Origin of the sequence: Sinorhizobium sp. NFACC03 (assembly GCF_900103435.1) — a bacterium.
Classification (GTDB): Bacteria; Pseudomonadota; Alphaproteobacteria; order Rhizobiales; family Rhizobiaceae; genus Ensifer.
On sequence record NZ_FMXF01000028.1, the window covers coordinates 1 to 56280 of the forward strand.

Here is a 56280-nt window from a genome sequence, read left to right on the forward strand (position 1 = left end):
GGATGTTCTCTACCGAGCAAGCCCGCGTCAAACTCGCCAAAGCCTATCCAAACCCAACCGCCAAAGAGTCATAACCTCTGTGCAGTGGTACTAGTTGGTTGCATTCCTTCTCTGGTCCGCTGCACGTCAAAGTCGATTCTTCGCGCGGCCATACTTGCTATCAGGTCGAAACTGAACTAAGTTTACGAAACTAAGTTCGAGGTAGGGCCATGCACACTGTTAATATTCACGAGGCGAAAACTCATTTGTCCCGGCTCATTGAGAAAGCAGCGAAAGGCGAGTCCTTTATCATCGCCAAAGCGGGCAAGCCGATGGTGAAGGTCGTCGCGGTCGAGGCCCCTGCCGCCGACGAAACTCGTCGCGTCGGATTCATGGCGGGGCAGTTTTCTGTACCGGAAGACTTCGATCGCATGGGTGGCGAAGACATCGAGAAACTGTTTGGCGGCGAATGATGAAACTCCTGCTGGATACGCATCTTCTGCTTTGGGCAGCGGTAGAGCCTGGGAAGCTGCCGCCCGCCGCTCTGGCTGAAATCGAGAATACCGACAATGTTTTGCTGTTTAGCGCGGCGAGTCTTTGGGAGGTGGCCATCAAGCGTGGGCTTGGCCGCGCCGATTTTACCGTGGATCCTCGCCTACTTCGCCGCGGTCTCATTGATAACGGCTACCAAGAGCTCCCAATCACCAGCGAACACGCGGTAGCGGTGGATGGACTGCCAGCGATCCATAAGGACCCTTTTGATCGGATTTTAGTCGCTCAATCGATCGTGGAAGGTGTCACCCTGTTGACTGTCGATGAACTGGTCGGACAATATCCAGCCCCAATCCGCTGTATGCAAAAGTAGCTCGAAATCCCCTGCGAGAAATTGACGCTCGCGCCGGCGAGACCTGTTCGTGCCAACTTCCGCCAAATGTTGAGCTACACCAGCATCACTCTGCAGAGCGCTGACTACGGCTTCAATCTTTCGGAGGAGACAAGAAGCTGCTGCTCGAAGAAAAGCGGGAGGGCGCGTCGCGCCCCTCACGGCGCAGGACGCAGCGGCCTTCTCCGAGTTCAAGGCTTCCGCCTCGAAGAAGAGCGACTGATCTATGCTGCTGACGCGGCTCTTGCAGGGGTGGTGGAGCTGTTCGGCAAATGGGAAGTGATCTCTCCCGCTTCCGTCGCCTGACTCCGACCGGGCGCGCCTCGCTTTGTCCGCAGATTCGATGCTGCCAGAATCTGACAGTGCCCTTCTGTATAGTTTTTTCATTCACAGAACGGATCGAGGGATGATCGATGTTGGCGCAGGATTGGTTTGCAGTGGGCGGAGAACAGAAAACACGCGATCGCAGCTACTGGATCGGCGCGGTTTCCGGCGATGATGGAGAGCATGCTCTGGAAGGCGGCTTCTCGCAGTTTGGCCACGGCAAAGTGCAGCCGCTGACGCGGATGAAGGCGGGCGACGGTTTCGTCTGCTATTCACCGAACGCGGCCTACCGCGAGAAAGGGGGTCTCGCGTGCTTTGCCGCCATTGGTGTGGTCAAGAAGCGTCCGCCCCACTTCTTTGCAATGGGTGGAGCCGCGCCGCATCGCGGCGATATCGATTGGGCCGACAGTATGGAGGCTCCCGTCCGTCCGTGGCTCGACAGCCTAGAATTTGCCGAGGGCAATCGAAACTGGGATCAGAAACTTCGTTTCGGTCATCTCGCCATCAGCGAACATGATTTCCGCGTGATCGCGCGGGCGATGCGTGCCGACCTTGGTGGCGTTTTCCCAAGGGTGGCCGAATACCGCCGGCAAGCCTGGGCGTGATTGCAGCCCGCGGGTCGAAAACTTGACCCGCGGGCGATATTTTCGCGCGCGGCGAAGGATGTTAGTTCTCCGGGAGATAACGCGTTTCGGGCTATCCACGAGAGACAAGATCGAATGGGCGGAATGGGACTTGCGGATACGGAGGTTCATATCCGTCGCTTGCAGCGCGGGTTTTCCCCGCCGGTCATTCCGGAGGTGTTCTCCGGCGATACGCGCTTGGTCGGCCGTTGGCGCAACGAGCCCTTCGAGTACCACCTGCCACCACTGAAGGATCATATTCTCGCGGCGAAGCATGCAGGCGACGGGACTGCTTCGCTGAAGGTTGGTCGTCAGACGATCACCGCGCCGGCACTAGCCGGCACCATCACTTTTGCGCCCAGGGGTCACGAAGGACTTTGGCGCGCGGATGGTGCCGTCGAAGTGTCGAATATCTTTCTGGGGCACCAGCGCCTGCTTGCCTGCGCGGATCAGGTTGGGAATGGTCGTGAGCCCGAGCTTCTCGACCGCGTGAATTTCAGCGATCCCAAACTGTTTACGATCATGTCCTTGATTAACGACGAGATCAGTACCGGTGACGCGGTATCGCACCTGTTCATCGAGCAGCTTCTCGATCTTGTCTGTCTCCAGCTTCTGCGCGGGCACGCCGCAATGTCCGTGCCCCTCGCCCCCGGACCACGGCGTGGCCTTTCGGCCTGGCAGATCAAGCGTGTCACCACCTACATGCGTGACAATCTCACCAAGGATATTCGGCTTCAGGAGCTGGCGGATCTCGTGAATCTCAGCCGCTTTCATTTTTGTACCGCTTTTCGTATGGCGACCGGGCACACGCCCTATGTCTGGCTGACACGGCAGCGCATCGCCCACGCCAAGGCGCTGCTTGCGGACCGGACGCTGCGCATCACCGATATCGCTCTTGTCGTCGGCTATGAAACGCAATCGGCCTTCGCTTCGAGCTTTCGCAAAGTGACAGGCCTCACCCCGAGCGAGTTTCGCCGTCGGCTTTGACCTCGACTGCGACCGGGCCGGCGCTCCCGTGCGCCGGCGTCCTCGACCGCCGCAACTTTCAAGCAGGATCGAAAGATCGCAACAGTAACGCCGTCGTTCGACGCCTATCTTCTGTACGGTGAGGCAGGAGAGTGTTTCCGACATGGTCGAAAATAGATCAGAATCCTATGTGCAAGGTCCGGTGCTGTCGCGCCGGGAAGCGCTTCTGGCAGGTGCCGGAACCGTGGCGCTGGCAGCGCTGCCGTCTCAGTCGGCGGCAGCGACAGGTTCTCCGGCGAAGGAGGTAAGCCCCATGACCCTGACCATGACCGTGAACGGTGACGTCCACGTGATGAACGTCGATTCAAGACAATCCATACTCGATGTCTTGCGTGAGACGCTCGATCTGACCGGCACCAAGAAGGGGTGCAACCAGGGCGCCTGCGGCGCCTGCACGGTGCTTGTCGACGGCGAGCGCATCGTCTCCTGTCTCACACTGGCATGCATGCATGACGGCGCCCGGATCGAAACGATCGAAGGGCTTGAGAAAGATGGCGTGCTGCATCCGCTCCAGGAAGCCTTCGTGGCGCATGAGGGCTTGCAATGCGGCTTCTGCACGCCGGGGCAGATCATGTCGGGCCTCGGCTGCATCGCTGAAGGCCATGCAGGCTCAACGGACGAAATCCGTTTCTGGATGAGCGGCAATATCTGTCGTTGCGGCGCCTATCCCGGCATCGTCGCGGCCGTCGCCGACGCGGCAGGGAGGGGCTGAGCCATGTTGCCCTTCACGATGGAAAAAGCCCGAAGCGCCGAAGAGGCGATTGCCGCGGCCGCTGGCGGCGCGCGCTATATTGCCGGCGGCACCACGCTAATCGACCTGATGCGCGAAGAGGTCGAACGCCCGGAACGGCTCGTCGACATCAACGCGCTACCGCTTGGCGGCATCCGCGTCGAAGGCGACGACCTCGTCATCGGCGCGCTGGCTCGCATGTCCGAAGTCGCGGCCGACCGCAACGTCCAACGGCTGCAGCCATTGATCGCCGAAAGCTTGATTGAGGGCGCCTCGCCGCAACTGCGCAACATGGCGTCGATGGGCGGCAACATGCTGCAACGGGTGCGCTGTCCCTATTTCCGCATGCTGGACGCCGGCTGCAACAAGCGCACGCCCGGCTCCGGCTGCGCCGCCATCGACGGATTGAACGCCGGTCACGCGATCCTCGGCACCAGCGAGCACTGCGTTGCGACGCATCCCTCCGACGTCGCCGTTGCTCTGGTGGCGCTCGATGCGACGATGCGAGTGCGGGGACCTGAGGGCGAACGCAACTTTCCGATCGAAGAACTCTTCCGGCTACCCGGAGCTACGCCGCATCTCGAGCACACGCTGCTGCCCGGTGAGTTGATCGTCGAACTGCGTGTGCCCGGAGGGCCGTACAGTCGCGGTGCGCGCTATCTCAAGGTTCGTGACCGCGCCTCGTATGAATTTGCCCTCGTTTCGGCTGCCGCTGCACTTTCGGTCGAAGACGGGGTGATCCGCGAGGCTCGCCTTGCCGTCGGCGGCGTCGGGACGAGACCCTGGCGCCTGCGCGATTGCGAGGCCGCATTGATCGGCAAGCGGCCGGAACGGCAGGCATTCGAGGCTGCGGCACAGCTGGCAACACAGGGCGCGCGGCCGTTGCAGCACAATCACTTCAAGGTCGAACTCTTGCCGCGGACGATCGTCCGGGCACTCGAAATGGCAGGAGAAGTCGCATGAGCGTCAATACCATCGGAAAACCAATGACCCGTGTCGACGGCCGGGCCAAGGTTACGGGTCGGGCGCGCTATGCCGCCGATTTCAACCAGCCGGGTCAACTCTACGCGGTGATCGTCAGTTCAACTATCGGCCTTGGCCGCGTCACGCGATTTCAGACTGCCGAGGTCGAGCGCATGCCCGGCGTCGTCGCCGTCATCACGCACCGCAACGCCGAGAAGCTGCCTTATCTCCCGCACAAGGCCGGCATCGACCCCGCCACCGGCGAGCGGCTGCACGTCTTGCAGGACGATGCCGTGCGCTTCTACGGCCAGCCTGTCGCGCTCGTCGTTGCCGACACGCTCGATCACGCCGAGCGCGCCGCCGCAGCGCTCCGCGTGACCTATGAGGCGCGGCCGCCGATCGTCGACCCGATGGATCCGAAGGCGGAGAGCATTGTCCCCGATACACGCGGGCGCGTGTCTCCCGATCGGGCGCGCGGCGACGCCGACAAAGCGGTGGCAGGAGCGCCTGTCACCCTCGATGCCACCTATGAGATGGCGCGGGAAAACCACAATCCGATGGAGCCACACGCAACCATCGCCGCCTGGAGCGGCGACCGGCTGACGCTGTGGAGCAAGAGCCAGTATCTCGTCAACGAGCAGGCGGAGATCGCCGCAGTCTTCGGCATGCCGGTCGAAAACATCGAAGTGATCTGTCCCTTTATCGGCGGTGCCTTTGGAACGAGCCTCAGGACATGGCCGCATGTGACGCTGGCGGCGCTGGCCGCGCGCCATGTCGGCAGGCCGGTGAAGCTGGTGCTCACCCGCAAGCAGATGTTCTTCACCACCGGCCACCGGCCGCGCACGCTTCAGCGCGTGGCGCTCGGCGCCACCAACGACGGCAAGCTCACCGGCGTCGTTCACGAAGGCACGGGGGAAACGAGCCGTTATGAACAGTTCATGGAAGCGCTGACGGCGGTCACGGATTACCTCTATTCCTGCCCGAACGTGCGCACCCAGTACCGGCTGACCGAACTCGACACCGGCACACCCAATCACATGCGCGGGCCGGGAGAGGCGAGCGGCATCTTCGCGCTCGAAAGCGCGATGGACGAGCTGTCCTACAAGCTCGGCATCGACCCGATCGAGCTTCGGCGCCGCAACGAGCCCGAGAAGGACGAAGCGGAAAACAAACCGTTCTCGAGCCGCTCGCTGATGCAATGTTACGCGCTCGGTGCCGAGCGTTTCGGCTGGGCCCGGCGCACGCCCGAACCGTGCTCGATGCGTGACGGGCGGCTGCTGATCGGCATGGGCGCGGCTACCGCCACCTACCCGGCGTTCCACGCGGCGGCGAACGCCCGGGTGCGGCTGCTTGCCGACGGCACGGTCGAGGTCGAGGCGGCGGCCAGCGACATGGGGCCGGGGACCTATACGTCCATGACCCAGGTTGCCGCCGAGACGCTTGGGCTGCCACCGGAACGCATCCGCTTCCGGCTCGGCCGGTCAAGCTACCCCCAGACCCCATCGCATGGTGGTTCCTGGACCATGGCTTCGGTCGGGTCGGCCATCCAGGCGGCTTGCATCGAGGCGCAGGCGCAGGTCGCGCGTCTCGCCACGGCCGATTCTGCGTCGCCGCTCTACAATGTCGCGGCCGGGGAACTCGAGTGGAGCGACGGGCGGCTGCGGCGCCGCGGCGAAACGACGGGCATCAGCTATCGCGAGATCGTCGCCAAAGCCGGCGCGCCGATCGAGGCTGACGGTTCGGCCCAGCGCGATCCTGAGGTTGCCGAGCGCTATTCGATGCATTCCTTCGGTGCCGTCTTTGCCGAGGTCGCTGTCGATCCGGATGTCGGCACCATCCGGGTGCGCCGCATCGTCGGCGCCTATGGCATAGGTCGGGTCGTCAATCCGTTGCTCGCCCGTAGCCAGTGCACCGGCGGCATGATCGGCGGCATGGGCATGGCCCTGATGGAACGCACGGTTCTGGATAGCCGTGATGGCCGGCCGGTCAATGCCCATATGGCCGACTACCTCATGCCGGTGAACCTCGACATACCGCAGCTTGAAGCGCATTTCGTCGACGAGGTCGACCCGCATGTCAACGCCCTCGGCGTGAAAGGCCTCGGCGAGATCGCCCTGGTCGGAACGGCGCCAGCCATCGCCAATGCGGTGTTCCATGCGACGGGGACGCGCGTACGTTCGCTGCCGATCCACATCGAGGACGTGTTGACGGCGTAAGATTGCTTCTCTGCGCGGCGGTACCGGCACTGAAACCTGGTGCCGCCGCGTATGCAAGGAGGCGTCAGTTCGATGGCGCCCGATCGTAAATGCTCTCGGATGGCTCTTCGACGGAGCGGGCGGCGACGCTGGCATACATGCCCGTTGTGCGGAACTCGGTCGGGCTCAGCCCGAAGGATCGGCGGAACACTTTGGCGAAATAGTTGGGGTCTTCGAAGCCTGAGAGGATCGCCACCTCCTTGACTGGCAGGCTCGCCGTCTTCGTCAAAAGCTTCACGGCACGCTGCAATCGCTTCTGCAGCACGTATTCGGCCGGCGCCATGCCTTCGCTGGCGGCAAAGACGCGGGAGAAATGCGCCCGGCTCAAGCCCGAGACGCGCGCCAGTTCCTCAACCGGAAGCGGGCTCTGCAGATTGTTCATGATGTGGTCGACGACACGGTGCATCGTCCGGTGCTCGTGGCTGAACACCGGGTGCGAGCCGAAAACGTCGTCATAAAGCGCCATCGCCGCCTCGTAGGCGATCGCCGAAGCCCGCCCCGGCGTCTCGCCGCCGCGGATCAGCCGCAGGCTGCAATCGGCCAGATGCTCGATCGTTTCCGGCTGCAGCTTCAAAACAGGGCCGGTGACGGCGAGGATCGCGCGATGGACGCGCAAGGCTTCGTCGCCGTTCATCGAGATCCAGAAAAACTCCCAGCGCCCGCCGTCTTCCAGCCAGTAGCGATGATTGTGCGGCACGAGCAAGAGCAGCGTTTCGCCTTCGCGCACCCGATAGCTCCGGTTCTCGTAGCGCAGGTTTCCAGCACCCGCGATCGTGTGCTGCAGCACGGTGAACGGGGTGTTGCCGCGCTTCCTCCCGTCCCAGTCATAGGTGGCATTGGTGCGGATTTCATAGCCGGTGCTGGTCGGCATCGTGTGCAGGCTCTGACGTCCCCGCGGCAGCGAAACCGTTCGCATGATCGGGCCGTTATCGATCAAATCTTGCAGCATAAAATTACCCATGAAAGCACAATACCGCTCTGGCGGGGTCGGCGATTATACACATAATGACGGCCAATCGCGCAACAGTCGGCTCTTGTAATCGAATGGAAAGACGGATCCGCGGTCAGGTTGCACAGGCGGCGGGTCAGGAATTTTGAATTAATTTTACCCTTCGCTTGAGAGCACGCAGTCCAGGAGGAGTGAGAAGGGCATGGCAACATTCAAGATCGCCATCATCGGCGCCGGCAGCATCGGCTTCACCAAGAAGCTCTTTACCGACATTCTCGCCGTGCCGGAACTGCGTGATATCGAAGTGGCGCTGACCGACCTCAGTGCCCGCAATCTGGAGATGATCAAGGCGATCCTCGACCGGATCGTCGAGGTCAACCGCCTGCCGACGAAGGTGACGGCGACGACCGATCGGCTGAAGGCGCTGGAAGGTGCGCGCTACATCATCAGCTGCGTTCGCGTCGGCGGCCTCGAAGCCTATGCCGACGACATCCGCATTCCGCTGAAATACGGCGTCGACCAATGCGTCGGCGATACGATCTGCGCCGGCGGCATCCTCTACGGCCAGCGCAACATTCCGGTTATTCTCGATTTCTGCAAGGATATCCGCGCGGTCGCAGAACCGGGTGCGAAGTTCTTGAACTATGCCAACCCGATGGCGATGAACACCTGGGCGGCGATCGAATATGGCAAGGTCGACACGGTCGGTCTCTGCCACGGCGTCCAGCACGGCGGCGAGCAGATCGCCGAGATCCTCGGCGCCGGCGAGGGCGAACTCGATTACATCTGCTCCGGTATCAACCACCAGACCTGGTTCGTCGACGTCAGGCTCAAGGGCCGCAGAATAGGCAAGGACGAACTCATCGCCGCCTTCGAGGCGCACCCGGTGTTTTCGCAACAGGAGAAGCTCCGCATCGACGTGTTGAAGCGCTTCGGCGTCTACTCGACCGAGAGCAACGGCCATCTCTCCGAATATCTTCCCTGGTACCGCAAGCGCCCGGAAGAGATCAGCCGATGGATCGACATGTCGGACTGGATCCACGGCGAAACCGGCGGCTATCTCAGGTATTCGACGGAAACCCGTAACTGGTTCGAGACCGAGTTTCCGCAATTCCTGGAAGCCGCCGGAAAACCGCTCGATCACCAGAAGCGCTCGAACGAACATGCGAGCCACATTCTGGAAGCGCTTGAGACGGGGCGTGTCTATCGCGGCCACTTCAACGTCAAGAATTCAGGTGTCATTACCAACCTGCCGGCTGATGCGATCATCGAATCCCCCGGCTTCGTCGACCGCTTCGGCATCAACATGGTCTCCGGCATCACGCTTCCGGAAGCCTGCGCCGCCACCTGCCTCGCATCGATCAATGTCCAGCGGATGTCGGTGCATGCGGCCGTGACCGGCGATCTCGACCTTCTGAAGCTCGCAATGCTGCACGATCCGCTGGTCGGTGCGATCTGCACGCCTGAGGAAGTCTGGCAGATGGTCGACGAGATGGTGGTCGCTCAAGGTCAGTGGCTGCCGCAATACGCCCACGCCATCGACGGCGCGAACGAGCGCCTGAGCCGCGCCACCGTCAAAACGCGCGAGTGGAACGGCGCCGCCCGACGCCAGGTGCGCTCGCTCGACGAACTGCGTGCCGAGCGCCAGGCGGCCCGCGCCGCCGGCTGACCGATTGCAGCGCATGCCCGCGTGAGGAGACGCGGGCTGCGCTGCCACAACTGCATACTTTCAAGGAGGAGGCCACGCTTCGGCGCGGCGAAAAGAGGGAGAATCTGAGCCAATGACCAGCCACAGACTGACGAAAATGGCGAGCCTGCTGCTCGTCGGCATCTCGACCTTCGCCCTTCAGGCGGCGGCCTCCGATCCATCAGTCGTGCCCGAGCAGCCGCCATTCCCGGCCCAGGGCAAGATCACCTATGTGCCGCGCGACTCGATTGCCGAGTTCAAGGCGCTGCCGGAGTACAAGGAGCCGGCCTGGGTCACCGAAAAATACGTCAAGGCCGGCAAGCTGCCGCCGGTTGTCGAGCGCCTGCCGAAGGAGCCGATGGTCTTCAAGACCGGCAACATGCCCGATGGCGTCGGCGTCTATGGCGACACGCTGCGCCACGTCATCGGCGGCCGTCCGGAGGGCTGGAACTACTCGGCCGGCCAGAGCCAGGGCTGGGGCGGCATTGATATCGGCATGTCCGAATGCCTGACCCGCACCGCACCGCTCTTCCAGGTGGAAGCGAACGACGTCGAGCCGCTGCCGAACCTTGCCAGGAGCTGGGACTGGTCTGCCGACGGCCACAAGCTGACAATGCATCTCGTCGAGGGTGCGAAATGGTCGGACGGCGACCTCTTCGACGCCGATGACGTGATGTTCTACTGGGACGACAATATCCTCGACCCGAATGTATCTCCGCTGAACGGCGCGACGCCCGAGACCTTCGGCGTCGGAACGACGCTGAAAAAGATCGACCAGTACACGGTCGAATGGACCTTCAAGGAGGCCTTCCCGCGCCAGCACCTCTATGCCATGGCCTATGGCACCTTCTGCCCGGGCCCGTCGCATATCCTCAAAGCCAAGCATCCGAAGTATGCCGGCACGACCTACGACCAGTACAAGAACGCCTTCCCGCCGGAATACATGAACATCCCCGTCATGGGCGCCTGGGTGCCGGTCGCCTACCGTGCTGACGATATCATCGTGCTGCGCCGCAACCCCTACTACTGGAAGGTGGACGAGAACGGCAACCAGCTCCCTTACATCAACGAGCTGCACTACAAGCTCTCGACCTGGGCCGACCGCGACGTGCAGGCGATCGCCGGCTCCGCCGATCTCTCCAACCTCGAGCAGCCGGAAAACTTCGTCGAATCTCTGAAGCGCGCTGCCCAGGATACGGCACCCGCGCGCCTTGCCTTCGGCCCGCGCCTCATCGGCTACAATCTGCACATGAACTTCTCGGCCAATGGCTGGGGCGAACCGGACGAACGGGCCCAGGCCGTGCGCGAGCTCAACCGCAACGAGGATTTCCGCAAGGCGGTGACCATGGCGGTGGATCGCAAGAAGCTCGGCGAGGCGCTGGTGAAGGGTCCGTTCACGGCGATCTATCCGGGCGGACTTTCCTCCGGCACCAGCTTCTATGACCGGGAGTCGACCGTCTATTATCCCTTTGACCTCGATGGCGCGAAGGCTCTGCTCGAAAAAGCTGGCCTGAAAGACACCGACGGCAACGGCTTCGTCAACTTCCCGGCCGACAAGGCCGGTGGGCAAGACGTCGAGATCGTGCTTCTTATCGACAACAGCTATGCGACCGACCGCAACCTCGCCGAAGGCATCATCGGGCAGATGGAGAAGCTCGGTCTTCGGGTCGTGCTGAATTCCCTCGACGGCAAACAGCGCGATGCGACCAACTATGCCGGCCGCTTCGACTGGATGGTTCACCGAAACGGGCCGGAATATGCGTCTGTCGTGCAGAACACGCCGCAGCTTGGCGCAACGGGTCCACGCACCAGCTGGCACCACCGCGCACCTGAGGGCGGTGAGGTCGATCTGATGCCGTTCGAGAAGGAGCTTGTCGACACCATCAACAAGTTCATCGCCAGCAACGACAATGCCGAGCGCGTCGCACTGATGAAGCAATATCAGAAGATCGCGACGACGAACCTCGATACGATCGGGCTTACCGAATATCCGGGGGCGCTGATCATCAACAAGCGCTTCGCCAACGTTCCGACGGGGGCGCCGATCTTCATGTTCAACTGGGCGGAAGACACGATCATGCGCGAGCGCCTGTATGTGCCCGCTGACAAGCAAGGTGACTTCGAACTCTTTGCCGAGCAGCTCCCGGGCAAGCCCGGCGAGAAGGGTCTCAGCAACTGATGTAGGGCCGCTCCTCCGGCCCGTCGCCGGGGGAGCGCTCCGTCACCCCAACCGACAGAAGGAAACGGCATGTTCAGGTTTCTGCTTGTCCGCATCGCCTCTGCCATTCCGGTGCTGCTTGTCTTGAGCGTCGCGACGTTCGCCATCATCCAGGCTCCGCCCGGAGACTACAGCGATTACATCCGCTCGCAGCTGATCAACCAGGGCGGCGCATCCTATGAGGAGGCGGAAGCCCAGGCGCAGGCCTATCGCAAGGAGCATGGGCTCGATCGGCCGATGGCGGTGCAATACGTCAACTGGATGACCGGCATTCTGACGCGCGGTGATTTCGGCCACAGCCTCTATTACAACAAGCCGGTTGCCGATGTCGTCGGCGAACGCCTGCCGCGCACGCTGGCGCTGGCGCTCGTCTGCCACATTCTCGCGTCGGTGATCGGCATTTCCTTCGGCATCATCGCTGCGACCCGGCAATATTCCTGGATCGACAGCCTGCTTTCGACGGTTGCCTTTCTCGGCATGACGGTGCCGCGCTTCCTGATGGCGCTGATCATCGTCTATATCCTCGTCTTCCACTTCAATGTCAGCGAAATCAACAGCTTCCATTCGGCCCGCTACGGTGGCGCGCCCTGGTCGTGGGACAAATTCGTCGATCTGGTCAAACATGTCTGGCCGGTCGTGGCGATCGCCACCTTCGGCGGCCTTGCCTACAATATGCGGGTGATGCGCGGCAATCTGCTCGACACGCTGAACGCGCAATATGTCGAGACGGCGCGAGCGAAGGGCTTGAGCGAAGGGGCCGTGGTCATGCGCCACGCGGTTCCGAACGCCCTGCACCCGCTGATCATGTATCAGGGCGTCGTGTTGCCCTATATGCTGACGGGCGAGATCGAGACCGCGATCATCTTCGCGCTGCCGACCGTCGGTCCCGCCATCGTCGGCTCCATGTGGGTGGGCGACGTCTATGTCACTGCCACCTTCATGTTGGTGCTGTCGGCCACGCTGATCCTCGGCAACATCATCGCCGACATGCTGCTCGCAGCACTTGATCCGCGCGTGCGTCTCGGAGGAGCCCCGGCATGACCGTCGAGATTGAGACGACCCTTCCGCTCGCCATCGAGCCCAAGAACGAGCAGCACAATGAAAGCTACCAGGCGCTCGTCTGGCGGCGGCTGAAGCGCTCCTGGACGGGCATGCTCGGGCTGGTCCTCGTCGGTCTGCTGATCTTCATGGCGGTCTTTGCCGACTTCCTGTCGCCGGTCGATCCGAAGGCAACCGGTGTCGCCTTCGCGCCGCCGCAGGCGATCAGCTTTGCCGACAAGGACGGCAACTTCGTCTTCCCGCCGCGCAGCTACCCGCTGAGCGAGGGCACGGAGCTTGACCCGATCACCTTTCAGCCGATCATCGGCCCCGATTACGACAACCCGCAGATCCTCGGGTTCTTCGTCAAGGGCACGCCCTACCGCCTCTTCGGCCTGATCCCGGCCGAGCGGCATCTCTTTGGCGCGATCGATGGCTCGCCGGTGCATCTGCTCGGAACCGACAAGTTCGGCCGCGACGTGCTCTCGCGAATTCTCGTCGGATCGCGCATCTCGCTGATGATCGCGCTGATCGTGGTATCGATCGTGACCTTCGTCGGCACCACCGTCGGCATGGCGTCGGGTTACTTTGGTGGCCGCTTCGACGTCTGGACCCAGCGCTTCGTCGAGCTGGTGCTCGCCTTCCCGCAACTGCCGCTCTATCTGGCGCTGACGTCGCTGATCCCGGTGACGGCGCCGACCAATGTCTTTCTCGCCTTCGTCATCATCGTCATGTCGGCGCTCGGCTGGGCGCAGATGTCACGAGAGGTGCGCGGCAAGACGCTGGCGCTTGCCCGCATCGACTATGTGCGGGCGGCGATCGCCGTCGGCGCCAGCGACCGGCGCATCATCTTTCAGCACATCCTGCCGAACGTGATGAGCCACGTGATCGTCGCGGTCACGCTTTCGATCCCGCAGGTGGTGCTCTTGGAATCCTTCCTCGGGTTCCTCGGCTTTGCCGTCAAGCCGCCGCTGATTTCCTGGGGGCTGATGCTGCAGGACACATCCACCTATTCCGTCATCGGGTCCTATCCCTGGATCCTGTCGCCCGTCGCCTTCGTGCTTGTCACGGTCTTCGCCTTTAATGCGCTTGGCGACGGTCTGCGCGACGCCATCGATCCCTATTGAGGAGGACGCTTCATGACTGAGACAATCGACGTCCTCGTAGCCGCGCCCGCCGAGCGCAAGGATCTTACCGAACGAAACGGCCGGCCGATCATCGACGCCCGCAATGTCGCTGTTCGTTTCAAGGTCGAACACGGCATGGTGGAGGCGGTGAAGGACGTGTCCTTCCAGCTCTACCGTGGCGAAACCATCGCCATTGTCGGCGAGTCCGGCTCGGGCAAATCGGTGACGGCGCGCAGCGTCATGGGGCTTCTCTCCAAGCGCGCCACCATCGCTCCGCAGTCGCGCATCGACTATGACGGCAAGGACGTGCTGAATTTCTCGCCACGTGAACGTCGCGCCTTGCGCGGCAATCGGCTGGCGATGATCTTCCAGGAGCCGATGAGTTCGTTGAACCCGGTCTATACGGTCGGCTCGCAGATCATCGAGGCGATCCGGGCGCACCGCAGGATCAGCCGCCGCGCGGCGATGGAGCGTGCACTGGAACTGCTGCGCCACGTGCGGATCCCGGACCCGGAACTGCGGCTGAATCAGTATCCGCACCAGCTTTCTGGCGGCCAGCGCCAGCGGGTGATGATCGCGATGGCGCTTGCCAACGATCCTGATGTGCTGATCGCCGACGAGCCGACAACGGCGCTCGACGTCACCGTTCAGGCACAGATCCTCAACCTGATCCGCGATCTGCAGCGCGAGCTCGGCATGGCGGTGATCCTGATCACCCATGACCTGACGGTCGTGCGGCAGTTCTCCGACTACGTCTATGTCATGCAATATGGCGAGGTGAAGGAGCACAACACCACCGCGGCACTCTTTGCCAACCCATCCCATCCTTACACGAAGCGGCTGCTCTCTTCGGAACCTTCGGGTGCCGCCAAGCCGCTGCCGCACAACGCGCCGACCATTCTTGACGGGCGGGACGTGAAGGTCTGCTTCACGTTGAAAAAGGGTGGCCTGTTTCGTCCGCAATTCTCCGAGCTGATCGCCGTCGACAAGCTGAGCCTGAACCTGCGCAGGCACGAGACGTTAGGGCTCGTCGGCGAATCCGGTTCCGGCAAGACGACCTTCGGCCAGGCGCTGATCCGTCTCATCAATGCCGATGGCGGCGAGGTCTTCTTTGACGGTATCCCGATCCACGACAAGGACCGGACCGCGATGCGGCCCTTGCGTTCGCGCATCCAGATCGTCTTTCAGGATCCCTTTGCCTCGCTCAATCCGCGCATGTCGATCGGCCAGATCATCGAGGAGGGGCTGGTCGTCAACGGCATCGGTCAAAACCGCAAGGAGCGGCTCGACCGGGTGGTGGACGCGCTCAGCGCCGCCGGCATGCCGGGCAACATCCTGGCACGTTTCCCGCATGAGTTCTCCGGCGGCCAGCGCCAGCGCATCGCGATCGCCAGGGCCATCGCGCTCGAGCCCGAATTCATCCTGCTCGACGAGCCGACCTCGGCGCTCGATCTCTCCGTCCAGGCCCAGATCATCGAGCTCCTGCGCAAGCTGCAGGACGAGCGGGGTCTCAGCTATCTCTTCATCTCCCATGACCTCAAGGTCGTGCGCGCGCTCTGCCACCGGGTGGTGGTGATGCAGCATGGCAAAATCGTCGAGGAGGGGCCGGTGAGCGAAATCCTTTCCAATCCCAAGACCGCCTACACCGAACGGCTCGTTAAAGCCGCCTTCGATGTGGCAGCATGACCACGAGAAAACAGAGGCAATCCATGACCAGACAACCCAAGATCACCTTCATCGGCGCTGGATCCACCGTCTTCATGAAGAACATCATCGGCGACGTGCTGCAGCGGCCGTCCCTGTCCGCCGCAACGATCGCGCTGATGGACGTCAACCCGCAGCGCCTTGGTGAAAGCGAGATCGTCGCCGGCAAGCTCGTGCGCACGCTCGGCGTCAAGGCCAAGATCGAGACCCATTCCAACCAACGCAAGGCGCTCGAAGGGGCTGACTTTGTCGTCGTCGCCTTCCAGATTGGTGGTTATGAGCCCTGCACGGTCACCGACTTCGAGGTGCCGAAGAAATACGGCCTGCGCCAGACGATCGCCGATACGCTCGGCGTCGGCGGCATCATGCGGGGTTTGCGCACCGTGCCGCATCTCTGGAAAATCTGCGAGGACATGCTCGAGGTCTGCCCCAACGCGATCCTGCTGCAATACGTCAACCCGATGGCGATCAACACCTGGGCGATCTCTGAGAAGTATCCGACGATCCGCCAGGTTGGCCTTTGCCATTCCGTCCAGGGCACGGCCTTCGAACTGGCGCGAGATCTCGATATCCCGGTGTCGGAGATCCGCTACCGCGCCGCAGGCATCAACCACATGGCCTTCTATTTGACGTTCGAACACAAGCAGGCCGACGGCAGCTTCCGCAATCTCTACCCGGATCTGGTGCGCGGCTACCGCGAGGGACGGTTTCCGAAGCCCAGCCACTGGAACCCGCGCTGCCCCAACAAGGTTCGCTATGAGATGCTGACGCGGCTCGGTTATTTCGTCACCGAAAGCTCGGAGCACTTTGCCGAATACACGCCCTATTTCATCAAGGACGGTCGTCCCGATCTGATCGAGAAATTCGGCATTCCGCTTGATGAATACCCGAAGCGCTGCGTCGAGCAGATCGAGCGCTGGAAGGGGCAGGCGGCGGCCTTCAAGGAAGCCGAGACGATCGAGGTGGCCGAGAGCCACGAATACGCGTCCTCAATCATGAACTCGGTCTGGACCGGCGAGCCGTCGGTGATCTACGGCAACCTCAGGAACAACGGCTGCATCACCTCGCTGCCGGAAAATTGCGCTGCGGAAGTTCCCTGCCTGGTCGACGCCTCCGGCATCCAGCCGACCTTCATCGGCGACCTGCCGCCGCAGCTGACGGCGCTGATCCGCACCAACATCAACGTGCAGGAATTGACGGTCCAGGCGCTGGTGACCGAAAACCGCGAGCACCTCTATCACGCCGCGATGATGGATCCGCACACGGCGGCCGAACTCGACCTCGAACAGATATGGGCGCTCGTCGACGATTTACTGGTCGCCCATCGCGACTGGATCCCGGAATGGGCGCGCGTGTCGAAGAAGGTCCAGGCGGCTTAGCTCTTTCTCCCGGCTAAGCTGCGATCGAGCCCCGGAACCCTGGTTCCGGGGCTTGTCCTTTCGCTTACCTGGGCGGCTTGGGCTAGCGGCAGCACGATGCGCATGCAGGCGCCGCCGGAAGCCGAGCGCGCAACGTCGACGCCGTGCAGGTGGACGATCCTCTGCACGAGGTTGAGGCCGAGGCCCGCACCCTTGCCGTTCCTCGTTGAGGCGCGTCTTGTCCGGTCCCGGTGGCAGCGAGGCGATGCGGGCGCCAAGGATGGCAACCGGCGTACGCAGTTCGTGCGCGGCCTGCGCCAGGAAGCGCTTGTGCCTTGAATAGCCGTCGTCGAGCCCGGCCTGGCGCGACAGTTTCGTGAGGTGGCGTTGCGGTAACGGGAGGGCGAAGCGGAACTGCGGCGATCTCGATGTCGACGTCGTCCGGCTGGCCTTGACCGATATCGTCGACCCGCCGGTGGCACGGCGGATCATGACGCTCCACAACAGGCTGACATTGGATGCGAAGGATGTCGATTTCCTGTCGGGCCTCGGCCGGCGGCTGCTTATCGAACATCCCGGATACCAGCGATTCCTGGACCGCATCGGGCGGGGCACCACGGATGGGCGTATCAGCGCCTTGTCGAACTGGCGCTCGCGCAATCTCAAATAACAGTAAATACTAATACAACCTCTCTGAATAAGGCTTTCGATGTGATAAACTCATCGCGGGAGCAACAGCCGGCTTAGGAGATGCCGGCCTCCGTTTCATCTCGCAGTTCAGTCGTTCGTGGATGTCGAGGCAGTGTCTCCACTATGCCGGACCAGGTCAGGCCGTCCGCAAAGTCGACCTTTGACCAGAAACTCGGATTGGGAGGTGTATGATGGTTCGCAAATTGTTTCTCATTTTGGCTGCCGCGGCGTCCGCGCTTGCGATCAACGGAGCCGCTTGGGCCGATTTCACGGTCCTCGTGCCATCGAGCAGCGAGGGGGATGGCCTTAGGGCTGCTGCCGACGACTACTCGAAGATGAAGGGCACGAAGGTGGAGATCGTGCAGGCGCCCTATGCCAACGTCTTCGAACAGGGCGCCAATGCAGGGGCAACCAAATCCGGCGTATTCGACATTATCCTGATGGATGACCCGTGGATTCCGTTCTTCGCCGAGAACGGACATCTCGAGGATTTGACGCCATACTTCAAGAAAGCGGGCCTGGAGGGGCCGGACACCGACTTCCTGTCGAAGTCGCTGGCGATCTGCCGCAACCCTTACAATACCGGTCCCTATGTTTGCCTGCCCTACGTGGGAAACGCCCAGATGTTCTTCTATGATGCCGCCAAGTACAAGGAAGCCGGCGTCGACGCTCCCAAGACCTGGGATGACGTCTTGAAGGCGGGCCAGGCCCTGACCAAGGACGGCGGCGGCCGCTATTTCGGTTATGTCTTCCGCGGCGGTCAGGGTAACCCCGTGGTGGCCGACTTCATGCCGATCTTCTGGTCCTACGGCGCCGATATGTTCAACGAGGATCGCACAAAGGTGACGATCGACACGCCGGAAGGCGCGGCGGCGATGAAGACCTTCATGGCGCTCCGCGACGTTTCGCCAAAGGGGATCGAGAGCTACAACGCCAACGAAGTGGGTACGGCGCTGGCCGCTGGTACCGCCGCCTCGTCTATCAACTGGCCGAACTGGGTCGCGACCTTCGAGGATCCGAGCCAATCGAAAATGGTCGGCAAGATATCCTACAGCCCGATTCCGGCGGGCACGAAACCGGGCAGCTCGGAAATCGGCCATTGGACCATGGGCATCATGTCGGCGTCAAAGAACAAGCAGGAAGCCTTCGATTTCATGCTGTGGGCAACCTCGCCGGAGCAGATCAAGATCTCCGCCGAGCGCGGCAACCCACCGGTGCGGACCTCGGTCTTCACCGACCCGGCACTGACCAAGCAGGAGAAATTCCGCCATTACCCGGTGCTGATGGAGGCGATCCAGGCTTCGACGCCACGGCCGCGCCATCCAAAGTGGCCGGAGATCGAAAATGCCTTCGGCATCGAGCTTTCCAAGGTGGTCGCGGGCACGATCACGCCCGAGGAAGCGCTGAAGAACTCACAGGCAGCGGTCGAAGAAATCACCGGCCTCAAATAGGCGGACGCATATATCGGCGGGGCCACAGACCCTACTCTCGCGGCCGCACCGGCATCGGTCCGGTGGGGGCGCACTTGAGGTCTGTATATGGACAGCGCCTGCGGGAGAAATCGATGTTGAAGCCCGGCAAAGGCATACCGACGGCGTCGTTCCGAGTGGGTGGCGCGCTTGAGCATTGGACCGAGCGGCACCTGCGCTACCTGATGCTGGCGCCGACCATGCTCATCCTTCTGGCGCTGACGATCTTCCCCAGCCTCTACATGTTCTATGCGGCGGTCCACAAGATCAGCCCCAATCCCGACCTGCCCTGGCAATTCGTCGGTGCAGGCAATTTTGCGCGGCTCTTGACCGATGCACAATTTCACGCCGCGCTGCGCAACACTGCGGTCTTTACCATCGTTTCCGTGTCAGTGGAGTTCGTGCTCGGACTCGGCCTGGCGCTGCTTCTTGATCGGTTCATTCGCCGGCTCACCTTCTTGAAGACTGTGCTGATGATCCCGATGATGCTGCCGCCAATCGCCGTCGCGATCACCTGGAAGATCATCTACGAGCCACAGTTTGGCGTGCTGAACGAGATCATGTACCGACTCGGCCTTCCACTGCAGGCCTGGGCGGGCGACGTGAACCTCGCGATGTTTTCGATCATCGTTGCCGACGTCTGGCAATGGACGCCTTTCATCTTCCTTCTGATGCTGGCGGGGCTGGCAAGTCTCCCGGTCGAGCCCTACGAGGCGGCCGCGCTCGATGGCGCCTCGTCCTGGCGGCAGTTCTGGGATCTGACGCTGCCGTTCCTCAAGCCGGTGATCGCCATTGCCTTGTTGCTGCGCGTCATGGATGCGCTGCGCCTTTTCGATCTCGTCTTCATCCTGACGGGAGGAGGTCCCGCCGATCGCACCAAGGTCCTGAGCCTCTATATCTACCAGGTCGCCTACCGCTTCGCCGATCCCGGCTACGCGGCGGCGATATCGCTGTTCGTGCTGTTCGTGACGATCGTTCTCAGCACCTGGTTCATGAAACGCATGCGGCTGGCGGATTGACGATATGGCGACGACGACCCTCCCCACACGCAGCCGCACCAGAGAATGGCTCATCCGCCTGTTCGCCTATCTGGCGATCCTCGTCGCCTTGGTGTTCACGCTTTTTCCGATCTATTGGATCGCCGCGAACTCGTTCAAGTTCGACATCGATATCTTCGCCGTGCCGCCAGAATGGCTGCCGCGCAACCCGACATTGAAGCACTATGACGAAGCCTTCATTCAGCGACCGTTCCTGCGTTACGCGCTGAACAGCTTCCTCGTCGCGGCTGGCACGACCATCGTTTCCGTGGTTTTTGGTACGATGGCGGGTTATGCGCTGGCGCGCTTCAGCTATCCCTGGCAATGGCGCAAGCAGATTTCCTTCTGGATACTGTCGACGCGGATGATGCCGCCGATCGTCAGCATCATTCCGCTCTACCTGTTCTTCAACTACTTCGACATGCTGAACACGAAGTCGGCGCTGATCATCGCCTACACGGCCTTCAACCTGCCGTTCGCCACCTGGATGATGAAGAGCTATTTCCAGGACCTGCCGGTCGAACTGGAAGAGGCGGCGATCGTCGACGGCGACACGCGCTGGGGCGCATTTCTCCATGTCGCTTTGCCGCTCGCCAGGCCCGGGCTCGCGGCGACGGCCATCTTCTGCCTGATCATCTCCTGGAACGAGTTCCTGCTTTCCCTGATCATCACGCTCACCGAGCAGTCGCAGACGCTGCCGATCGGCATCGCCGGGCGGGTGACGCAGTACAAGACCTATTGGGGGGAAATCAGCGCCGCCGGCTTCATGGCCTGTGTGCCGATCGTCATATTCGCTTTCATCGTTCAGAAGCATCTCGTCCGGGGGCTGTCTCTCGGGGCGGTCAAGGGGTGAAACGATGGCGTCCGTCACGTTCAACAACGTCTCCAAGAAGTTCGGCGAATTCGTCGCGGTGGCCGACTTCAATCTGGAGGTTCGGGACAAGGAGTTCCTGGTTCTGCTCGGGCCTTCCGGCTGCGGCAAGACCACGACGATGCGCATGGTTGCCGGTCTCGAGGAGGCGACATCGGGTGACATCTTCATCGACGCCGAGCGCATCAATGGCGTGCTGCCGAAATACCGCGACGTGGCGATGGTTTTCCAGTCCTATGCGCTCTATCCGCACCTGACCGTCGAGGAGAACATCGGCTACCCGCTTAGGATCCGCAAAGTGCCTGAGGAGGAACGCAAACAACGTATCGCCGAGGTTGCCCGGCGGGTGGAACTCGAGACCATGCTCTCCCGCCTTCCGAAGGAGCTCTCCGGCGGCCAGCGCCAGCGCGTCGCGCTCGCCCGTGCGATCGTGCGCACGCCGCGCGTCTTTCTCATGGATGAGCCACTCTCCAATCTCGACGCCAAGCTGCGCACCCAGATGCGCTCGGAGCTGAAACATCTTCAGCACGAGTTGCAGGTCACGACGATCTACGTCACGCACGACCAGATCGAGGCGATGACGCTGGCGCACCGGGTGGCGGTCATGAACAAGGGTGTGATCGAGCAACTGGGGACGCCGCGGGAAATCTACAGCAATCCGCGCACGCTCTTCGTCGCCGGCTTCATCGGCTCTCCGCCGATGAACCTCATCCCGGGGGAGGCACGCGACGGAGTGTTCACAAGTGCCGGCTTCAGGGTCGGAGGGCTCGGCCGGGCGACTGTTCCCCGCGCCGTCCTCGGTGTTCGCCCGGAAGATGTCCAGGCAACGAACGCCGCAGACCCCGATGTCAATCTGGTTGCGCCGATCTATTCGGTCGAGCTCACCGGCGAGAACACGCTGGTCAGCCTGCGGCTCGGCGCTCAATTGCTGACCTTGCGTGCAGACAAGAATTTCGCCGGCCAGATCGACCAGCCGATCGGCATCAAGGTCGTGGTCGACCGGGTGTTTCTGTTCGATGGCGAGTCTCAGCGTCGTGTCGATTTCTAATCTCCGGGTGGCGGCCGCAGTCGTCGCGATCACGTTTGCGGCAGGGTCAGCCGTCGCTGATGACGGCCCGATCACCAGCAATCCGCTCGTCGATATTCCCGCCGGCACTTTCGTCTTCGGTCGCGATAATGGCCCGGACAACGAACGTCCGCGCCAACTGGTGCTGGGCCACGCCTTTGCCATCAACCGCACCGAAATCACAAATCGTCAATATCAGGACTTCGTGGCTGCAACGGGTCATCGTCCTGCGTTCTATGCCGGTCACCCGCTTCTTGGTTTGGACGATCATCCTGTCGTCGGTGTAAGCTGGGCGGATGCCGATGTCTTTTGCCGTCACTACGGCCTCACCCTTCCGTCGGAGCAGCAATATGAAAGAGCGGCGCGCGGAACCGAGGGACAGGCGTTCCCTTGGGGCATGGCGCCGGCGGACGATCGACGCGTCAATGCCGGGGCGACGATTTGTTGTTCCGGCGATGCGAGCGACGGCTATCCGATGACCGCGCCGGCGATATCGTTTGCCGCCGGCGCGAGCGGCGAGGGGGTGCTCAATCTCATCGGCAATGTCTGGGAATGGACCAGCGATCTCTATGCGCACCATGAACCCAAGGGAGCCATGGGTGGCAGATCGTATCGCGTACTGCGCGGCGGGGCCTGGAACAGCGATCCCGCGCATCTTACCACAACCTATCGTTTGGCCTATGATCCCAGCTTCCGGTTCTCGGCCAATGGCGGTTTTCGATGCGTCCGTTCCGGCAGATGACGACCCTCGTCGCCTTTTTGCTTCTGGCAGCAGGTGCCGCTGCCGAGCCGAAGGTCGCGCCAGGCTATCGGCTCGAAAGCGTCAGCAAAACCGGCGCCGCCTTCGCCGGCCTTTCTCGCGATGGCGAGGCTCTGCTCGTCACCGATCTCGCCAGTGGCCGGCTCTATCGCCGCATGCCGGGCGGCGATTTCGATGCGTTCGGTCCAATCTTTCCCCATGGGCTCGATGTGATCGGCGATCCGACTGGTCCCTATCGCGTGTTTCGCGCCGGTGACAAACTGATCGTCGCCCAAGGCTGGACGCCGGCAAACGGCGATGAGGGATACTATGACCATGCGCTCATCGCGATCGACGGTACCGGCAGACGCCATGTTATCAGCGCCGATTTCTGGAACCCGTTCGACCTTGTCGCCGTCGAGGATGCTTATTACGTCGTCGACTCCGCGCGCAACAGTATCGAGCGTCTTGGGGTCGATGGCCGCAAGCAGACGATCATGAGCTTCCGCCGCCTGCAGCAACAGGCGACCGCGTTGGAGACGCTCTCGCCGACGGAGTTCAAGGGTGAAGACAGCTACGAAGTCGACGCCGTGCCGACCGGTATCGCGCTTCGCGAGGGGCGCCTCTATGTCGCGCTGTTCGGCGGCTTTCCCTTCCTCGCCGCTGCCGGAAAGGTCGTTTCGATGGCCGAGAAAGGCGATCGCACGGAGGTGCGGCCGGACGTTGAGGGCCTGAACGCACCGGTCGCCATCGCCTTCGACGACGAAGGACAGATGCTCATCCTCGAACACGGCCTATACGACCAGCAGCAAGGGTTCCGGTCAGGAAGCGGCCGGCTGTTGCGGCTTGACAAGGCGACGGGCCGCCGCGAGACGGTTGTCAGTGGGTTGACGCGACCGGTCTCCATCCTCGTCTGGGATGTGAGGCAGATCGTCATCTCCGAACTTGGCGGCACGCTCCTCTTCCTGACGCGCGAGGAGAGGCGCTGACGTCGCAGTTGCCGGGGCTGACTATCGTGACCTCATGCAGCAAATCAAAGTGCTACAGCGACCTTGCGCGTCTGATAAGACGCGCTGCGCTGCAGAGTGTGGCCGAGCCTCAACTCGCCCGCGCCTCCAGCCAGTTTTGCCACTCCGCCTCGCTGCCGTGGAAGACGTTGAGGTCGATCTTGCCGTCGACGCCGTGCGACAGGCCCGAGCCCGAATACTGCCAGAACAGCCACTTGCGGTTCGGGTAGACCTTGGACGGATGCTGGGCCACGGCCCTCAGCCAGAACGGATACTTCTGGAACGCGCCCTGCAGGTTGTCGGCATAAAAGTCCGGGGCGGTGTAGATGATCGGGCGCTGGCCGTAATGCGCCTCGAGCTTGTCCATGAAGACCTGCATCTTTTCGCGCACGCGTTCGGGCGACAGGCGGCGCTTGCAGCTGGATTCGCCGTTGTATTCGACGTCGATCACGGGCGGCAGCGCGCCCGGCTCGCGCGGAACGTTGCGGATGAACCAGTCCGCCTGCTCGCCGGCGGTGCGGCACCAGTAGAAGAAGTGATAGGCACCGCGGCGCATGCCGGCCGCCTTGGCGGCGCGCCAGTTCTTCTTGAACATCGGGTCCAGATGGTCGCCGCCGTCGGTCGCCTTGATGAAGGCGAAGTTGGCCCCTTGAGTACGCAGCTTCGGCCAGTCGATCTCGCCCTGCCAGCGTGAGACATCGACGCCGTGAACGGCCATCTTGCGCGGATTTTTGGCGCGGCCGAAATTGATCGGCTTGGCGTCACGGAAACGGTGACCGTAGATCCGCGAACGGCCCTGTGGCATCGCCTGCGTCACCGGATTGTCCGGCGCGACGAAGGCGACCGGGCGCGCGCCCGGAACGGGCATGGCCAGGGTCGTGGTTGTGGTCGTGGTATTGGCCGCGGGCGCGAACGCTTCGGGTTCCGGAACCGGCCCGGCCCAGGCGAGCATTTCCTGCGGCGGTGCGGATTGGACGCTCTGCGGCGGTGTGACCTCGGCCACCCTTGCGCTGACATTGGCGACGGGTACCGGCGCGGCCGAAAGCACGACCGAACTGGTCGTTTCTCGCGACGGCCGCGGTGCGATCGTGTCCAGGCTCGAACTGGAAGAGCAGCCGGAGACAAGGCCGGCAAAGATGATTGCGGTCGCAGCTGAAAGACGCATGGGCACCCGTACGCAAAACAAGGTCGACGGCAATCGCCGGCCGACAGGTGTGAAATAGCTAACGGAAGCTTACCCAAAAAGTTTGAATCCAATCTTACCAAGCCGACCCAACTTCACGCACTGGAGGTTGCAATCGGGGGGCAGATTGACGCAGGCGCCGGGACGCTCTCAACCAGGGCTATATTCGACGCCGAGGCTCGTTCGTTGCCGCTGGCTGGTCCGATATTCGAGATTGCGGGCAATGGTTTCGTCAAGCGCACCCGAGGCGTCGGTGATCATCGTTGGCGCGAAATGCGAGCGGAAGCCTTCGCCGACCCGAAAGGCCGGCGTGTAGAGCGGTCCAAGCGGCTGCGTCGTCGTGACATAGGTGAGATTGTCGTCGCTGCCTGAACGGGTCGGAAGACCATGGCGATGCATGATAGAGGGCAAGGCGAGGCGCAGGCTGTTGGCCAGCAGATGGATCATCTGCCGGCCCGAAAGCGAGCGACGGTAATTGCGGTAGAAGCCCAGGCAATGGCGCAGGATTTGGGTCCGGTTGCCGTCGAGGCGCGATAGCTTGCGGGCAAACAAGGCGACATCGTCAAGGTTGTCGAGGGGATGGGTCATCAGCGTGAACCCATCCATGTCGCGCAGTTTGGCAGAAGGAAGGAAGCGGCCCTCTGCGGCGCATTCGTCAAACAGGGGTGTGCCCAGCAGCGGGATCGTCAGGCTCAGGAAGGCCGGCAATGGCATTCTGCTTTCGCCGGTGATGAAGGCGAGTTCGTCCTGCATCGCCTGCATCGTCTGCGACGACGGATCGAACATCAGCCCGTACTGGAAGGCGACACCGGCCTTGAGGCACGTCTGAATGGCTTCCAGCTGCGGCACCACCAGGTTCTGTTTCTTCTGGTAGCGCTTCAACTGCGCTTCGTTGAGCGTCTCGACGCCGCTGAAGAGGCCGAGACAGCCGGCCGCGCGCACCGCTTCGAGATTGTCGGGATCGCGAAAGAAATCTCCGGTGACGAGCGCAATCCAACCCTGAAACTGTCCCTCTTTCCAAAACGAGCGGATCAGGTCGAGCTTGGCATGGAAGGCGTCCTTGCTGTTGCCGTAGAAGTTGTTGTCGATGAACAGCACGTATTTCTTGGCCGGGACATTGCGCAATTGCGCTTCGATATAGCCGAGGTCGTAGCTGTGATAGCGCCGGCCTTCGGCGGTGAGCGCACAGAAGCTGCACTTGAAATTGCAGTAACGGCTCGTCTCGACATAGCTGACCGGGCCGCCCCAGCCGGCGAGGTCGAAGCGCGGCAGGATCGTTTCGGAGACGGCCCATTCGCCGAAAACTTCCTTGATAACGGCCTGCATCTCCTCGACGTCACCTTCGCAGGCGTAGTCGAAGGTTTCGGCGCTCGAAACCGGCAGATTGCGGACAACCGGTCCGCCGGCGACGATGACGCAGCCTGGCGATTTCGTGCGGGCATAGGCGGTCAGATGGCGCATCCGGTCGAAGGCGGCGGTGACCCCGGTCAGCACCAGCATGTCCAGTTCCGCGAAGGCCGCCTCGTCGACGAGCGGTCCGTCGTGAAATTCGCTGTAGGCGCGAAGGCTCACGCGATTACGGGCAAAGGCGCCCGCCAGGAACAGGTGGCCGGTTCCCTGCGGGATGAAGTCGGGGCGACCTTCCGGATTTCTGGTCTCGTCGAAATGCGCAAGCACGATTAGGACGCGCGGCACTCGATACTGGTTCACGCATGGCCTCCCTCGAACGCAACAACCTGGACATGGGGCGGAAACTCGGCCTGATCGAGCTGGAGGACCTCGCCCCAGGTGTTTTGCCGAACGGCAAACATTGTCTCCAAGGCCTGCCACGCCGCAGCATCCCTCGGCCCCGCCGGGTGGCGCAACGAGGCGAGCGCCACGGCCGGCATCTCCAATTGTATCGCCTCGGCGAAGGCGTATCGCGCCACCCGCTCGGCGCGTCGTTGCTGGCCGAGATGCAGGTAAAGGGTCGCCTCGCCGAGTGCTGCCGTTGGACGGCCGATCGGATAGACGCGTGCGAACCGCTCGAGCTTTCGCAGGACAAGCTGCGCCGCTGCCGGGTCGCCGCCCTCCGTGTCGCTCGCGACGTCGAACAGCCGGGCAAGCGCCGGCAGGGTTCGCGTCTTCATCGCCGGGTTGAGCGTCTGGCACCAGGAGAATGCCCGTTCGAACCATGCCTTTGCTTCGCCCGCGTCACCCTGCCGCCGGGCGGCTTCCACCAGAAGCGATGCTCCCTCGATGCAGTGCACGAGTTCCAGTCCGTCGGCCTTTGCGGTGATGATCTGCCTGAGTTCATCGAGATCGGCGTCGATGGCGGCCCATCGGCCCAGCGCCGCATGGCCCCTGAGGCGGCCGAGCAGGCCGCAGCCAAGCACCTGGGTGTCGCCGCGCCTGCGGCCCTCTTCGCAGATGCGCTGAACCAGGATTTCCCATGGTGCAATGCCTTCGAAAGCGGAGGTCAGTAGCCAGGGGCCGGAAATCGTCTCAAGGCCAACGGCCACTTCGCACCAGCGTCTCAAATCACCGACGGTCGAGGCGTTGTTGAGGCCGGCCTCGAACGCCCGCTTGCCTTCGCGCCAATGGCCTATGCCGATTTGGTACATGCCCGACAAAAGGTCGACGCGCACGCGCGTTCCCAGTTGATCCACGCGCTCCGAAAGGGCGGCGGCCAATCGGCTGTAGTGCTCGGCCTGTTTGTGAAGCGGGATGACGCCGCATATGGCGCCGAGGCTCGCGTAATTGGTGGCGGTCGTCGGCGAGACATATTTGTTTCTTTCGGCAAGGTTCGTCGCCCGAAGCGTCGCATGGATCAGCCGCAGCTTCTCGCTGGTGAAGTAGTAGATCCGCGTCAGGTCTTCATGCGCTTTTGCCGCAAGCAGGAACGGATCGGATGGCGACCGCGAGATCTCGCGCTCGAGGATCCAGTCCTTGTCTCCATGGGTCACACGACGCCACACCTGTTCGGCAAGATCGAGAACGAGATGCAGCGCGAGGCCGGCCGAGGTGCGCGGAAGCGGCAGGCCGGAAAGCCGTAGGCCCTCCTCATAGGCATGCCTTGCAGCTTCGGCGCGGCCGAGATTGAGACTGGCCTCCCCAAGCAGGAAACAGGCGGCCGCCCGCCGGGCAGGCGTGATCGTGATCGAGAGCTCGCGCGCGGTCTTGAAAAAGCGCTCGATCAGGTCGACGACAGCGGCATTGTCGAACTGGCGCAGACGCAGCTCGGCGACACGATCCAGGTAGTTGAATGCCAGCGCTGCATCGCCGGCGCGCTCCCAATGGCTCAATATGCGCGGCAGATTTTCCGCATTGTCGGGCTGCCCGCTCTCTTCCATCGCCTGGGCGATGGCGCGATGTGCCTCACGGCGCTGTTCCGACAGCATGCTGTCGTAAATGGCCTGGCGGATGACGGCGTGGCTGAATGTGAAACGGCCCGGACGGTCGTCCATGGGTTTGATCAGATGGGCCGCCTGCAGCCGCTCGATGCTTGCCTCGATGTCCAAGGCGGACTTCCTGATCGGTGAAAGCGCCTGGAGTTCGGCGATGGAAAAGGTCGCGCCCATGGCGCTTGCGATCTTCAGGAGAGCCTGGAGCTCAGCCGGGAGCTGGTCGGTTCGGGCGATCACGGTGACCTTGGCCGTATTGAGCAAGGTCGCTTCGTTCGAACGGGCTTCGGCGAGCGACAGGGGGACCTGGGTTTCCGCAGCCTTCGGCAATCGCCGTTCGCCGATCATCCGGCAGATTTCGCGTATGAGCAGCGGGTTTCCCGCCGACTGTGCATAGACCGCTTCGCAAAAGCCATCTGCCGGGGAGTTGCTGCCGATCGACGCGCGCACCAGTGAAATCGTGCCCTCGAAATCGAGCGGCAAGAGATCAAGTGTCTGCGCACCATTGTAATGTTGTCCGGTCCACCGCGTCAGGTCCTGTTGCGTCCTGGCCGTGCGGGTTGACACAACGACCGGGATCGGCGCCGTTCCGGAAACCAATCGGCCGAGCAGCTGACCGGATGCCTCGTCCAGCCAGTGGACGTCCTCAAGCACCACAAGGCCGCGCCCCCAGGAAAGGCTGTCGGCCATCAGGTCGCGCAGCAATTCACGCAGCCGGTGCGACCGCCCGTCGCCTGACATCGCCCGGGTCTCGACCGTGTCGGTCAAGGTGAGGTTGATGGCATCGTTCAGCAACGGCGCTAGATGTGCGAGTTCCGGTCGGTGGGCGAAGAACTGCATCACCTGATCCGAGGCTTCGGCGCCGCGCAGGTCGCCGATACCAAGCAGGTCGCGGATCACTCCGCGCCAGGCAAAATAGGGCACGTCGCTTTCGATATCGTCGGCATTGCCGACCAGAACCTGGCTTCCATGGTCACGGCAGGTTTCGACGAAGGAACGAAGCAGCGCCGATTTGCCGACGCCGGAATCACCCTTGACGATCATCACGCCGGTGGCCTGTCCTCTGCCTGCGCGCTCCACATACGCGTTGAGTGCTGCAAGTTCGGCCGCCCGGTTGAAGAGAACGGGGGACTTGGTGTCGATGGTCGCGACGGTCTCGGCAATTGGCGCGAAGGCGACCACGCCGCCGCGCATGCCGGGCACGGCAAGTGTCCAGGGACCGGAAAAAGCAATCTGGCCGGCAGTCTCCTTCGCCGTTGCCTGGTCGACGAGAATGCGGCCTGCGGCAACGCTCGCCAGCCGGGAGGCCATGTTCACGGCGGCTCCAACGACAGTGTAGTCGGCACGATGGATCGTGCCGAGCGCGCCGCAGAAACTCTCGCCGGTCGAGATGCCGGCCGACAGGCCGAGATCCGGCTCGTCGAGTTCGTTCGACAGGCGAAGGGCGGCGATGATCGCCCGGCGCGCATTGTCGGCATGTTTTTTGCCGGGCAGGCCGAAAACGGCGAAGACTTCGAGCCCACCGGAATGGAGCGCTGTGTGCAGGATCTCTCCACCGGTGCGGCCGACGACGGCAATCGATCGTGCTACGAGCTTGTTCAACCGATCGAGATCCGTATCGAGATCGCGCCCGACGATATGCACGAAAAGCGCGGTCACGATCCTGAGGTCTGCGAGCCATTGTGAAAGCGGTGAGAGCAGGCGGCTGCGCAGCGAAAGCGGTAGATAGGCTTCAAGCCGGTCGGTTGCGGAGCCCGGCTGAGTGCGGGGCGCTTCCTTCGTGGTCGAGCAGGGCTCGATGCTTTCGAGGCGTGTGGTCCCTTCCCGGTTCAGCCCGCCCTTGGCGCGCCTGCCGATCAGCTGCCACGCGGCATCGGACACGAGAATTTCTCCGGCGTCGCTCAGTTGGCCGCCATGATCGGCCTGGGCCAGGCAGTCGCCTGCGACGATCAGCCAACGCTGGTCCGCGCGCGGCAGCAGATGCAGCAGCGTAATGGCGCCGGCACCGACGGCGATGCGCAGTTGAAGCGCGTCTTCGGGATTGCCCGGCCCGCCGATTTGCTCGCGGATACGTTCTGCACAATAACAGCTGCGCCAGGCCGTCTGTTCGAGCTCATCCGGGGATGGTGCCCGCCAGCCGGCAATCAGGCTGTCGCCGGCGAAACTCAAGACCGTGCCGCCATGCTCCTCGATATGGTTGATGAGCTCGCCCATGAAGGCGTTCAGAAGCAGGCTGACGCGTTCGGCGCCGGCAGCGCGGTCGCTTTCGGACCATTTGGCGGTCAAACGCGTAAAGCCGGAAATGTCGGCGAAAAGCAGCGAGCCGAGAAAGTCTTCCCGAGCGGGGGCAGCCGATTCCGTTGCTGCCGGGGAGGACCATTGGACCAGGGCTCCGGACAGGTAACGTTGGAACTCATATTTGCCGGCGCCACCAACCACGCAAAATTCTCCCCAAGATTTTAGAGTAACACGCCTCCTGTCTGACTGAAAGTCGACTCACGCTGATCTACGGGACCCCAGTAACGGCAAGTAAATATCTGTTTCGCGCGGCTTTCGGACGGAGTAATGTTTGCCCGATTGTTCGAGGGGGTCTCGCAACAGGAGGGGACAATGGAGGTCGACTGGGCTGGTCCGGTTGCCGCCTTGACGCGCCGCGATGTCTTGCGGCTGGTTTCGGCGGGCGTGCTTGCAAATGTGCTTTCCGGATGCCGGCATCTGCCTTTGCCCGGCGCCTGCAGTCTCAGTCATCCGATCATCGACGTCCATTGCCATTTCTTCAACGCGGCGGATGTGCCGGTGGATGGCCTGGTTCGCTACGTGGCGCTGCGGGAGAAGATGCCGGAGAAAAGGCTCTCCGCGAACGCTGAGGAGGCGAAGGGGCTGGAAAATGCCCTGGTGGTCTTTCTCGTGACAGCGCTTGGCGATGTCGCGCCCAAAGCCAAACATGAACTTGCTGTTTTAAAAAAAGGCGCGCGGCGCCTTTCCGACGCCGAGCTCGCGCGGCGCAAGGACGAGCAATTGCGCGTCGCGGTAAGGGATCTGATCGCGCGCGCAGGCGAGCAACGATCGACGTTTTCGAGGCGCAGTCTTGGCGAATCCCCTGACTATGACGGTTTGCTGCGCCAGCTCGGCGGAACTCCCGATCTGCCCCAGACATTCCAGCGGCGTTCGGGCGGCGGCGTGAGTGAAGCGGATGTCGATACCGTCGCCACCGCCGCAAAGGCGCACGACCAGATCGGAACCTATCTTTCCTTTGTCCGGCTGATGCAGGACTACCGGGGAAACCTGGCGGAAGCCTATGTCGAGATCTTCGCTTCCAAATGTCGGCTCTCTCTGATCACGCCGAGCATCCTGGACTTCGATAAATCGCTTCACGGGACATCATCGCCACAGCGCGACCAGATCGACGTCATGGACGAGGTCCAGCAGATCGTCACCAGGAAGCACGGCATCCGCATGCACAGCTTCGTCGGCTTCGATCCGCATCGGGAAGCGCAAAGGCCGGGTTCATCGCTGGCAAACGTCCAGTACGCGATCATGGAAAAGGGCTTCATCGGTGTCAAAATCTACCCGCCGATGGGCTTCAAGGCATGGGGCAATGCGGATCCGGCGATCGATGGCGCGCTGAAGCGGCTCTACGCCTGGTGTCGCGACAACGATGTGCCGATCATGGCCCATGCGGAAAACAGCATCGGGGCCGGCTGCGGCTACGGCAATCTTGCAAGCCCCGCCTATTGGAAGAAGCTGCTCGACACGAACCAGTACGATAAGCTGCGGATCAATCTCGCGCATTTCGGCGCCTTCGACGAAATCCTGCGCCCGGGGGCGCCGACAGGCGTGATGGTCTCCTGTGCCCAGGACAAGTTTTCCGGGCCGCCGACCTGGGAAGAGATCATCGGCAGGACGATCGATCACGAGCGTCGCCCGAACCTGTTTGCGGATCTGAGCTATCTCAGCGAACTGGTCAGCAGCGACGACAAGAATCTTCACACGAAGATCCGGCAGCTGTTGGACGAATGGCTTGATGATTACGACCCGGACGCCCGCCATCTCATGTTCGGCACCGACTGGTCGATGATGGCGCTGGAGAAGGACTACAACGCCTATGTTTCGAGAATAGTCGAGCAACTGACGCTCGCCAGCGTCAGCGACGAGCACCAGCAGAATATCCTCTGGAGGAACGCTTCCCGCTTTCTCGGTCTCGACCGGCCCGGCAAAACGCGCGACCGGCTTACCGCCTATTGCGACAACCACGGCCTGGGTTCGGCCTGGCTTTCAGAACTGGCGATTGCCTGAGGCAGAGCCACGGCGTCAGGTGATCCCGCTGTTTTCCTCGATCAGCGCCACGGCGCCGTGCGTGCAATCCACTCCCGCGTCCGCCCCTCTGGATCGGCATTCAGCGTGATATCGGTGACGACCGCGGCGCTGTCGGCGCCATGCTCGAAGACGCCGGCAATCCGGTCGATATTGAGGCCGCCGATCGCAACGAGCGGCAGCGGCGTGACGCGCTCCCGCCAGGCGGAGAGGCGCGGCAGCCCCTGCGGATCCCATTTCATCTGCTTCAGGATCGTCGGATAGATCGGTCCGAGCGCGACATAGTCGGGCTTGGCGGCAAGCGCCGTCTCCAGCTCCCTCTCGTCGTGGGTGCTGAGGCCGAGCTTCAGGCCGGAAGCGCGGATTGCGGCAAGATCCGCATCCGCGAGATCCTCCTGGCCGAGATGGACGAAATCGCAGCCCTCGTCGATTGCGAGGCGCCAGTAATCGTTGACGACGAGCTGGCACCCATGACGGTCACAGATCGCCTTGGCCGCGCGGATCTCATCGCGAAGCTCTGCTTCCGGACGGTCCTTGACGCGAAGCTGCACCAGTTTCACGCCGAGCGGCACCAGCCGCCCGATCCATTGGGCACTATCGACGATGAGGTAGAAGGGGTCGAGTTTCACGCGAACACCGCCTTTCCGATGACGGGCGTGGAGGGAACGGCAAAATCGCGCGGTTCGAGCATGCCCGCCTCGAAGGCATCGCGTCCGGCGTCGATTGCCCGGGCGAAGGCGGAGGCCATGAGGGCCGGTTTCGTTGCCCCGGCGACGGCGGTGTTGAGCAGAACCGCGTCGAAGCCGAGTTCCATCACTGTCGTTGCGTGTGAGGGCCGGCCGATGCCGGCATCGACGATCAGCGGCATATCCGGAAAATGGGCCCGCATGGCGCGCAGCGCCGGGATGTTCTGTGGCCCCATGGCGCTGCCGATCGGCGCGCACCAGGGCATCAGCACCTTGCATCCGGCCTCGACGAGGTGCTCGCCGACCACGAGGTCGTCGGTCGTGTAGGGGAAGACCTCGAAGCCTTCGGCGCAAAGGATGCGTGCTGCTTCGACCAGCCCGAAGACATCGGGCTGAAGCGTATCCTGATGGCCGATGACTTCGAGCTTGATCCAGTTGGTGCCGAAGACCTCGCGCGCCATCTTGGCGGTCAGCACCGCCTCCGACACCGAGTGGCAGCCGGCGGTGTTGGGCAGCACGTGCACGCCGAGCGACCGGATCAGGTCGAAGAAAGCGCCGCCCTGACGGCCGCCGGCGGTTTCGCGGCGCAGCGAAACCGTGACAATCTCGGTCGCCGACGAACGAACCGCGTCTTCGAGCGCGGCAGGCGAGGGGTAGCGGGCGGTGCCCAGAAGCAGGCGGGAACGCAGTTCCTGTCCATAAAGCGTCAGCATGTCTCAGCCTCCTTTCATCGGCGAGAGAATTTCGATCCGGTCGCGATCGCTGAGGGAACGGGCCGAGCGGTCGGCCCGGTGCACCAGCTCGCCATTGACGGCGGTGGCAAGCCAATCCCCTTCGAAGTCGAGTGCGGCCAGGAGTTCGGCAAGGGTCGTGACTGTGAGGTCGTGATCCTCGCCGTTGACGGTCAATTTCATGCGGCGTCTCCCTTCAGGTTCTGGGCAAGGGCAAGGTTCGCCGCTTCCTCGGCTAAGGCCGGTGAAAGCAGGAAGCCGTGGCGATAGAGCCCGTTGAGCGTGATGGTGTTTCCGGCGCGCATGACGCGCGGCAGATTGTCGGCAAAGGCCGGCCGGACGCCGGTGCCGGTTTCGAGAAGGCGCGCCTCGCCGAAGGCGGGGTGAAGCGCATAGGCAGCGTTCAGCAATTCCATCAGCGAACGGGCGGCAATCGGACCGCCGTCGTCGGTTTCGATCATGGTCGCGCCGCACATGAACAGACCATTGCCGCGCGGTACGATGTAGAGCGGGATGCGCGGGTGGATGAGGCGGACTGGCCGCGACAATTCCACTTCGCCGGTCTGCAGATAGAGCATCTCGCCGCGCACGCCGCGCAGGCCGGCGATGGGGCCGATCCGCGAAGCGCCGCTACAGTCGGCGATCAGATCGCTGTCGCTGCTATTATCCGCCTCGCCGATGAAGGCGACGCCGTTCTCGACGAGCTTTTGCCGCAGCAAGACAAGCGCCCGGCGCGGGTCGAGATGCGCCTCGCCGGGGAAGAACAACGCCTCTCGGAAGCGACCGGCAAGCGCCGGCTCCAGTCTCGCGATCGCTTCTCCGTCGAGCCATTCGAAGCCGGACGTGCGCGAAGCGAAGCGTTTGAGTTCGCCGACGTCTCGCGGCGGAGCGACGACGAGGGTGCCGTTGCGTGACACTTCGCCCGGAAGCGCACGGTCCCACCAGTCGATGGCGCCGATGCCGCGCGTCAGCACCGTTTCCTCGGCGCTCTCGCGTTCGCACCAGGGCGCCAGCATGCCGCCGGCAAACCACGACGCCGCCCCGCCGAAGTCCGGCTGCCGCTCGGCAACGGCCACCTCGACGCCACGGCCGATCAGCTCATGTGCCAAGGTCAGCCCGACGACGCCGGCGCCTTTGATCAGGACGCGCATGGTCAATGCGCCCAGCTACGGCGAGCCGAACGTCGGTCTGAAGGAAGCAGAATCGCGATGAAGATACGCATTGCCGAGGCTCCATTGTTGGAGACCCAGTTCGGACCGGAAGAGAGGGAAGGACGCCTTGCCGAGATCTGCTCGCGCGAACGCGAATGCGGCAGCGATGTCTGCACCGTCCCTACGCCAGTATGAACTGGATCAGGTTCAACGGGTCACTGCGCCGCGGAAGTCGCCTAGCAGAATCTCAGCCCCTTGTCGGGACACCCCTGGTGAATGCTTCAAACTGAGCGGCTGGAGCGGATTTTGTCAAGGGCTGCCGGCGTGTACCTCGCGTGCGGTTCTTCGGCTGAAAATTATCTATAAAAATTGAAAAGGCATGTGTTTTTGCGGCTCGGTGGTGTCGGTAGCGGGCATCGGTCGGGAGATCTGCGGATGGTGCGAGGCGCAAGGTCCGCAAATCTGGGCATTTGGCGGCTGCTCTCATTGCCATCAGCTGACGCCACCAAGGTGGAGATTTGCGGCATTTGCCCTTCCTGCCGCATCCGTTGAATCATATAAAAGCACGCTATGATTGAAGTGGTAGAGTGCGCTCTCCTTCTGGGTGGTTGCTTGATGGCGTGCCCGTGAAAATTATAGATAATAATGGATTCTATCTATTTTGCTTAGCCGCAAACAGGGGAGTGAACGAACATGCTGGATACAAACAGATCGACCGAGCCGACCTCCGGAGCCACCAAACCCGCCAAAACCGGTTGGAATCTGGCCGACGCGCAAAAAATCTATAATTTGCCGTTCAACGACCTTCTGTATCGTGCGCAGTCCGTTCACCGCGCCCAGTTCGACCCCAATGCCATCCAGATGAGCCGCCTGCTCTCGATCAAGACCGGCGGCTGTGCCGAAGACTGCGGCTATTGCAGCCAGTCGGCGCACTACCCGACGGGGCTGAAAGCGTCGAAACTGATGGAAGTCGAACAGGTCCTTGCAGAGGCACGGAAAGCGAGGGATGGCGGCGCGACGCGCTATTGCATGGGCGCCGCCTGGCGCAGCCCGAAGGAGCGCGACATGGAGGCGATCGTCGCCATGGTCCGCGGCGTCCGGTCGCTCGGCATAGAGACCTGCATGACGCTTGGCATGCTGACGCCGGAACAATCCGGGCGGCTCGCAGATGCCGGGCTCGATTACTACAACCACAATGTCGATACGTCGGAGCGCTTCTACGGCGAGATCATCACCACCCGCAGCTTTGCCGACCGGCTGGAAACGTTGGCAAACGTCCGCGAGGCCGGCATCAAGGTCTGCGCCGGCGGCATTCTCGGCATGGGCGAGACGGCTGACGATCGGATCTCGATGCTGGTGACGCTCGCCAATCTGCCGGTGCCCCCCGAAAGCGTGCCGATCAACATGCTGATTCCGATCCCAGGCTCGAAGCTTGCCGATGCGGCGCCCGTCGATCCGATCGATTTCGTCCGCACCATCGCACTCGCCCGCATACTCATGCCCGCGTCTCACGTCCGCCTTTCAGCCGGCCGCACCGACATGAGCGACGAGATGCAGGCACTCTGTTTCTTCGCCGGCGCCAATTCGATCTTCGTCGGCGAAACGCTGCTGACCGCCGACAACCCCGGCGAGGATCACGATGCGGCACTCTTCCGCCGCCTCGGGCTGAAGCCGATGGCGCCTACGGCAGAACCGGAAGCGGCCGAATGACCGCGGGCTTGCTCCACCGCTACGAGAAGACGCTTCACGGCCTTGAACGCAAGGAGCGCCGCCGCGAACTCGCCTCCGGCAGTGGGGTCGACTTCACCTCGAACGACTATCTGGCGCTTGCCGGTTCGCCGCGTCTCAAGGCGGCGATCATCGCGGCGATCGAGCGCGGCCTGCCGGTCGGGTGCGGTGGCTCGCGGCTGTTGCGCGGCAACCATGCGGAACATGAGGCGCTGGAGGCGGAGGCGGCCGCCTTCTTTGGCGTGGAGCGAACGCTGTTCTTCGGCAGCGGTTATGCGGCCAATGCCGCCTTGTTTTCGACGCTGCCGCAGCGCGACGACATCATCGTCCACGATAGCCTGATCCATGCGAGTGCCCATGAGGGTATCGCCGCAAGCAGGGCCGGCGCGGTCGCGGTCAAGCACAACGACGTCGACGCCTTCGCCGATGCGATCGGCACTTGGCGAAAGCGCGGCGGCATGGGACATCCGTGGATTGCCGTTGAAAGCCTCTATTCCATGGATGGCGACCGGGCGCCGCTTGCGGATCTCGCTGCACTGGCCGCGCGGCATGATGGTTTTCTGGTGGTCGACGAAGCGCATGCGACCGGCGTTTTCGGACCCGACGGCCGTGGTCTGGCCGCGGAATTGGAAGGCCGACGGAATCTCGTTGTGCTCCATACCTGCGGCAAGGCGCTCGGCGTTTCCGGCGCCCTCGTTGGCGCAAACGCCGTGCTTTGCGACTATCTTGTCAACCGTGCCCGCAATTTCATCTATTCCACGGCGCCATCGCCGCTGATCGCTGCCGCCGTGCGCGAGGCTCTTTTGACACTGGTGGATGAGCCGCAGCGCCGGGCAGCGTTCGATGATCTCCGGACCTTCGCCAATCGGGCGCTTGCCGAAACCCTCGGCGTCGAAGGCAGCGGCTCGCAGATCCAGCCCGTCCTGATCGGCGACAACGGTCGCGCCGTGCGGATTGCGGCGCGGATGCGCGCCGAGGGTTTTGATATCAGGGCGATCCGTCCACCGACTGTTCCCGAAGGGACGGCGCGGCTTCGGATCGCGATCACGCTGAATGTCGACCGGCCGATGATCACGCGCATGCTGCAGGGCTTGAAGGTCGCAACGACGGAGGAGCGGTCATGATGCGCCGTTTCGTCGTTACCGGCACGGATACCGGCATCGGCAAGACGATATTCTCCGCGGCGCTGACCGACGCGCTTTCCGGTTGCTACTGGAAACCGGTGCAGTCGGGACTCGATGAAGAAACCGACAGCGAGGCTGTAGCGCGGCTCGGTCGGATCCCGCCCGACTGCATCCTGCCTGAGACCTATCGGCTGAGGACACCGGCTTCGCCACATCTGTCGGCGCGGATCGATGGTGTGTCGATCCGGCCTGAACATCTCTTGCCGCCCAAGGTCGACCGCCCGCTCGTCATCGAGGGGGCAGGCGGGCTTCTGGTGCCTCTCACCGAGCGGAGCGTATTTGCCGATGTGTTCGCGCGCTGGCAAATCCCGGTCATTCTCTGCGCCCGCACGGGGCTCGGCACGATCAATCACACGCTGCTGTCGCTCGAGGCGCTCCGGCGCCGTGCGATCCCGGTCCTGGGTGTCGCCTTCATCGGCGAGGAGCAGGCGGATAGCGAAGCGATCATCGCGGAACTGGGGGAGGTTCGACGGCTTGGGCGGCTGCAGCGGCTCGACCCGTTGACGCCGGAACGGCTGCGGCAGGCGTTTCGCGAGAATTTCAACGTCGACGATTTGCTGGAGGTGCCGGCATGAGAAATTCCACCGTCTGGTATCCCTTCACCCAGCATGCATCGGAGCCGGCGATGCGACGCGTCGTCCGGACCGAGGGCGCCTATCTCATCGACGAAAACGGGGCGGCGATCCTCGATGCGATTTCGTCCTGGTGGGTCATCACCCACGGCCACCGGCATCCCGCCATCATGGAAGCGATCCGCATGGCCACGGAGACTCATGATCAGATCATCTTCGCTGAATACACCCACGCGCCGGCGGAAGACCTGGCGAGAGGGCTGATCGAGATCGCGCCACCCGGGCTCGCCCATGTGTTCTACTCCGACAGCGGCTCGACCGCGGTCGAAGTCGCGCTGAAGATGGCACTTGGTTTCTTCCACAATCTCGGCCGGCCGCGAAACCGTATCTGCGTGCTCGAACATGGCTATCATGGCGATACGATCGGCACGATGTCGGCGGGGGAAAGGGGCGTCTTCAATGCGCCTTACGCGCCGTTGCTCTTCGCCGTCGATCGGCTACCGTTTCCGGAGCCGGATCAAGAGCAGACGACGCTCGATGCCTTCGAGGCGGCCTGTGCCACCGGCGAGGTTGCGGCCCTGTTAATCGAACCACTGCTCCTCGGTGCGGGCGGTATGAAAACCTACGAGCCTTCCGTGCTTGCCGAGTTGAAACGGATCGCCGAACGGCACGGCAGCCTGTTGATCGCCGACGAGGTGATGACCGGGTGGGGAAGGACGGGCAGGCTGTTTGCCTGCGAGCAGGCTGGCATCACGCCCGATATTCTTTGCACCTCGAAGGGACTGACCGGTGGCGCGCTGCCCTTGGCGGCGACACTCTGCACGGCCGAGATCTTCGAGGCGCATCTCTCGACAGATCGACGCAAGACGTTCTTCCATTCGAGTTCCTATACGGCCAATCCTATCGCCTGCGCGGCAGCGCTCGCCAATCTCGCCGTCTGGAAAAAAGAGCCTGTGCGAGAACGGATCGACGCGTTGACGGAGCAGCAGCGTCGGCATGTCGCTCGCTTCGCCGACGATCCCCGGTTCAGCGATACCCGCCAGCTCGGAACGATTGCCGCGCTGGATCTCAAGGTTCCGGCAGGTGGCTATCTCTCCGAGATCGGCCCGCGGCTCAGGGCCTTCTTCCGCGAGCGGCGATTGCTGATCCGCCCGCTCGGCAATGTCATCTATCTGATGCCACCCTATTGCGTGACCGCCGATGAGCTCGACCGGGCCTTTGGAGCGATCGACGAGGCGGCATCGCTTTTCGCGGCAGGGCGGCTGTGAGCGCCGCACGGTCATCTCGCGTTGTCGGTTTCGGCCATGCCGTGCCGGCACGGCGCGTTGCCAATGCCGAGATCGAAACGAAGCTCGGTCTCGATCCCGGCTGGATCGAGCGTCGTACCGGCATTCGCGAGCGGCGTTGGATCGAGGATGGCGAGACATTGACCGGACTTGCCTCGAGCGCCGGCGCGGCGGCGCTCGACGATGCCGGCATGCCGCGGGGCGATGTCGCCCTGACCCTGTTGGCGACCTCCACGCCCGATCATCTCCTGCCGCCTTCCGCACCTTTGCTCGCCCACCGGCTCGGGCTCACCCGTTCCGGCGCGATCGATCTGGCCGGTGCGTGCTCGGGGTTCCTTTATGCTTTGACGCTTGCCGACGGCTTTGTCCGTTCGCAGGGAAAACCGGTATTGGTGGTGGCGGCCAACATTCTGAGCCGACGCATCAATCCGGCGGAAAGAGCAAGCGCCGTTCTCTTTGCTGATGCAGCCGGGGCTGTTGTCGTTGCGCCTTCCGATGATCCGCAGACCGGTTTGCTTGGCGTTGATCTTGCCGCCGACGGCAGCCGCTACGACCTGATCTCAATCGCAGCCGGCGGCAGCAGCCAACCGTTCTCACCGGGCCTGCAGCCCGAGGATTTCCTGATGACGATGCGCGACGGGCGGGAGATGTTCGCCCAGGCGGTGGAGATGATGACAGTCTGTGCCGTCCGCGCAATGGATGCCGCCGGCTGCAATCCCCAAAAGATCAGCCGCTTCGTGCCGCATCAGGCCAATGCCCGGATCTTTGACGCCGTCTGCGATCGCCTTGCCATCGAGCCTGCAAGAACCGTACGGATCATCGCGGACTACGGCAACTCGTCCGCCGCGACGATCCCGCTGTCACTATCGCTGACGCATAAAAATCGGCCGTTCGCTCGCGGGGAGAAGCTGCTGTTGACGGCAGCGGGCGCCGGGCTCACCGGAGGCGCGGTGGTGCTTGGCTTTTAGCCGGTGCGAGACGGGTGCGAAAATCGCGCGCAATTTTCGCGCCTCACTTGGGCAGGCTCGCAGTCAGGGCGTCCCAGGCGCTGCGCAGGATCCGCGGCGTATGAGGACTGGCTGCAGCTTGTATTCCTCCTGCAGCGCGTGGCTGCCGAGCACGCCGTCCAGCGCCAGCCGTGCGATCTCGTCGATCGGCTGGCGGATCGTCGTCAGGCGCGGCAGCACCAGCGAGGCAAGCGGGATGTCGTCGAAGCCGACGATCGAAAGATCGGTCGGCACGCGCACGCCCATGTCGCCGGCGGCGCGCAGAAGACCGATCGCCTGCTGATCGCTCGCAGTGGCGATCGCCGTCGGGCGCGTTGCTGCCGCTTGTGTCAGCATCTGCTTACCGAGCTCTTCGCCCGAGCGGTAGTCGAAGTGACCTTCGACGACCTGCGGTGCGACGTATTCGCCTGGATGGGTTGTGCGGAATTCCTCGAGTCGCTGCTTAAAGCCATCGCGGCGCTCGCCCGACACCTCGGTCGAACTCGGTCCGCTGATGTAGCCGAGCCGGCGATGCCCGAGTGCGAGCAGATGATCGGCGGCGAGATAGCCGCCCTGCCTGTTGTCGACGGCAACGAGCGCATGCCCGCTCAAGGGCCGGTCGACGGTGACCGTCCGCGTGCCGGCGACAAGTCCGTCGACGAGACTGTTGCTGACGGGAACGAGGATCAAGCCGGCGGGCAGGCGCCCGAGCAGTGTCTCGATCTGCTGCCTTTCGGCCTCCGGATCGTCATGGGTGTTGGCGAGCAGGACCGAATATCCCTCGGCCGAAGCAAGCATCTCGACATGCTTGGCAAGCTCAGCGAAGAAGGGATTGGTGATATCGGGCACGACGAGCCCGATGATGTCGGTTTTGGCGAGCCTGAGACTGCGGCCGAGGATGTTCGGGCGATAGCCGATTGCCTCAATCGTTGCTTCCACTTTCTTCCGGATGTCTTCGCTGACGGTCTTGTTCTTGGCAAGGACGCGCGAAACGGTGCCCACGGAGACACCGGCACGCTGGGCAACATCCTTTATCGTCGGGTTCAAACGGTCGGCTCCAATCCCATTTTCCGCATCGGCTGCGGTTAGAAATCATGCAGCAGATCAAAGCGTTATCGCAAGCCCCCGGGGCATCGGGTGGCGGCTGGTTTCTTCCTGTTAAATCAGAGAATGCCGGCAACAGATAGCGACTTCCAGCACAAATTTCACCGCGATGAAACGTTTCATATTGACAGCAGAGAGATGTTTCGCTCTTCTTGGCGGCAGAAGCGGTTCATTCGCATTCACTTGATGAAACGTTTCATCGATGGTTGGAGGACCGTCGTTTCACCGGAGGAGAACCCATGAAGCTTTCAAGATTCGCATCTATCGTCGCGCTCACTGTTGCCACTGCGCTCCCGACGATCGCGATGGCCGCCGACAAACCCGTCGTTGGCCTCGTCATGAAGTCGCTTGCCAACGACTTCTTCAAGAACATGCTCGAAGGCGCAGAGGCGCATGCAAAGAAGCGGGGCGACTACGAGCTCAAAGCCATCGGCATGCAGAACGAGACGGATTTCGAGAGCCAATTGAACGGCGTCGAAAACTTCATCACCCAAGGCGTCGACGCGATCGTCATCGCACCAGCCGACTCCCGCGCCATGGTCGCGCCGCTGAAGAAGGCGATGGACGCCGGCATCGTCGTCGTCAACTTCGACGTCTCGCTCGACGAGCAGGCGAAGAAGGATGCGGGTGTCGACCTCGCCTTCGTCGGGCCTGACAACCGCGGCGGCGCCAAGATGGTCGGCGATGCGCTCGCCAAGGACCTTGGCGCCGGCGGCAAGGTCGTGATCCTCGAAGGCAACCCGGGCGCCGACAATGCGGCGCAGCGCAAGCTCGGTTTTGAAGACGCGGTCGCCGCCGGCAAGCTCGATCTTCTCGATTCCCGCACGGCTCATTGGGAAACGGAAGAGGCGAACGCCGTCTTTTCCACCATGCTGACGGCGCATCCCGATATCCAGGGTGTGCTCGCGGCCAACGATTCGATGGCGATCGGGGTGGTCAAGGCGCTCGATGCGGTCGGCCGCAATGACATCAAGGTCGTCGGCTTCGACAACGTGCCAGCGGTCGCGCCCATGCTGAAGGACGGCAAGCTGCTCGCGACCGTCGACCAGTTCGGCTCGGAGATGGCGGCCAATGCGATCGACAAGGCGCTCGCCGTCGTCGCCGGCGGTCCCAAGCTTGAAGGCTGGGTCAAGACCGACATCAAACTCGTGACCAAGGACGACGTGAAATAGCCCAGAGATTGCTTCTACCGCACCGGGTGTCGCCCGGTGCGGCTTAGGCAGGAACAGCGGACGCGGGATGCGATTGGCTCCCGTTCGGAACTGCTGCGTTTCAAAGGGCTAGATTATGATGAACACGGAATCTGTGCGCGCGGTTGCGGCTGACATTTCGACGCGGCCCGTTCTGGAGCTGCACGATGTCAGGAAGGCCTTCGGCGGCACCAAGGCGCTGAACGGCGTCAGCCTTTCTATTGAGTCAGGCGAAGTGCATGGCCTGATCGGCGAGAACGGTGCCGGCAAATCGACACTGATCAAGGTGCTCTGCGGCATCGTCCGTCCGGACGAAGGCGAGATCAACCTGTCCGGCCGCGCTTACGCGCCGACGACGCCGCGCGAGGCCAAGGCCAACGGCCTCCAGGTCGTGCACCAGGAATTCAACCTGCTGCCCTATCTCTCAGTGGCGGAAAATATCTTCATCGAACATCTGCCGCGCAATGCACTCGGCGTTGTCAGGCTGCAGGAGATGCATGCCGGCGCGCGTGCCGCGCTCGACGCCATCGGGCTCAGCGATATCGACGTGCGCTGGCCGGTCGAGCGGCTCGGCATCGCCCATCGCCAGCTCGTCGAAGTTGCCAGAGCGCTGATGACGGAAAGCCGCATCCTCATACTGGACGAACCGACGGCAACGCTGACGTCGCGCGAGACCGAGCGGCTGTTCAAGATCATCAACGAGCTTCGCAGTCGCGGCGTGTCGATCATCTTCGTTTCCCATCACCTCGACGAGGTCTTCCGCATTTGCGACCGGGTGACGGTGCTGCGCAACGGCGAGACGGTGTTCTCGCGCCCGATTGCCGATACCAACCAGGACGAACTGGTGCGCGCCATGGTCGGCAAGAAGCTCCAGCAGCAGATGGCGAGCGAGATGGCATCGCTGGCGCGCCCCGAAGAAGCGCTGTCGCTCGTCAACTTCCGCCATCCGCAATCGCCCCATGCCCAAGGCATTTCGCTTCAGTTGCACAAGGGCGAGATCCTCGGGATTGCCGGCCTCGTCGGCTCCGGCCGGACCGAGCTTTTGCGCGCGATCGCCGCGGCGGAATTGCCGCTCTCCGGCAAGCTCCGCCTCGAAGGCGCGCCCATCTCCTTCCGTTCGCCGCGCGAGGCGATCAACGCCGGCATCGGTTTCGTCACCGAAGACAGGAAGGAAGAGGGGCTGATCCTCAACATGCCGATCGCAACCAACGTCACGCTGGCGTCTCTCTCGGACGTGTCGCGCGCCGGCATCCTCGACAGGAAGGCCGAGATCGCGGTGACGGAGCGGCTCGGTGCCGAGCTCAAGCTGAAATATGGCGGGCCGGGCAGGAATGCCGCGACGCTTTCCGGCGGCAACCAGCAGAAGGTGGTGCTCGCCAAGTGGCTGGCGCGCAATCCGAAGGTGTTGCTGCTCGACGAACCGACGCGCGGCGTCGACGTCGGCGCGAAGGCCGAAATCTATGCGCTGATCCGCCAGTTCGCCGAACGCGGTCTCGCGCTCCTGATCGTCTCGTCCGAACTGCCGGAGCTGATGACGCTGTCGGACCGGATCCTGGTGATGTCGCAGCACCGCGTCGTCGGCGAACTGTCGCGGCCGGAATTCTCCGAAGAACGTATCCTGCAATATGCCTACCAGGGCGAGCAGCAACAGGCGAGGCACTGAGATGCAAGCACTCGAAAAGACACAAGCGAGCGATACTGCCGATACGCGCCGGCTGACGGGCTGGTCGCCGAAGGTGCTCCTGCGCGATACCGGTATCGGCCTGGCGCTGCTGCTTTTGATCGTCTTCTTCTCGGTCAGCACCGAGCACTTCCTGACGCCCAACAACATCTCCAATATCCTGACACAGATCACCATCAACCTCATCCTTGCCGTCGGCATGACCTTCGTCATCCTGATCGGCGGCATCGATCTTTCCGTCGGCTCGATGCTCGCCTTCTGCGCCGTCGTCGGCGGCACGGTGCTGACGATCCCCGACCTCTCTGTGTTTCAGGCAGTAGCCCTTGCGACCCTTGCGGCCGTCGGCACCGGCGTGGTCTGCGGCTTCCTCAATGGCTGGATCAGCGCCTTCTGGGGGCTGCCCTCCTTCATCGTCACGCTCGGCATGCTGAATATCGCGCGCGGCGCCGCACTTCAGGTGACGGATGCGCGGACGATCTATTCCTTCCCGCCGAGCTTCAATGCCTTCGGTTCGCAGATGATCCTCGGCATACCCGTGGTCTTCCTGATCGCACTGGTGCTCGTTGCGATCGCCTGGTTCGTGCTGTCGAAGACGGTGTTCGGCCGGCTGCTCTATGGCATCGGCAACAATGAGGAGGCCGTGCGCCTCGCCGGCCACTCGCTGATGTTCTACAAGGTGGCGGCGTTCACCATCGCCGGCGCGCTCGTCGGCATCGCCGCCATGGTCTACATGGCACGCCTCAACATCGCCAGCCCGATCATCGGCATCGGCTTCGAATTGAACGCCATCGCCGCCGTCATCATCGGCGGCACCAGCCTCAACGGCGGTCGGGGCACCGTGATCGGAACGCTGCTTGGAGCCTGCATCACCGGGGTTCTGGCCAACGGCCTCATCCTGTTCGGGCTCAGCGACTTCATGCGCCAGATGATAACAGGCGTCGTCATCATCCTCGCCGTGATCATCGACAAATATCGCGAGCGGCTGACGGGCATCTGATCGGGGCGGCTTGCCGCCCGCTCCCAACCAACGAGAAACGTTCATGCGCGCTGCTGGGGCGACGAGGCCCGCACGCATTGCAATTTCGTGCCCGGATTTCAGTGGGCAGAGACAAGCTGAGGAAAGGATAGGCTGATGCTTATGAATGTTGACCCTGCGCTGAATGCGGACGTGTTGCACGCGCTTCGCTCCATGGGCCACGGAGACCGGATCGCACTCGTCGACGCGAACTTTCCGGCCGACACGATTGCCCGCAACACCCGGCTTGGCCTGCCGTTGCACATTGCCAATGTTTCGGCTGCGCGCGCAGCCAGAGCCATCCTCTCCGTCATGCCGCTCGATACGCCGCTGCAGCCTTCCGCCGCTCGAATGGCGCCAGAAGCCAAGACGGGGGAGTTGCCGGATGTCCAGCTGGAGGTGCAGGCCGAAATCGCACGGGCGGATGGCGACGCGCCGAAGATATACGCGATCGAGCGCTTCGCCTTCTACGAGGAAGCAAGACGCGCCTATTGCGTCATCGTGACCGGCGAGGCGCGCCTTTATGGCTGCTTCCTGTTCACCAAGGGCGTAGTGCAGCCCACCCGCCATTGGGACGAGGCGATGTGACGGAAGTCGGCATCATTGCTTCGCCGCCCGGCAGAAGTGTGGCCGGCCCGCGACTCAGGCAGCCGGGATCGCCAAGGACGCTGGTACCTTAACCCAGGCCGCTCCCGTCTGGCCGTGGTGGAAGCCATTGGAAAACGGGACTCCCGGATAGACAGACTCGAGGCGTGCCAGGCTTTCGTCGATGGCGCGCCGGCCGACGATCGCGTCACCATAGATCTCGGCGACGGCGACCATGTCGCAGTCCTGTGGGGACAGCCGGATCCGGGAGACGCCGGCGGCGGCAAGTTCAGGCAGTTCCTGCATCAGCGCCTGGCAGGTGTGCGACATGGTCTGCACGCCGTTCAGTGCGAGGAAAGGCTGACGGTCGAGCGTCTCGACGGTCAGGCCATCCGTATCCTCGCCGCAGATGAACTGGCAATTGTCCTTGATCAGGCCCTTGGAACGGGCATGGGCGCAGCGCGCCGAGATCGCCAGCGGCACGCGACCGAACGCGAAGATCTCGAAAGCGAGGCCCGGATTGTCCTTGATGATGCCGCGCACCGACGCCATCGGCAGTTCTGGCGGCAGACAGATGCTCGTCGCGCCCCTCGATGCCAATAGCCTGGCGGTTGCGCCGTTATAGACGTTGACCAGCGGACCGACCGAATGCGGCCTGCCGGCAAGCAGGTGCAGCGCGGATAGGTCGTTGGCCTCGATCGGGTAGGTGCTGTCACGCACCAGCCCGCGCACGAGCTGGCTTTCGCGTTCCAGCGTCACCAGCGCCAGCGAGGCGAGGCTCACCTCTTTGCCGGCACTCTCCAGCCGCTCGATGACCTCTCCGACATGCGGCTCGATGAAATGCAGCCGCTTCGAGCACACGGCCTCGCCGATCGTTACATGGGCGATCGGCGCCTCGTCGGCGATGCGAAAGTAGAAGTCGCGCCACTTGGGGCCGTCCCAGAGATAATAGACCGGGCCGAGGCTCAAGGCGGGCTTGGATGGGCTCGTAGATGTGGTCATGGGCCGATTACCTCCAGCGCTTCTCATAGGCGCCTGTTGTCGTCTTCTGGCCTTCGCTAAGCGCTTTCAGCCGCGATACCAAAGCGGGCCGCTCGGCGGCGCCGACGGTCAGTGCCCGCCGCATGACCGAGACGACCTCGGCAACATAGGCCTTGCCGCGCTGCCGCCCTTCGATTTTCAGCGCGCTGACGCCCGCGCTGCGCAGCGCATCGATATGGTCCATCACGTCGAGCGAAACCGGATCCTCGAAGGCATAACCGCGTTCGTCGGCAATATCGAAGCGCCCCTTGCAGAGAGTCGGGTAGCCGGCGGCCTCTCCGGCCGGGAAGCGGTTGATCGTGTAGTCGCCGAGCTCGGAGACGAGTTCGCGCCCGTCCTGGCGGTAGCGCACATGGCTTGCGGGCGAGCAGACGCCGTTCATGTTGGGCGACTTGCCCGTGGCGTAGGAAGAGAGCGAGCAGCGCCCCTCGGCCATGACACAGAGGCCGCCAAAGGCGAAGACCTCGATCTCGCAATCGATCTGCCTGGCGAGGCGGGCGATGTCGGCGATCGTCAGTGTGCGCGGCAGCACGACGCGTTTTGCCGCGAAAGCCTCGACAAGGAACCGAACGGCATCGGCATTGGAGGCGGAGGCTTGCACGGAGACATGCAGCCGCTGTTGCGGATGGCGTTCGACCGTGTAGGCCATCAGGCCGACGTCGGCGAGGATGACGGCATCGGCGCCGAGTGCCACGGCGTCGTCCACCGCCTGGTGCCAGAGCGTCTCATGGCCGGCGCGCATGAAGGTGTTGATCGCGACGAAGGTCATCACCTTGCGCTGCTTGGCATAGGCAATTGCCGTCCGAAGCTCCTCTCGGGAGAAGTTCAGCCCGGGAAAATTGCGGGCGTTGGTTTCGTCGCGAAAACCGCAATAGACCGCGTCGGCGCCGGCATCGACGGCTTCGCGGAAGGCGGCCGGCGTGCCGGCGGGGCAGATCAGTTCCATTGGGGAGCCTCCTCCTTGACAACACGGCCAAGTGCGCGCTCGCGGATTTCCTCCCCGGCGCGGCGCACGAGCGGTGCGAACGGCCCACTCATGTCAGCAAGATCGCGTGGGAGATCGATTTCGCAATCGTCGAGCGCGTTGCGCAGCGCCAGCATCGCCTCCATGTCGCCGCTGACGGTGAGATCACGCGAGAAGAAGACGGCGTCGCCATCGATACGGCCTTCAAGCAGGGCCAGCAGCAGCACCAATTCGCCTTCCATGCAGGCATCGGAAGCCGGCGCGCGCCCTTTGCGATGGACGGAAATGCGCGGCACGGCCGGTTCGACGAGAAAGCCGATCGGCAGATCTGAGGGCAGGAAGGCGTAGCGTTTGTTGGCATGGTCAGCCAAGCGATCGAAGAGGCCGGGATGGGTCTCGATCACGCGGGTGAAGACACGTTGCACCACGCTTTCGATGGCGATGATGGGAACGAAGCTGAGAGGTGCGGTGATCGCGAGCGGAAGTGACATTGTTACCTTTTGGGGCTACCTGCGAAGCGACGGAATCGGACGATGCGGCGCATGCTAGTCGCCCGCCGCCGCCGGTTGTTTGCGCCACGTCAAAGACAAGGGCCATTCGCCGCCACAAACAGGCTCCATGAACAGGACCTTCCGCCCGTCCCAGGGCTTTGCAACGCTTCAGGAATTTGTCGATACGCTCGAGCGCGAGGGCGACCTGAAGCGCATCTCACGGCCGGTTTCGCTGGTGCACGAGGTGACCGAGATCCACCGCCGCGTGCTTGCGGACGACGGGCCGGCGCTTCTTTTCGAGCAGCCGGTCGATGCCTCTGGCGCCGTGCAGCCGATCCCGCTTCTCACCAATCTCTTCGGGTCGGAACGCCGGATCGAACGCGGTTTCGGCCTGATGCCGGGAGGGCTCGATGCGCTTGCCGCCGAACTGGCGGAACTACGCGACCCCAGAGCGCCGCAGTCGCTGCGCGACGCCTGGGATCGGCTGCCTCTATTGAGATCGGCGATGTATATGCGGCCGCGAAAGGTAACGCGCGCACTCTGCCAGGAGGTCGTCTGGCGTGATCACGAAATCGACCTCGGGCGCCTGCCGGTCCAATGGTGCTGGCCGGGCGAGCCGGCGCCGCTCATCACCTGGCCGCTGGTGATCACGCGCGCCCCGGATGATCCGCTGGATGTCAATGTCGGCATCTATCGCATGCAGGTGCTCGGCCCCGATCGTGCCATCGTGCGCTGGCTCGCGCACCGCGGCGGCGCCCGCCACCACCGTCTGTGGCAACGGCTGGGTCAGGATATGCCGATAGCGGTCGTTATTGGCGCCGACCCGGCAACGATCCTAGCTGCCGTCATGCCGCTGCCCGACGGGTTGAGCGAGCTGAATTTCTCAGGACTGCTCAGGCGCGGCAGGACACAGCTTGTGAAGGCGAAGACCGTGCCGCTTTCGGTGCCGGCCAATGCGGAGATCGTGCTGGAGGGCACCGTCTCTGCCGTCGAAACGGTAGAGGAGGGTCCCTATGGCGACCACACCGGCTACTATAATTCGGTCGAGCCGTTCCCGGTCATGCGTCTGTCGGCGATCACCATGCGCCGGAACCCGCTTTATCTCTCGACCTATACCGGCCGGCCGCCGGATGAGCCCTCGCGGCTCGGTGAAGCGATGAACAGGCTGTTCGTGCCGCTGGTTCGCAAGCAGTTTCCGGAGATATCCGATCTCTGGCTGCCTCCGGAAGCCTGTTCCTACAGGGCCATGGTCGTCTCGATCGACAAACGTTACCCGGGACAGGCCAAGCGTGTGATGATGGGGCTTTGGTCGATGCTGCCGCAGTTCAGCTACACCAAGCTGATTATCGCCGTCGATCCCGATATCGACGTGCGCAACTGGTCCGATGTGATGTGGGCCTTGGCGACTCGTTTCGATGCCAGCCGCGACGTGACCGTGATCGAGGGTACGCCGATCGACTATCTCGACTTCGCCTCGCCGCGCTCTGGCCTCGGCGGCAAGCTCGGGCTCGACGCCACCAACAAGATAGGCACCGAAACCGATCGCGACTGGGGGCGGGTCCTCGAAATGTCGCCAGAGGTCATCGGTCAGGTCGATGCGATCTGGGCCGGTCTCGGGCTTGGAGGACTGACACGATGACCCGAATGAAGATCGTGCTCGGCGTCACCGGTGCTTCCGGTGCAGCGATTGCGGTGCGCATCGCCGAGCGGCTCAGCGATATCGAAAGCGTCGAGATGCATCTCGTCCTGTCGCCGGCGGCGCACCGCACACTCGCGCACGAGGTTGGCGCGGAGGCGCTTCCGTCGCTGTTACGTAGGGCTACCCGCACCTATGACCACGCCGACATCGGTGCGGCGATTGCGAGCGGGTCGTTTTCGACGGCGGGCATGATCATTGCTCCGTGCTCCATGCGTACGCTCGCGGCTATCTCCGCCGGCATGGCCGACAATCTCGTGGTTCGCGCCGCCGACGTGCATCTGAAGGAGCGCCGCAGGCTGATACTGATGGCGCGAGAGACGCCGCTGCATCTCGGTCACCTGCGCAACATGTGCGCCGTCACCGAAATGGGGGCGATCATCATGCCGCCCGTGCCGGCCTTCTACCATCGACCTGAAACCGTGGACGCCATCGTCGACCATCTGGCGGCGCGGGCTATCGACCTCCTGGCGCTGCCGATCGCCCCGCTGGCAAAGGCCTGGCAAGGTGAAGGCTAGTCGAAGGCAGCAGCCTGGAGCAGCGGGTCGGCGCCGAAGAGGACCTCGTGACCGCCAAGCAGTAGCCAGACGGCAATCGCCACGGTGGCAAAGGCGGCGATGATCATCACCGGATCGGCACGCAAACGGGTTTCGCCCCGAATAATCGCTGCGAAGGGCCAGACCGATGTGCCCTTCGAGGCCGCTTGCCAGCCGTCACCGAGACGACGGCGTGCGCGCTTTTCGAGCATGAAAAAACCGCCGACGGAAAACAGCGCGAAGCCGCCGAAAAGCACGAGCGAGCGCAGGTCGCCATTGGGCACGATGTGACCGGCGGCCCAGAGGAGGAAGCCCCAGAGCACCGGATGACGGGTGATCGTCACGATGGCGCCGGGCCGCTCGTTGCCCTGGTAGATCGAGATCGACAGCGCGTTCTCGCTGAAGAGGCCGGCCAGCACGAGAAAGATCCCTAGCGGCGCGAGCACGAAGGTCATCCACGCCTGCCAGGCGGCCGGTTCCCAGAGCGGGATGAAATCGAGCTGCAGCGCTGCGTGAAAGACGAATCCGAGAGCGAGAACCGACAGAAGCGAATAGACCGCAAAATAGGTCGAGCGACCGAGCCGGTCGATCAGGCTCTGGCGCAGCGCCGGCCAGGCCGGCACGAGATGGAGCAGGAGGAAGACGGCGAAGGCGAGGAGGAAATAGGTCATGTCGATCTCCTTACGCATGGCGCCAGAGAAGCAGGCGTTCCGTTGCCACGTGGCGGCGAACGGTTTCGAAGAAGCCCCGCAACATGTAGCCGATCGCATCCCAGCTGAGCGAAGCCCTGTTGTCGAGAACGGCCTTTAGCACGTGCACCAGTTCGGCGGCTGCCCGATCGTCCTGGTCGTGTTCGGCGCGCAGTCGGGCGATCAAGGCGTCGCGATCATCAGTCGCTCGCCGTTCTTCGACTGCAGGAAACAGGATCATTTCCTCCAGCGCGTGGACGCGCCGGAGCTTTTCCGGAAGTTCCGTCATGATCACGCGGCAGCTTGTCAGGTAGATGCGGCGCGGAATGGAATCGGCGAGCGTCTCGAGGCGATCGCACAGCGAAAGAAGCTCGCGGTAAGCCTGTCCCAGCTCGTGGTGTTCCGAAAATTGCTGCTGCATCGATCTGCTCCGTTGGGTGTCGTGCTTGAACTACACCCAACGGCAACGGTCCTCTTTGACATTTCTCAAAGTCTGCGGCGTGACCGTTCACGGCTCAGACACTTGTCTCGCGCAGACGAACAAGGTGTGTGTGGGGCACGCGTTGGCGACGGGCGTCCTTGTCACCTCGATCAGATTGTGACTTTGAGTTTGCAAGCCCGGAACACGGCCGCGGCCTTTGGCCGGGCCGTCGGCGTCATTCACGGACGCGGTGCCAATCGATCAAGCCATGCAGTCAGTCTTGATCTTTCGCGGACCAAACCATTCTGATTGAAGTGGTGAACACAAAAATGCGCCCATGAATCCTCGTAGGCCATCTCCATACCTCCGGTGACCGCAGTCGTACCTAGCCCGATCTCTGCGTAGGTAAACTCGAAACTGCCACTCGGACGTGCCATCGCAATGTGGAACGGTTGACCAGTAAACTCGTTGATCATCGGCCGACCGCTGCTACGCATGACGCCGGGTATCTCTACTCTGGCGGTTCTGAGTTCCAGGTCCGCTTCAAGATGAATCGGCAGGAACAATGTCTCGCAAAACTCCGAGCATGTGGAGGCGAACACGGAGAACAGATTGCTGAGTGGTGCGCCTGCTTCGCCCGAGATGATCGCTTCAAGCGCGCTCCGTTGCGCTTGATCCGCACGCTCGTCGATAACGATCAGGCGCTGGCCGTTTCCATCCTTGATTTCACCTGGCCACTTGTACATCGCCGCCCAGTTCAGGCCCGCTATCGGCGTATCGCCAAAGTAGCCTTCCACAATGTTGCCGACGAAAGCGGACTGACAATAGCCGTGGGTGCTCGGCAGGTTGAACTGGCAGCCGCAGTTCATGGCGCAATTGCAGTTATCGTAAGTCTCGCTCTTGAATAGCCATTGGTCGATCATACCCTGATCCTCCCCTAGTCCGTGAGAGAGGGCAGCTCGTCAGGCTGAACTCTTCTGCATCGCTCCGCGCCCGCGACACGCGCCCAGTTTTGGATGCGGAAGAAACCGAAGCTGAGCAGTGCTGACATGTGTCAACCGCGAGGCTCGAACTCCGATTATAGCATGACTTGGAAGGGCGGCTCACCGCTCCAAAAGCTGACTCTGACAAGCCGTCCGCGAGCGTGGTTATGAGTCCACTCCCTTACTGCATGTCTCCTGAAATCGACCTCGATTTAAGGACAAAGACATGCAGAAAATCAAAGTGCTACAGCGACCTTTGCGCGTCTGATAAGACGCGCGGCGCTGTAGGTCCAGGCAGCTGGCGCCGCGGAAGACTTCGCGCCTTAGCGATCGAGGAAGAGAACGATCGCGATTGCAACGGAGGAGAGGATCGCCGACAGCGTCGCGCCGCGCTGAAGCACGCCCATACGATAAAGCACCAGGGCGAAGACGATGATGATGGGGGTGGCGACGGAAAGGCCGATCTGTGCGTCTGTCATCGGAAGGCTCCTTTGTTTCCCGCCAATAGCCCCGCCCCCTGCCGCCTTCTTTGCTCAATCGCAAAGACAGGGTGGGCGCCCGTGCCTAGCTCAAGCCTCAAGTTTTTGAAGCGGGATGAGGAAAAGTGTGTGCGGTTTTCCGCCCGCATCCCTCTCTAGCCCATGGAGGCGCTGACATGGATGCGCGCAGTCATCCGATTGCCGCGACGGCGGAAGAGGACACGACGGACACCCTGCTGCTCTGGGTGCTCGTCTGGAGTGAACTGGCCGCCTTCGGCATTCTGCTTGCCGGTTTTCTGCTTGTCGGTCTCGTCCAGCCGGACGCGTTTGTTGCCGCCCGTTTACATCTCGATCCGCTGCTTGCCGGTATCAACACGCTTGTTCTTCTGACCAGCGGCTGGCAGGCGGCCCTGGCGACAAGGCCGCGGGCGTCGTTCGGGCAGCGCCGGCGGGCGCTGGTGAACGCCGCGCTCTTCGGTTTAGCCTTCGTGGCGATCAAACTCTTCGAATACAGCACGGAGGCGGGCGTCGCCGGCGATCCTGCATTCGGCTCCTTCTTCGAACTCTATTTCCTCGTCACCGGCTTCCATCTGCTGCACGTCGTCTTCGGTGCCTTTGTGCTGCTCATCGTTGCGTGGCGCCCGGCATCCGGCAACGTCACCCTGATCACCACGCTATGGCATGTGATCGATCTCGTCTGGATCGTGATGTTTCCGCTCGTCTATCTCGTGTGAGTGCCATGACCGACCGAAATCCCCGACAATTGTTCAACACCTGGCTCGTGCTCGCCGTGGTCGTGATCGCGGGCATGGCGTTGATGGCGATCGCCGGGCGGACAGCCCCCGTCATCGCGGTCTTGCTCGGGCTCGCCGTCGTCAAATGCCGGTTCGTCGCGCTCGATTTCATGGGGCTCAGGCAGGCGCCGTCCGCCCTTCGGTTAGGCCTTTTGATTTGGCCCGTAACGCTCGTCCTGCTCGCCGCAGCGAAGCAGGTGTTGAGCACTGTTCTCTTCATCTGAGCTCACCCGCCGACTTGTTTGCCGAAACGCAAAGAAGCCGCCGCCGATTTCCCTAGACATGGGTTCGCCCCGATTGTTGCCGGCGTTGGAAGTACCGACGCCACACGGGGAGGGGATCAGATCAGCCGGCCGCGCTCTTCGCGGCCAACTGAAATCGAAAGGACCACGTGATGGCAGAACGCCTCACCAAAACCGGGGCCCGTAACGTCTTTTACGGCGGGTCCTTCTTTTTCTTCGCAATCTTCGTCGGGCTGACAGCTCACAGCCACTACTACATGCGGACGACCTCGACGGATGAAACGACGCTGACCGATGCGGTCGCACGCGGCAAACACGTCTGGGAAAAGAACTCTTGTATCAACTGCCACACGCTCCTGGGCGAGGGCGCCTATTTCGCGCCCGAGCTCGGCAATGTCTGGAAGCGCTTCGGCGGCGAGGCCGATCGAGACGGCGCCCGCGAAACGCTCAAAGCCTGGATGGCCGCCCAGCCGACCGGCATCGAGGGGCGGCGACAGATGCCGCAGTTCAACCTCTCCGAACAGGAACTCAACGACCTCGCCGATTTCCTCGAATGGACGAGCCGCATCAAGACCCAGAACTGGCCGCCGAACGAGGCGGGTTGAGCAGAGCAATTGGAGTGTGACACCATGAAATACCAAACCCAGAAGGTCGCGATGCTCTACTTCTACGGAGCGCTCGGCCTGTTCCTCGCCCAGGTGCTGTTCGGCGTGCTTGCCGGCACCATCTATGTCCTACCCAATACGCTCTCCGAGCTCCTGCCCTTCAATATCGTGCGCATGGTCCACACCAACGCGCTGATCGTCTGGCTGCTCATGGGCTTCATGGGCGCGACCTATTACCTGCTGCCGGAAGAGGCGGAAACCGAACTCTACAGCACGAAGATCGCCATTGCGCAGTTCTGGATCTTCCTGATCGCCGCGGCCGTCGCCGTCGTCGGCTACCTCCTGCACATTCATGAGGGGCGCGAATTCCTCGAACAGCCCTTCGCAATCAAGGTGGGAATCGTCATCGTCGCGCTGATGTTCCTCTACAACATCACGCTGACGGTGCTGAAAGGCCGCAAGACCACCGTCACCAACATCCTGATCTTCGGGCTCTGGGGTGTGGCGATCTTCTTCCTTTTCGCCTTCTACAACCCGATCAACCTGGCGCTCGACAAGATGTACTGGTGGTACGTCGTTCACCTCTGGGTCGAAGGCGTCTGGGAGCTGATCATGGCATCGGTGCTCGCCTTCCTGATGATCAAGCTCAACGGCATCGACCGCGAAGTCGTCGAGAAGTGGCTCTATGTCATCGTCGGCCTGGCGCTCTTCTCCGGTATTCTCGGCACAGGCCACCACTATTACTGGATCGGTGCGCCGGGCTACTGGCAGTGGATCGGTTCGCTGTTCTCGACGCTCGAAGTGGCCCCCTTCTTCA

53 protein-coding genes and 1 riboswitch (1 of these 54 only partly in view) are annotated in these 56280 nt (G+C 62.8%); of the genes, 36 read left to right on the forward strand and 17 right to left on the reverse strand.

Annotation, left to right across the window (positions count from 1 at the left end):
- Positions 1 to 209: 209 nt before the first annotated feature.
- From BLU35_RS26885 to BLU35_RS26920, 7 genes are all read left to right on the forward strand, one after another.
- Positions 210 to 452: a type II toxin-antitoxin system Phd/YefM family antitoxin gene (locus BLU35_RS26885; protein ID WP_093235227.1), complete on the forward strand. Its 243-nt coding sequence runs from the start codon at positions 210 to 212 to the stop codon at positions 450 to 452.
- Positions 452 to 844, forward strand: a complete 393-nt coding sequence (locus BLU35_RS26890; protein WP_093235287.1) for a type II toxin-antitoxin system VapC family toxin — start codon at positions 452 to 454, stop codon at positions 842 to 844. The genes BLU35_RS26885 and BLU35_RS26890 overlap by 1 nt, the downstream gene beginning before the upstream one ends.
- 431 nt (positions 845 to 1275) lie before the next feature.
- A complete protein-coding gene (locus BLU35_RS26900) occupies positions 1276 to 1791 on the forward strand; it encodes an EVE domain-containing protein (RefSeq protein WP_093235229.1) in 516 nt (171 codons plus the stop codon).
- A gap of 123 nt (positions 1792 to 1914) precedes the next feature.
- A complete protein-coding gene (locus BLU35_RS26905) occupies positions 1915 to 2796 on the forward strand; it encodes an AraC family transcriptional regulator (protein WP_286161645.1) in 882 nt (293 codons plus the stop codon).
- A gap of 142 nt (positions 2797 to 2938) precedes the next feature.
- Positions 2939 to 3547, forward strand: a complete 609-nt coding sequence (locus BLU35_RS26910) for a (2Fe-2S)-binding protein (RefSeq protein ID WP_093235231.1) — start codon at positions 2939 to 2941, stop codon at positions 3545 to 3547.
- Between the two features lie 3 nt (positions 3548 to 3550).
- Positions 3551 to 4528, forward strand: a complete 978-nt coding sequence (locus BLU35_RS26915; protein ID WP_093235232.1) for an FAD binding domain-containing protein — start codon at positions 3551 to 3553, stop codon at positions 4526 to 4528.
- The gene (locus tag BLU35_RS26920; RefSeq protein WP_093235233.1) at positions 4525 to 6744 is read left to right on the forward strand and encodes a xanthine dehydrogenase family protein molybdopterin-binding subunit; all 2220 of its coding nucleotides are present in this window, start codon (positions 4525 to 4527) and stop codon (positions 6742 to 6744) included. The genes BLU35_RS26915 and BLU35_RS26920 overlap by 4 nt, the downstream gene beginning before the upstream one ends.
- 64 nt (positions 6745 to 6808) lie before the next feature.
- Here BLU35_RS26920 and BLU35_RS26925 read toward each other — a convergent pair whose 3' ends face one another.
- On the reverse strand, positions 6809 to 7744 hold the full coding sequence (locus BLU35_RS26925) for an AraC family transcriptional regulator (RefSeq protein ID WP_093235234.1): 936 nt from the start codon (positions 7742 to 7744) through the stop codon (positions 6809 to 6811).
- Positions 7745 to 7934: 190 nt separating this feature from the next.
- Here BLU35_RS26925 and BLU35_RS26930 point away from each other — a divergent pair, with 190 nt between their 5' ends.
- From BLU35_RS26930 to BLU35_RS26955, 6 genes are all read left to right on the forward strand, one after another.
- Positions 7935 to 9401 carry an alpha-glucosidase/alpha-galactosidase gene (locus tag BLU35_RS26930; RefSeq protein ID WP_093235235.1) on the forward strand — a complete coding sequence of 489 codons (1467 nt, stop codon included), beginning with the start codon at positions 7935 to 7937 and terminating at the stop codon, positions 9399 to 9401.
- A 112-nt stretch (positions 9402 to 9513) separates the two neighbouring features.
- Positions 9514 to 11598 carry an ABC transporter substrate-binding protein gene (locus BLU35_RS26935; protein ID WP_093235236.1) on the forward strand — a complete coding sequence of 695 codons (2085 nt, stop codon included), beginning with the start codon at positions 9514 to 9516 and terminating at the stop codon, positions 11596 to 11598.
- Between the two features lie 69 nt (positions 11599 to 11667).
- Positions 11668 to 12678 carry an ABC transporter permease gene (locus BLU35_RS26940; RefSeq protein WP_093235237.1) on the forward strand — a complete coding sequence of 337 codons (1011 nt, stop codon included), beginning with the start codon at positions 11668 to 11670 and terminating at the stop codon, positions 12676 to 12678.
- Complete coding sequence (locus tag BLU35_RS26945) at positions 12675 to 13802, forward strand: ABC transporter permease (protein ID WP_093235238.1); 1128 nt, start codon at positions 12675 to 12677, stop codon at positions 13800 to 13802. Before BLU35_RS26940 ends, BLU35_RS26945 begins: the two co-directional genes overlap by 4 nt.
- A gap of 12 nt (positions 13803 to 13814) precedes the next feature.
- Positions 13815 to 15488, forward strand: a complete 1674-nt coding sequence (locus tag BLU35_RS26950) for an ABC transporter ATP-binding protein (RefSeq protein WP_093235239.1) — start codon at positions 13815 to 13817, stop codon at positions 15486 to 15488.
- A gap of 23 nt (positions 15489 to 15511) precedes the next feature.
- Positions 15512 to 16885 carry an alpha-glucosidase/alpha-galactosidase gene (locus tag BLU35_RS26955; RefSeq protein ID WP_093235240.1) on the forward strand — a complete coding sequence of 458 codons (1374 nt, stop codon included), beginning with the start codon at positions 15512 to 15514 and terminating at the stop codon, positions 16883 to 16885.
- Here BLU35_RS26955 and BLU35_RS36760 read toward each other — a convergent pair.
- Complete coding sequence (locus tag BLU35_RS36760; protein ID WP_353615051.1) at positions 16882 to 17052, reverse strand: hypothetical protein; 171 nt, start codon at positions 17050 to 17052, stop codon at positions 16882 to 16884. The two genes, BLU35_RS26955 and BLU35_RS36760, sit on opposite strands and share 4 nt — an antisense overlap.
- Before the next feature lie 263 nt (positions 17053 to 17315).
- Between BLU35_RS36760 and BLU35_RS35775 the strand changes: the two genes are divergently transcribed.
- From BLU35_RS35775 to BLU35_RS26995, 7 genes are all read left to right on the forward strand, one after another.
- A complete protein-coding gene (locus BLU35_RS35775) occupies positions 17316 to 17534 on the forward strand; it encodes a hypothetical protein (protein WP_113476139.1) in 219 nt (72 codons plus the stop codon).
- Between the two features lie 211 nt (positions 17535 to 17745).
- Positions 17746 to 19005: an ABC transporter substrate-binding protein gene (locus tag BLU35_RS26970; RefSeq protein ID WP_093235243.1), complete on the forward strand. Its 1260-nt coding sequence runs from the start codon at positions 17746 to 17748 to the stop codon at positions 19003 to 19005.
- Between the two features lie 113 nt (positions 19006 to 19118).
- On the forward strand, positions 19119 to 20042 hold the full coding sequence (locus tag BLU35_RS26975; protein ID WP_093235244.1) for a carbohydrate ABC transporter permease: 924 nt from the start codon (positions 19119 to 19121) through the stop codon (positions 20040 to 20042).
- A gap of 4 nt (positions 20043 to 20046) precedes the next feature.
- Complete coding sequence (locus tag BLU35_RS26980) at positions 20047 to 20913, forward strand: carbohydrate ABC transporter permease (protein ID WP_093235245.1); 867 nt, start codon at positions 20047 to 20049, stop codon at positions 20911 to 20913.
- Positions 20914 to 20917: 4 nt separating this feature from the next.
- Positions 20918 to 21979 (forward strand): ABC transporter ATP-binding protein, encoded by a 1062-nt coding sequence (locus BLU35_RS26985; protein WP_093235246.1) that lies wholly within the window; start codon positions 20918 to 20920, stop codon positions 21977 to 21979.
- Positions 21948 to 22739 (forward strand): formylglycine-generating enzyme family protein, encoded by a 792-nt coding sequence (locus BLU35_RS26990; RefSeq protein WP_093235247.1) that lies wholly within the window; start codon positions 21948 to 21950, stop codon positions 22737 to 22739. The genes BLU35_RS26985 and BLU35_RS26990 overlap by 32 nt, the downstream gene beginning before the upstream one ends.
- Entirely contained in the window at positions 22718 to 23725 is a 1008-nt protein-coding gene (locus BLU35_RS26995; protein ID WP_093235248.1) for a ScyD/ScyE family protein, read from the forward strand. The genes BLU35_RS26990 and BLU35_RS26995 overlap by 22 nt, the downstream gene beginning before the upstream one ends.
- 109 nt (positions 23726 to 23834) lie before the next feature.
- Here the strand turns inward: BLU35_RS26995 and BLU35_RS27000 are convergent, their stop codons facing one another.
- From BLU35_RS27000 to BLU35_RS27010, 3 genes are all read right to left on the reverse strand, one after another.
- Positions 23835 to 24908 (reverse strand): glycoside hydrolase family 25 protein, encoded by a 1074-nt coding sequence (locus BLU35_RS27000; RefSeq protein ID WP_093235249.1) that lies wholly within the window; start codon positions 24906 to 24908, stop codon positions 23835 to 23837.
- A gap of 168 nt (positions 24909 to 25076) precedes the next feature.
- Complete coding sequence (locus BLU35_RS27005) at positions 25077 to 26636, reverse strand: B12-binding domain-containing radical SAM protein (protein ID WP_093235250.1); 1560 nt, start codon at positions 26634 to 26636, stop codon at positions 25077 to 25079.
- Positions 26633 to 30748, reverse strand: coding sequence for an AAA family ATPase (locus BLU35_RS27010; RefSeq protein ID WP_093235251.1), 4116 nt, complete (start codon positions 30746 to 30748; stop codon positions 26633 to 26635). The genes BLU35_RS27005 and BLU35_RS27010 overlap by 4 nt, the downstream gene beginning before the upstream one ends.
- A 171-nt stretch (positions 30749 to 30919) precedes the next feature.
- Here BLU35_RS27010 and BLU35_RS27015 point away from each other — a divergent pair, with 171 nt between their 5' ends.
- Positions 30920 to 32605 (forward strand): amidohydrolase family protein, encoded by a 1686-nt coding sequence (locus BLU35_RS27015; protein WP_176907460.1) that lies wholly within the window; start codon positions 30920 to 30922, stop codon positions 32603 to 32605.
- Between the two features lie 41 nt (positions 32606 to 32646).
- Here BLU35_RS27015 and BLU35_RS27020 read toward each other — a convergent pair whose 3' ends face one another.
- Genes BLU35_RS27020 through thiO form a run of 4 tightly spaced genes read right to left on the reverse strand, consistent with a single transcriptional unit; the run spans position 32647 to position 35191 of the window.
- Positions 32647 to 33252 carry a thiamine phosphate synthase gene (locus BLU35_RS27020; RefSeq protein WP_093235253.1) on the reverse strand — a complete coding sequence of 202 codons (606 nt, stop codon included), beginning with the start codon at positions 33250 to 33252 and terminating at the stop codon, positions 32647 to 32649.
- Positions 33249 to 34022 carry a thiazole synthase gene (locus tag BLU35_RS27025; protein WP_093235254.1) on the reverse strand — a complete coding sequence of 258 codons (774 nt, stop codon included), beginning with the start codon at positions 34020 to 34022 and terminating at the stop codon, positions 33249 to 33251. Before BLU35_RS27025 ends, BLU35_RS27020 begins: the two co-directional genes overlap by 4 nt.
- A gap of 3 nt (positions 34023 to 34025) precedes the next feature.
- A complete protein-coding gene (gene thiS / locus BLU35_RS27030; RefSeq protein ID WP_093235255.1) occupies positions 34026 to 34223 on the reverse strand; it encodes a sulfur carrier protein ThiS in 198 nt (65 codons plus the stop codon).
- The gene (gene thiO / locus BLU35_RS27035; protein ID WP_093235256.1) at positions 34220 to 35191 is read right to left on the reverse strand and encodes a glycine oxidase ThiO; all 972 of its coding nucleotides are present in this window, start codon (positions 35189 to 35191) and stop codon (positions 34220 to 34222) included. Before thiO ends, thiS begins: the two co-directional genes overlap by 4 nt.
- Before the next feature lie 160 nt (positions 35192 to 35351).
- A riboswitch (TPP riboswitch) is annotated at positions 35352 to 35472 on the reverse strand.
- A gap of 412 nt (positions 35473 to 35884) precedes the next feature.
- Here thiO and bioB point away from each other — a divergent pair.
- The 5 genes from bioB to bioZ are packed head-to-tail and all read left to right on the forward strand — an operon-like array spanning position 35885 to position 40929.
- Complete coding sequence (gene bioB, locus BLU35_RS27040; RefSeq protein WP_093235257.1) at positions 35885 to 36901, forward strand: biotin synthase BioB; 1017 nt, start codon at positions 35885 to 35887, stop codon at positions 36899 to 36901.
- Positions 36898 to 38043 (forward strand): 8-amino-7-oxononanoate synthase, encoded by a 1146-nt coding sequence (locus BLU35_RS27045; protein ID WP_093235258.1) that lies wholly within the window; start codon positions 36898 to 36900, stop codon positions 38041 to 38043. Before bioB ends, BLU35_RS27045 begins: the two co-directional genes overlap by 4 nt.
- Complete coding sequence (gene bioD, locus BLU35_RS27050) at positions 38040 to 38678, forward strand: dethiobiotin synthase (protein ID WP_093235259.1); 639 nt, start codon at positions 38040 to 38042, stop codon at positions 38676 to 38678. Before BLU35_RS27045 ends, bioD begins: the two co-directional genes overlap by 4 nt.
- Positions 38675 to 39943, forward strand: a complete 1269-nt coding sequence (locus tag BLU35_RS27055) for an adenosylmethionine--8-amino-7-oxononanoate transaminase (protein WP_093235260.1) — start codon at positions 38675 to 38677, stop codon at positions 39941 to 39943. The genes bioD and BLU35_RS27055 overlap by 4 nt, the downstream gene beginning before the upstream one ends.
- Positions 39940 to 40929: a 3-oxopimeloyl-[acyl-carrier-protein] synthase BioZ gene (gene bioZ, locus BLU35_RS27060; RefSeq protein ID WP_093235261.1), complete on the forward strand. Its 990-nt coding sequence runs from the start codon at positions 39940 to 39942 to the stop codon at positions 40927 to 40929. The genes BLU35_RS27055 and bioZ overlap by 4 nt, the downstream gene beginning before the upstream one ends.
- Before the next feature lie 63 nt (positions 40930 to 40992).
- Here bioZ and BLU35_RS27065 read toward each other — a convergent pair whose 3' ends face one another.
- Positions 40993 to 41994, reverse strand: a complete 1002-nt coding sequence (locus BLU35_RS27065; protein ID WP_058329721.1) for a LacI family DNA-binding transcriptional regulator — start codon at positions 41992 to 41994, stop codon at positions 40993 to 40995.
- A gap of 296 nt (positions 41995 to 42290) precedes the next feature.
- Between BLU35_RS27065 and BLU35_RS27070 the strand changes: the two genes are divergently transcribed.
- From BLU35_RS27070 to BLU35_RS27085, 4 genes are all read left to right on the forward strand, one after another.
- Positions 42291 to 43223 (forward strand): sugar ABC transporter substrate-binding protein, encoded by a 933-nt coding sequence (locus BLU35_RS27070; protein WP_057251882.1) that lies wholly within the window; start codon positions 42291 to 42293, stop codon positions 43221 to 43223.
- Between the two features lie 118 nt (positions 43224 to 43341).
- Positions 43342 to 44904, forward strand: a complete 1563-nt coding sequence (locus BLU35_RS27075; RefSeq protein WP_176907462.1) for a sugar ABC transporter ATP-binding protein — start codon at positions 43342 to 43344, stop codon at positions 44902 to 44904.
- Between the two features lies 1 nt (position 44905).
- Positions 44906 to 45919 carry an ABC transporter permease gene (locus BLU35_RS27080; protein ID WP_199536493.1) on the forward strand — a complete coding sequence of 338 codons (1014 nt, stop codon included), beginning with the start codon at positions 44906 to 44908 and terminating at the stop codon, positions 45917 to 45919.
- A gap of 135 nt (positions 45920 to 46054) precedes the next feature.
- Entirely contained in the window at positions 46055 to 46525 is a 471-nt protein-coding gene (locus tag BLU35_RS27085) for an RbsD/FucU family protein (RefSeq protein WP_093235263.1), read from the forward strand.
- Positions 46526 to 46579: 54 nt separating this feature from the next.
- Here the strand turns inward: BLU35_RS27085 and ubiV are convergent, their stop codons facing one another.
- The 3 genes from ubiV to ubiT are packed head-to-tail and all read right to left on the reverse strand — an operon-like array spanning position 46580 to position 49018.
- Positions 46580 to 47524: a ubiquinone anaerobic biosynthesis protein UbiV gene (gene ubiV, locus BLU35_RS27090; protein ID WP_093235264.1), complete on the reverse strand. Its 945-nt coding sequence runs from the start codon at positions 47522 to 47524 to the stop codon at positions 46580 to 46582.
- Between the two features lie 7 nt (positions 47525 to 47531).
- A complete protein-coding gene (gene ubiU, locus BLU35_RS27095; protein WP_093235265.1) occupies positions 47532 to 48509 on the reverse strand; it encodes a ubiquinone anaerobic biosynthesis protein UbiU in 978 nt (325 codons plus the stop codon).
- Entirely contained in the window at positions 48500 to 49018 is a 519-nt protein-coding gene (gene ubiT, locus BLU35_RS27100; RefSeq protein ID WP_093235266.1) for a ubiquinone anaerobic biosynthesis accessory factor UbiT, read from the reverse strand. Before ubiT ends, ubiU begins: the two co-directional genes overlap by 10 nt.
- A gap of 127 nt (positions 49019 to 49145) precedes the next feature.
- Between ubiT and BLU35_RS27105 the strand changes: the two genes are divergently transcribed.
- Positions 49146 to 50657 carry a UbiD family decarboxylase gene (locus BLU35_RS27105; RefSeq protein WP_093235267.1) on the forward strand — a complete coding sequence of 504 codons (1512 nt, stop codon included), beginning with the start codon at positions 49146 to 49148 and terminating at the stop codon, positions 50655 to 50657.
- Positions 50654 to 51232, forward strand: coding sequence for a UbiX family flavin prenyltransferase (locus BLU35_RS27110; RefSeq protein ID WP_057251875.1), 579 nt, complete (start codon positions 50654 to 50656; stop codon positions 51230 to 51232). The genes BLU35_RS27105 and BLU35_RS27110 overlap by 4 nt, the downstream gene beginning before the upstream one ends.
- On the opposite strand, the gene BLU35_RS27115 is transcribed toward BLU35_RS27110, so the two are convergent.
- The 4 genes from BLU35_RS27115 to BLU35_RS27130 form a co-directional block, all read right to left on the reverse strand.
- On the reverse strand, positions 51229 to 51921 hold the full coding sequence (locus BLU35_RS27115; protein ID WP_093235289.1) for an NnrU family protein: 693 nt from the start codon (positions 51919 to 51921) through the stop codon (positions 51229 to 51231). The two genes, BLU35_RS27110 and BLU35_RS27115, sit on opposite strands and share 4 nt — an antisense overlap.
- Before the next feature lie 10 nt (positions 51922 to 51931).
- The gene (locus BLU35_RS27120) at positions 51932 to 52360 is read right to left on the reverse strand and encodes a hemerythrin domain-containing protein (RefSeq protein ID WP_093235268.1); all 429 of its coding nucleotides are present in this window, start codon (positions 52358 to 52360) and stop codon (positions 51932 to 51934) included.
- A gap of 239 nt (positions 52361 to 52599) precedes the next feature.
- Positions 52600 to 53283, reverse strand: coding sequence for a DUF1326 domain-containing protein (locus tag BLU35_RS27125; RefSeq protein ID WP_093235269.1), 684 nt, complete (start codon positions 53281 to 53283; stop codon positions 52600 to 52602).
- A gap of 383 nt (positions 53284 to 53666) precedes the next feature.
- Positions 53667 to 53822, reverse strand: coding sequence for a hypothetical protein (locus tag BLU35_RS27130; protein WP_089044838.1), 156 nt, complete (start codon positions 53820 to 53822; stop codon positions 53667 to 53669).
- A gap of 176 nt (positions 53823 to 53998) precedes the next feature.
- Here BLU35_RS27130 and BLU35_RS27135 point away from each other — a divergent pair, with 176 nt between their 5' ends.
- The 4 genes from BLU35_RS27135 to BLU35_RS27150 form a co-directional block, all read left to right on the forward strand.
- Complete coding sequence (locus BLU35_RS27135; protein ID WP_093235270.1) at positions 53999 to 54556, forward strand: cytochrome c oxidase subunit 3; 558 nt, start codon at positions 53999 to 54001, stop codon at positions 54554 to 54556.
- A 5-nt stretch (positions 54557 to 54561) separates the two neighbouring features.
- Entirely contained in the window at positions 54562 to 54840 is a 279-nt protein-coding gene (locus BLU35_RS27140) for a cytochrome C oxidase subunit IV family protein (protein WP_093235271.1), read from the forward strand.
- Positions 54841 to 55010: 170 nt separating this feature from the next.
- A complete protein-coding gene (locus tag BLU35_RS27145) occupies positions 55011 to 55463 on the forward strand; it encodes a c-type cytochrome (RefSeq protein WP_057251870.1) in 453 nt (150 codons plus the stop codon).
- A gap of 24 nt (positions 55464 to 55487) precedes the next feature.
- Positions 55488 to 56280, forward strand: the 5' portion of a protein-coding gene (locus tag BLU35_RS27150) for a nitric-oxide reductase large subunit (RefSeq protein WP_058329731.1). It continues 554 nt past the right edge of the window; only the first 793 of its 1347 coding nucleotides appear in the window; it begins with the start codon at positions 55488 to 55490; the stop codon falls past the right edge of the window.

What these genes read in the sequence shown, in the direction of transcription:
- BLU35_RS26885 (WP_093235227.1), top strand. Translation starts at nt 210, where the DNA reads ATGCACACTGTTAATATTCACGAGGCGAAAACTCATTTGTCCCGGCTC.
- BLU35_RS26935 (WP_093235236.1), top strand. Translation starts at nt 9,514, where the DNA reads ATGACCAGCCACAGACTGACGAAAATGGCGAGCCTGCTGCTCGTCGGC.
- BLU35_RS26905 (WP_286161645.1), top strand. Translation starts at nt 1,915, where the DNA reads ATGGGACTTGCGGATACGGAGGTTCATATCCGTCGCTTGCAGCGCGGG.
- BLU35_RS27025 (WP_093235254.1), bottom strand. Translation starts at nt 34,022, where the DNA reads ATGCTGACGCTTTATGGACAGGAACTGCGTTCCCGCCTGCTTCTGGGC.
- BLU35_RS26975 (WP_093235244.1), top strand. Translation starts at nt 19,119, where the DNA reads ATGTTGAAGCCCGGCAAAGGCATACCGACGGCGTCGTTCCGAGTGGGT.
- BLU35_RS27055 (WP_093235260.1), top strand. Translation starts at nt 38,675, where the DNA reads ATGAGAAATTCCACCGTCTGGTATCCCTTCACCCAGCATGCATCGGAG.
- BLU35_RS27140 (WP_093235271.1), top strand. Translation starts at nt 54,562, where the DNA reads ATGACCGACCGAAATCCCCGACAATTGTTCAACACCTGGCTCGTGCTC.
- BLU35_RS26945 (WP_093235238.1), top strand. Translation starts at nt 12,675, where the DNA reads ATGACCGTCGAGATTGAGACGACCCTTCCGCTCGCCATCGAGCCCAAG.
- BLU35_RS27135 (WP_093235270.1), top strand. Translation starts at nt 53,999, where the DNA reads ATGGATGCGCGCAGTCATCCGATTGCCGCGACGGCGGAAGAGGACACG.
- BLU35_RS26985 (WP_093235246.1), top strand. Translation starts at nt 20,918, where the DNA reads ATGGCGTCCGTCACGTTCAACAACGTCTCCAAGAAGTTCGGCGAATTC.
- BLU35_RS26970 (WP_093235243.1), top strand. Translation starts at nt 17,746, where the DNA reads ATGGTTCGCAAATTGTTTCTCATTTTGGCTGCCGCGGCGTCCGCGCTT.
- BLU35_RS27120 (WP_093235268.1), bottom strand. Translation starts at nt 52,360, where the DNA reads ATGCAGCAGCAATTTTCGGAACACCACGAGCTGGGACAGGCTTACCGC.
- thiS (WP_093235255.1), bottom strand. Translation starts at nt 34,223, where the DNA reads ATGAAATTGACCGTCAACGGCGAGGATCACGACCTCACAGTCACGACC.
- BLU35_RS26915 (WP_093235232.1), top strand. Translation starts at nt 3,551, where the DNA reads ATGTTGCCCTTCACGATGGAAAAAGCCCGAAGCGCCGAAGAGGCGATT.
- BLU35_RS27115 (WP_093235289.1), bottom strand. Translation starts at nt 51,921, where the DNA reads ATGACCTATTTCCTCCTCGCCTTCGCCGTCTTCCTCCTGCTCCATCTC.
- BLU35_RS26910 (WP_093235231.1), top strand. Translation starts at nt 2,939, where the DNA reads ATGGTCGAAAATAGATCAGAATCCTATGTGCAAGGTCCGGTGCTGTCG.
- ubiU (WP_093235265.1), bottom strand. Translation starts at nt 48,509, where the DNA reads ATGGAACTGATCTGCCCCGCCGGCACGCCGGCCGCCTTCCGCGAAGCC.
- BLU35_RS27000 (WP_093235249.1), bottom strand. Translation starts at nt 24,908, where the DNA reads ATGCGTCTTTCAGCTGCGACCGCAATCATCTTTGCCGGCCTTGTCTCC.
- BLU35_RS26980 (WP_093235245.1), top strand. Translation starts at nt 20,047, where the DNA reads ATGGCGACGACGACCCTCCCCACACGCAGCCGCACCAGAGAATGGCTC.
- BLU35_RS26995 (WP_093235248.1), top strand. Translation starts at nt 22,718, where the DNA reads ATGCGTCCGTTCCGGCAGATGACGACCCTCGTCGCCTTTTTGCTTCTG.
- BLU35_RS27125 (WP_093235269.1), bottom strand. Translation starts at nt 53,283, where the DNA reads ATGATCGACCAATGGCTATTCAAGAGCGAGACTTACGATAACTGCAAT.
- BLU35_RS27110 (WP_057251875.1), top strand. Translation starts at nt 50,654, where the DNA reads ATGACCCGAATGAAGATCGTGCTCGGCGTCACCGGTGCTTCCGGTGCA.
- BLU35_RS26930 (WP_093235235.1), top strand. Translation starts at nt 7,935, where the DNA reads ATGGCAACATTCAAGATCGCCATCATCGGCGCCGGCAGCATCGGCTTC.
- BLU35_RS27070 (WP_057251882.1), top strand. Translation starts at nt 42,291, where the DNA reads ATGAAGCTTTCAAGATTCGCATCTATCGTCGCGCTCACTGTTGCCACT.
- BLU35_RS27080 (WP_199536493.1), top strand. Translation starts at nt 44,906, where the DNA reads ATGCAAGCACTCGAAAAGACACAAGCGAGCGATACTGCCGATACGCGC.
- BLU35_RS27075 (WP_176907462.1), top strand. Translation starts at nt 43,342, where the DNA reads ATGAACACGGAATCTGTGCGCGCGGTTGCGGCTGACATTTCGACGCGG.
- BLU35_RS26925 (WP_093235234.1), bottom strand. Translation starts at nt 7,744, where the DNA reads ATGGGTAATTTTATGCTGCAAGATTTGATCGATAACGGCCCGATCATG.
- BLU35_RS26940 (WP_093235237.1), top strand. Translation starts at nt 11,668, where the DNA reads ATGTTCAGGTTTCTGCTTGTCCGCATCGCCTCTGCCATTCCGGTGCTG.
- BLU35_RS27015 (WP_176907460.1), top strand. Translation starts at nt 30,920, where the DNA reads ATGGAGGTCGACTGGGCTGGTCCGGTTGCCGCCTTGACGCGCCGCGAT.
- thiO (WP_093235256.1), bottom strand. Translation starts at nt 35,191, where the DNA reads ATGCGCGTCCTGATCAAAGGCGCCGGCGTCGTCGGGCTGACCTTGGCA.
- bioD (WP_093235259.1), top strand. Translation starts at nt 38,040, where the DNA reads ATGATGCGCCGTTTCGTCGTTACCGGCACGGATACCGGCATCGGCAAG.
- BLU35_RS26890 (WP_093235287.1), top strand. Translation starts at nt 452, where the DNA reads ATGAAACTCCTGCTGGATACGCATCTTCTGCTTTGGGCAGCGGTAGAG.
- BLU35_RS27105 (WP_093235267.1), top strand. Translation starts at nt 49,146, where the DNA reads ATGAACAGGACCTTCCGCCCGTCCCAGGGCTTTGCAACGCTTCAGGAA.
- bioB (WP_093235257.1), top strand. Translation starts at nt 35,885, where the DNA reads ATGCTGGATACAAACAGATCGACCGAGCCGACCTCCGGAGCCACCAAA.
- BLU35_RS26955 (WP_093235240.1), top strand. Translation starts at nt 15,512, where the DNA reads ATGACCAGACAACCCAAGATCACCTTCATCGGCGCTGGATCCACCGTC.
- BLU35_RS27045 (WP_093235258.1), top strand. Translation starts at nt 36,898, where the DNA reads ATGACCGCGGGCTTGCTCCACCGCTACGAGAAGACGCTTCACGGCCTT.
- BLU35_RS26950 (WP_093235239.1), top strand. Translation starts at nt 13,815, where the DNA reads ATGACTGAGACAATCGACGTCCTCGTAGCCGCGCCCGCCGAGCGCAAG.
- BLU35_RS26990 (WP_093235247.1), top strand. Translation starts at nt 21,948, where the DNA reads ATGGCGAGTCTCAGCGTCGTGTCGATTTCTAATCTCCGGGTGGCGGCC.
- ubiV (WP_093235264.1), bottom strand. Translation starts at nt 47,524, where the DNA reads ATGACCACATCTACGAGCCCATCCAAGCCCGCCTTGAGCCTCGGCCCG.
- BLU35_RS27145 (WP_057251870.1), top strand. Translation starts at nt 55,011, where the DNA reads ATGGCAGAACGCCTCACCAAAACCGGGGCCCGTAACGTCTTTTACGGC.
- ubiT (WP_093235266.1), bottom strand. Translation starts at nt 49,018, where the DNA reads ATGTCACTTCCGCTCGCGATCACCGCACCTCTCAGCTTCGTTCCCATC.
- BLU35_RS26900 (WP_093235229.1), top strand. Translation starts at nt 1,276, where the DNA reads ATGTTGGCGCAGGATTGGTTTGCAGTGGGCGGAGAACAGAAAACACGC.
- BLU35_RS27085 (WP_093235263.1), top strand. Translation starts at nt 46,055, where the DNA reads ATGCTTATGAATGTTGACCCTGCGCTGAATGCGGACGTGTTGCACGCG.
- BLU35_RS26920 (WP_093235233.1), top strand. Translation starts at nt 4,525, where the DNA reads ATGAGCGTCAATACCATCGGAAAACCAATGACCCGTGTCGACGGCCGG.
- BLU35_RS27130 (WP_089044838.1), bottom strand. Translation starts at nt 53,822, where the DNA reads ATGACAGACGCACAGATCGGCCTTTCCGTCGCCACCCCCATCATCATC.